Below are 57,086 nucleotides of genomic sequence, written 5' to 3'. Positions count from 1 at the left end.
AAGCCGAGGCACAGGGAGACGATCGATGGAGCCGATTCTTGAGCTCAACAGCGCACGCTTGTTGATGCGTCAATGGCGAGATGATGATTTGCCGGCTTTCGCGCAGATGTGCGCCGATCCACAAGTGATGCGCTACTTTCCGCAGCCCTTGAGCCGTATGGAAAGCGCCAAGCTGATCGGCCGTGTGCGCGGGCATTTTGCCGAGTACGGTTTTGGGTTCTGGGCCCTTGAACGCAAGGACACCGGCGAATTTATCGGTTTCACCGGCTTGAGCGTGGTGGGCTTTGAAGCGGCATTCACGCCTGCGGTGGAAATCGGTTGGCGCCTGGCTCGCGAGCATTGGGGCCTGGGCTACGCCAGCGAAGCCGCCTGGACGGTTCTCGGCTGCGGTTTCGAGCACCTGGATCTAGATGAAATCGTGGCGTTTGCCGCGGTCAACAATCTGCCCTCGCAGAAGGTCATGCAGGCCATCGGCATGCGTAACTATCCGGCTGACAATTTCGATCATCCTAAATTGCCCGACGGCCATCCACTCAGGCCCCACGTGTTGTATCGAATCAACCGACAAGGCTGGCTGGCGACCCTGTGATTCGTTGCGGGAATCGGGCTACAAACCTCTGTATCATTTCGTCCCACTTCCATCTGCGCCGACCTTCGGCGCCCATGGCCTGATTGATGTGATGACGGTCGGCGAGACGACCGTGTGAGGAACCCCGAATGAGTCACGTGCTGGATGATCTGGTGTCGCTGTTGAGCCTGGAGCCGATCGAAGAAAACCTCTTTCGCGGACGCAGCCAGGACCTTGGTTTTCGCCAGCTGTTTGGCGGTCAGGTGCTGGGTCAGTCGCTGTCGGCGGCGAGCAAGACGGTTGAAGACGCGCGCCATGTGCATTCACTGCATGGCTATTTTTTGCGCCCAGGTGACGCGCACCTGCCGGTGGTGTATCAGGTCGACCGGGTCCGTGATGGTGGCAGTTTCAGCACGCGCCGGGTGACGGCCATTCAGAAGGGGCAGCCGATCTTCACCTGCAGCGCCTCGTTTCAGTACGACGAAGAGGGCTTTGAGCATCAGACTCAAATGCCACAAGTAGTCGGTCCGGAAAGCCTGCCGTCGGAGCTTGAACTGATGCGCCAGCGCGAGCACCTGATTCCGGAACACATGAAGGACAAACTGCTGTGTCCCAAGCCCATCGAATTCCGGCCGGTCACGGAGTCTGATCCCTACAACCCGAAGCCTGCGGACCCGGTGAAATACGTGTGGTTTCGCGCCGACGGCACGCTGCCCGACATCCCCGCGTTGCACCGCTACATGCTCGCCTACGCGTCGGATTTCAACCTGTTGACCACGTCGTTGCTGCCCCACGGCAAGACGGTCTGGCAGAAAGACATGCAGATCGCCAGCCTCGATCACTCGCTGTGGTTCCATGGCGAACTGCGCGCTGACGACTGGCTCCTTTATGCGATGGACAGCCCATGGGCCGGCAATTCACGCGGGTTTTCCCGTGGCAGCGTGTTCAACCGCGCTGGCAAGCTCGTGGCTTCGGTCAGTCAGGAAGGTTTGATTCGCCACCGTAAGGATTGGTCATGAGCCTCACACAGGTACGCCACTGGGTATTTGACATGGACGGCACGCTGACCGTCGCCGCCCATGATTTTCCGGCCATCAAGCGCGCGCTGGATATCCCCCAGGAGGACGACATTCTCGGTCATCTCGCCGCGCTGCCTGCCGATGTGGCGGCGGCGAAACACGCCTGGCTGCTGGAGCACGAGCGCGCATTGGCGATTGAGTCCAAACCCGCGACGGGGGCTGTCGAGTTGGTGAGGGAGCTGGCGGGGCGGGGTTATCGTCTCGGTATTCTGACTCGCAACGCCCGGGAGCTTGCCCACGTGACACTGGACGCCATCGGCATCGCCGACTGCTTTGCGGTGGACGACGTGCTCGGTCGAGACGAAGCCGCGCCCAAACCTGATCCGGGTGGCCTGCTGAAACTTGCGCACGCGTGGAATGTGCAGCCTTCGGATATGGTGATGGTGGGGGACTATCAGTTCGACCTGGCCTGTGGTCGAGCGGCCGGCACTCAGACCGTGTTGGTCAATCTGCCGGAAAACCCGTGGCCAGAACTGACCGACTGGCATGCGGCGGATTGCGTGGCGTTGCGGGAGATGATTGGCGCGAGTCGCTGATGCGGCGGCGTTTAATCGGTAAGGTCCGGCGTGCGGCAAATCCTTTCTAGGAGCGCGCTTGCCCGCGAAGGCGTCTTGTCAGGAACATCGATGGCGACTGACACACCGCGATCGCGGGCAAGCGCGCTCCTACAGGTTTCGCGGCGCCTCTAAACTTCGGTTTAGACGCTGATCCAATTGTAGGAGCGCGCTTGCCCGCGAAGGCGATCTTGCTGCGACACCTTTGTCGCCTGACTAGACTCGTTCGCCAGCAAGCCGGCTCCTACAGGGAATTGATGCAAGGCGCGAAGGCGTTATCGCCCAGCGCCTCCCTCAAAACACTAAGTCAATTAGCCTTAAAAAGCGCCGTCTGCCCTTCAGGTGACGTGAAGATCGCGTCGCCGTTGTGCCCGACGTTTTTCACTTCCACCAGGCGTTGATTCAAGCCTTCCGGATGACGCTTGGTCAGGTAATCGAAGTAGTTGTGACCACGGGCCAGACGCTGCGGCCCCTGGGCTTCGGCACCGCAATCCTTGTCCAGCGCAGGATGGTCCGGATCGGTGTCCAGTTCGCCCAACAGATATGTGATGTCCCGCTTTACGTACGCAGCCTCCAGCTCGGCCGGTGTTTCCTTGCCAGCATAGGCTGGCAGCTTGTTCAGCCCGTACTTCCAGGTGTCGAAGGTCGGGCAGCTCGCCGCATCGACCGGCACCGGCCGGGTCGCGTCGAAATAAGCGTAAGAGGATGGATTGGCGATCACGTAGCGCAGCTTGATGCCTTCCTTCTTCAGCAATGCATCTTCTTTGCCACCGATCATCGCGTAGCGCTGCACCACTTGAGCACCGCCGGAATGGCCAGCGATGACGATCTCCTTCAGGTTGGGAAACAGCTTGCTGTCGCTCAGACGCTTGAGGATGTGATCGATGACCACAAAGGAACTGACCGGTTTGGGTCCCATGGACTTTTCGCCAGCCATCCAGTCATTGGCGTGCCAGCGCAGCACTGAGTCGGGGAGGCGGTGTGCAGCGATGTCTTTTTCATCGAGAAATTGCGGCGCGATCAGCAGCGTTTTCGAGCGCTGCCGTGACTGGTTGGCCGCGCGCTCGACACTGCGCAGGTAGGTTTGCGCGTTACGCAGCCGACCGTGAAAAACAATGACAACCTGCTGGACCTGCGGGCTGGGACGAACCCAGCTCTGGCTCAGGCCGAGGGTGGCCTGGGTCGTCCCGTTGATCTGCAGCCGGTCGGGGCTTATGGATTTAACCGCCTGATCCGCCGCATGAGCATTGAGGCTCATCAGGGTGCCCAACAACAGGATCGAAAGCGGTTTCATCATGTGATCAGAGGCTCTTGGCGGCGAACGTATCGCATTGGTTGATTTGTCCCTGGGCAAAACCTGTCTTGAACCAGCGGACCCGCTGGGCAGAGGTGCCGTGGGTAAACGAGTCTGGCACGACCCGGCCCTGACCCTGTTGCTGCAAGCGGTCGTCGCCAATGGCGTTGGCGGCGTTCAGCGCTTCTTCAATATCACCCGGCTCCAGCCAGTTCAAACGCTTTTGTGCGTTGTTGGCCCAAACACCTGCCAGGCAGTCAGCTTGCAGCTCCTGACGCACCAGTAAACCGTTGTCACCTTCCATTTTCATGCCGCGTTGGCGGGCGGCGTCAACTTTAGCCGAAACCCCCAGCAAGGTCTGCACATGATGGCCAACTTCGTGAGCAATCACGTACGCCTGAGCGAAATCTCCCGCCGCTTTGAATCGCTGACTCATTTCACGGAAAAACTCCATGTCCAGGTACACGCGCTGGTCAGCCGGGCAATAGAACGGACCGCTCGCCGAAGATGCCGAGCCACAAGCCGACTGCACCCGACCGCTGAACAGAATCAGCGTCGGCGCCTTGTACTGGCTCCCCATTTGCTGGAACACCTGCTGCCACGTGTCCTCGGTGTCGCCCAGGATGGCGCGCACGAAATCGGCCTGCTCGTCATTGGCCGGTGGCGCCTGGCGCGTTTGCGGATTGACCGCGGCGGTCTGCTCCGAACCCATCTGGCCGGTGATCTCGCCCAGAATCCGCATCGGGTCCTGCCCGGTCAGCAGGCCGATTGCGACGATGATCACGATCCCGCCAAGCCCCAACCCCTTGCCGCCAATGCGCATCCCGCCGCCACCGCCACCCCCGGTATCGCCACGTGCGTCCACGACGTTGTCACTGCGACGTCCTTTTTTCCATAGCATGGGGGAATCCTCTTTTGGTCGTGTGGGAAGTGTAGACGGCGGGCGTACGACGTCTGGTCTGCTGGACTAAGAGAGGAGGGGAGGAGGAATAGTTCGCGAATCGGTTCTTCAGAGGTATCGCTGACCTGCAAAGCTTGTTGATGGAGGTTGGCAGCTCAGTACCTTAATTTTCGTTTTTCAATCTGCGGAGAAGTAGACCCATGCCAAGGCAGCGCCCTTTGAGTGCGCTAATGAGGGGCGCGAAAATAATAGAGCAGTCCGCTACTCACACTGATGAGAATCATCGAGCCATAAATTATCCGCACTCCCCAAAGCAGTCGGCGAGGTAATTTGAGAAGCTTTTGCCTGGGAATGCGCTCCTGCCTCCAGAAAATTTCAGGTGCGACTGCGACCAGCATTACGAAGGTTTCCCTCATTCTTCGTCCGAACAGGCTGTCTCCGTAGAAATCTCTATTCAATGAAAACATTTCAATATCGCATAGGTGGTTTTCGATTTTTTCCAAGTTGATGTAGAAGAAGATGTAGTAGCCGGCGAGATGCAAGGCCGTGATCACTGTCAAAATGAGTGCCAGTAGTCCGGTAGGGATATCTACCATTACTGCGCCCATTCATAGAGATATTCGTCGGTCATTTCTGTCACTTCTCTCACTGTGCTTTGATAAAGGCATAAAGTCCGATCATGCACACAAATACTGTGTTTAGATTGATGTAGAGCCAGAGTATCCAGGCCCTTAAATGTGGTGGCACTCTTAAGTTTGCGTCTTTTGAAATATCTCCACGGAGGTACATCAAATGCGGAAAAGTAAGGAGGACAGTCCCCATGTTCATGCGCATCTGTCTTCCGATAATGCCGTCGCCCCACATCCTTCGAGCATCAGATATGCATCTGCAGTCATTTAGATAACTTTCAATTACCTCTATTTTTCTGTAGCAAAAAATTGTCATCGCTAAGGCGGTCGCGATCATCCAAAAGGACATTGCCATTGACAGTAGGTCAATTAATAGATGCATTGTTCAAGGTACCCAGTCATAAACCAATTCGCCCGTAACCTCGCCAAAAGCCTCACCGATTTTGCCGCCGCCGAACCCTCCAACCAGTCCACCAATTATTCCGCAGCCAAGAACGCTCAGCCCACTCAAGGGGGCTACAAACACGGCGATGCTAAAGTTGGTAAACGCATAGGCCCCTGCGGCTGGGCTGGTTGATGAACTCCGGCCGGGCAATCGGTATTCCGCGTGCTACCGACAGTAGGTACAGCCAATCAATGTCTTCCAGTGTTTTCTGTCATTTTCGCTGCAGCAACTATCTTGCTCGTCAGTTCAAACCCTTCAGGTTGTAGGCTCTCAACGGTTTTTTATTACCCACACTAATACGGCCAGGCAGAAACAATTAACGAAAAGCCAACCGTAAATTACCCAAATCCACCATTTCAGATGGCGAGGAACACAGAGGTGCGCATTTCTTGGGGCATGGCCCCGCCGGTACATCTCCCTGGGCAGCGTAATCACTGTCACAACCATATTTAATCGCATGTGCCTGCCAATTAATCCCCCTTGCCAAAGAGCCCTTGTGTCACTGATGCACTTGCAGTCAGACAGCAGGCTTTCAAGGTGGTTAATGTATTTGTGAGTGAACCAAATCATTACGAAGATATTGATCCACATCGATGTTATTAAAATTAGCCCCAGGGGACCCGTTGGGTGTGGGCTCATTTCGGCATCCACTCGTAGATCATCTCGCCGAAGTCTTCGCCCACGATCTCGCCGCCAACCCCACCGCCGTAGCCCCCTATCATTCCACCAACAATGCCGCATCCCAATGCGCCTATTCCTCCAGTAGGGGCTCCCAATATCGCCATGCAAATGGGCCCAATAACTACAGCCCCAGCAGAGCCCCCTGCCATCCCTCCCACAACGCCGGATACCAGCTTGATCCCTCCAACGTACTTCGCTTTGGTGCAATCATCCGCCCGCCCCAGGGAGCAAGCTTCTCTAAGCTCAAGGTAAGCCGAAAAACTGCTAAGTCCGATCCCAATCGCCGTCCCATGCTTCAACAACTTAGCCGCCTTGGCTATCTTCGCAACTCGCTCTGCATATCCTTGAATCTCGCCCGTATGCAGATAACTCTTGGTCGACAACCCCAGCATCTTCTTTAGAGAGCCTCTTTTGCGTAAGCCCGTCCCCCAGCGGGCAATGCCTTCCAATTGCTTATCAAGCGTGGCAAACAGAGCTCGCCGCTGGTTGATGAATTCCTGCCGGGCAATGGGTGTTCCGCGCGCCAGCGACAATTTGTAAAGCCGCTCGATCTCTTCCAGGGTTTTCTTCACACCCTCCAAGTGCTTTCCCCAACTCCCGGTAGCCGCGCCAATACCCAGTGATCCGTAACTGAGCATGTTCTGCAGCAGGTCGTAGTTCTCGATGAGCTGGCTGCCCGCGCCTTTCACTTGACGATGGACGTTACGCGCCAGGTTCATCAGCTCGTTTTCTTCGGCTGTGAGAGTGCCGTTTGAACCGTCGCTGACAATCACCAGCTGGCCCGGCATCACCACAACGTTTCGGATATGTGCGTTAAGCACATCGAACTTCGCACCTCCGCCCACCCGGTTCTTGAGTGTGAAGTAGGTCTGTATGCGGTCATTGATAAACACATAGGGCTTGGACACGGGCTGTCCTCAGCTAAAGCGCTTGTTGGCGATGCGATCCCAGCCGCCGGTGACGTTGCCGGCTGCCGCGCCATCGCTGCGTTTCTGCTGGGTGTACAGGATGCGGACGCGGCCGAAGTTGATTTGCACGTGTTCCAGGGGCTCGCCGCTTTCACCGCTTTGGCTGAAGTCAGAAATGATGACTTCTTCGAGGCGCACTTCGTAGTACTTGAGTTTGTCGCCTCCCGCGCGGTACAGGCACAAGGTCAGGTCCTTGATGTGCGTGCCCGCGCAACTGGCCTCAAACAACGAAGCACTGGATTTGTCCAGGCGCTTGCTGAAGCTGAAGTCGCTGAGGCTGGCCCGTCCCGAACCTGCGCCGCCGTTTGAGCTGGCGGTGGCCGAAGTGCTTTGGCTGACGCCGAAGTCGTAGGCGACGATTTCCATCCAGCCTTTGTGTCGCTCGTCCAGCGACTCGCCTTCGATCCCGTCCAGTTTGATGAATCCGTCAAATGCCATGTGTTTCGTCCTTGCTGAGTTCAGGTCCAGCAAGGATAGGGAGCGTATTCGTGGCTTTGAAGCGTCAAGAGGGGGGGCAAAAGTACGATTCGGACTGGTCCTACGCTGGAGCCATAGCACGTCTTACGGAAGATTCCGTCACGGGTGATGTTCGCGGCAGTGATCGGTCGAAAAGGTGGGAAATAGCCGTATTCGCTGCTGGCGCAGAGGGTGCGCGCCAACAGCTAAAACCACATGGGTCAGACCCTCGCCGTCTGCTTCTCGGTGGTCTCGACCGGCGAGGCATCGGCGAAGTGGTTCACCTGGCGCAGGGCCTTGAAGCCAACCATCCAGGCGCCAACGACACCCAGTGTGCACAGGCCGCCGATGATCGCGGCGGGCACGGCACCCCACAGCGCTGCGCTGCTCCCGGCGCGGAATTCGCCCAGCTCGTTGGACGAACCGATAAACAGCATATTCACCGCATTGACCCGTCCGCGCATGTCGTCCGGCGTCGAGAACTGCACCAGCGTGGAGCGGATGTAGACGCTGACCATGTCCGCCGCACCGGCAATCATCAAAGCGAGCAGCGACAGCCAGAACAAGGTCGACAGGGCGAACACCAGATTGGCGACACCGAACACGGCGACGGCGATGAACATGACCAGACCGACGTGTCGATCAAAAGGCCGGAAGCTCAGGTACAGACCGGTGCTGACCTCCCCCAGACTCATTGCACTGCGCAGCGCGCCCAGCCCTTGCGGCCCCAGGTGCAGCACTTCATGGGCATAAATCGGTAACAGCGCCACCACGCCGCCGAGCAGCACGGCGAACAGGTCCAGGGAAATGGTGCCGAGGATGATCGGCCGCGAGCGGATGAAGGCGATGCCCGCGGTAAAGCGCTTCCAGGCCGTGGACTCGAGAATCTGCTTCTTGCCGGCATAGAGCACCGGCACGCGGATCAGCAACAGTACGCCAGCGATGAAGCTGGCCATGCACACTGAGTAGGTCAAACCGCCGCCGCCCGCTGCATATAAGCCGCCGCCGACCAGAGGCCCGGCGATGGTGGCAATGCGCATGATCATGCTGTTGGTGGCGATGGCCGAGGCGAGTTTTTCACGCGGGACGACTTGTGGCAGCAGGCTCTGCAACGCCGGCCCGGTGAACGCTCGCGCGCAGCCGAACAGGGCGAGGGTGGCGTAAATCAGCCGCGTGTCCTGATGGTGCGTGACCGAGAACAGCATCAGCATCAGGCTGCACACCGCTTGGACCGACCAACTGATGGTCAGGATCAGCTTGCGATCGTAGCGGTCGATGAGGTCGCCGGCCGGCATCAACAGCAGCAGCATGGGAATGAACTGCGCCAGGCCGACATAGGCCAGGGAGATCGGGCTGCGGGTCATGTCGTAGACCTGCCAGGCGACCACGACCGCCTGAATCTGCATGGCGAAGACGGCAGCGAGACGTGCGGTCAGGAAGGCGAAAAAGCCGGGCAGCCGCAGGGCGCTTTTAGCGGAAGACTCAGAGGACGGGGCGGGCGATTCGGAGCTCAAGGCAAGGCATCCATCGAAGCGAAAGACGGCCGAGAGTTATACACCGGTCTGGCGCAGTGCGCCGCTAGCTGTCAGGAATTTAATGATGGATGGTGCGGGATATGCTGCGTGCGCATGGATGTGATGCGGGCGCTGGCGGTTACCTCAATTCCCTGCTGAAGCCGGTCCCATTCAAACACCATTTCCTGCTGAAGCCGGTTCTGCTGACACCTCGCTCTGTAGGAGCCGGCTTGCTGGCGAACGCGGAGTGTCAGACACATTGATGTCGACTGACGCCCTGCGTTCGCCAGCAAGCCGGCTCCTACAAAGGCAGGTAATGCCAACAGTTGGCCCAAATCATGCTGAGCGGCGAACCAGCAAAACCCCTGACTCCATATGATGCGTATACGGAAACTGATCAAACAGCGCGCAGCGCTCGACCCGGTGGGTGTCGTGCAGCTGTGCGATGTTGGCGGCCAGGGTTTCCGGGTTGCATGAGATGTACAGGATACGTTCGAAACGTCGCGTCAGCTCGCAGGTGTCCGGGTCCATGCCGGCGCGGGGCGGGTCGACGAACACGCTGCCGAAGTCGTAGCTTTTCAGGTCGACACCGGCCAGACGACGGAACGGGCGCACCTCATTCAGGGCTTCGGTCAGCTCTTCAGCCGACAGGCGCACCAGCGACACGTTATCCACACCGTTGTCCGCCAGGTTGCTCAGTGCTGCGTTGACCGAGGTCTTGCTGATCTCGGTCGCCAGCACCTTACGCACGCGGGTCGCCAACGGCAGCGTGAAGTTGCCGTTGCCGCAATACAGCTCCAGCAAATCATCGTCGCGGTCGCCCAGCGCGTCATACGCCCAGCTCAGCATTTTCTGGTTCACCGTGCCGTTGGGCTGGGTGAACGCGCCCTCCGGCTGGCGATAGCTGAATGTGCGGCCGGCGACTTCCAGCTGCTCGGTCACGTAATCGCGGCCAATCACCAGACGTTGCCCCTTTGAACGGCCAATCACGCTGACCTTCAGATCAGCCGCCAATTGCTCGGCCTCGACTTGCCAGGCGTCATCCAGCGGGCGGTGATAGCACAGGGTGATCATGCCGTCGCCGGCCAGCGTGGTCAGAAAATCCACCTGGAACAGTTTGTGATTGAGCGTTTTGCTCGCTTCCCAGCGATCCCGCAGCACCGGCATCAGTGCGTTGATCTGCTGGCTGGCGATGGGGAACTCGTTGATCAGGATCGGCGTGTGCTTGTCCCCCGGCGCGAACATGGCGTAGTGACGCTTGCCGTCGTCGCGCCACAGGCGGAACTCGGCGCGCAGGCGGTAATGCTCGCGCGGCGAATCGAAGACCTGAGGCTCGGGCGCCTCGAAAGGCGCCAGCAGCTCGCGCAGGCGCGCGGCCTTCTCATCGAGCTGAGCGGTGTAGCTTGCAGGGTCGAACGTAGAACTCATGGATAAAAGCCCAGCTTGATCACGAACAGAATCGACAGCACGACCAGCGCCGAATTCAGCTCGCGGCCCCGGCCCGACAACAGCTTGATCACGGTCCAGGAAATGAAGCCAAAGGCGATGCCGTTGGCAATCGAGTAGGTGAATGGCATGGCCAGTGCGGTGATCACCACCGGTGCCGCTTCAGTAATGTCGTCCCAGTTGATTTCGGCCAGGCCCGAGGTCATCAACACGGCCACGAACAGCAGAGCAGGGGCGGTGGCGAATGCCGGAACGCTGCCGGCCAGCGGAGCGAAAAACAGCGCGAGCAGAAACAGCACGGCAACCACAATGGCCGTCAGGCCGGTCCGCCCACCGGCGCTCACGCCCGCAGCCGATTCGATGTAACTGGTGGTGGTCGAAGTGCCCAGCAGTGAGCCGGCCATTGCCGCGGTGCTGTCGGCGATCAGCGCACGGCCCATCTTCGGCATGTGGCCGTCCTTGCCCATCAGGCCAGCGCGCTTGGCGACGCCGATCAGGGTGCCGGAGTTGTCGAACAGGTCGACAAACAGGAAAGAGAAAATCACGCTGACCAGACCGATGTTCAGCGCGCCGGGAATGTCCAGCTGCAGGAAGGTCGGTGCCAGCGAAGGCGGCATCGACACCACGCCGCCAAACGGCGAGAAGCCCATCACAATAGAGATGATGGTGACGGCCAGAATGCCGATCAGCACGGCGCCGCGTACTTTCAGGGCTTCCAGGGCCACGATCAGCGCGAACCCCAGGGCCGCAAGAATGGGCGCCGGTTTGGCCAGATCGCCCAGGCCGACCATAGTCGCCGGGTTAGTGACCACGATGCCGGCGTTGTGCAGCGCAATCAGCGCCAGGAACAGGCCGATACCGGCGGCAATGGCCGAGCGCAGCGGCAGCGGGATGCTGTTGATGATCCATTCGCGGATGCGGAAGATCGACAGCAGGAAAAACATCACTGCCGAAATGAACACCGCGCCCAGCGCCACCTGCCAGGTGTGGCCCATGTGTAGCACGACGGTGTAGGTGAAGAAGGCGTTCAGGCCCATGCCCGGCGCGAGCGCGATCGGGTAGTTGGCGATCAGGCCCATGACCGTGGAGCCGATGGCGGCGGCCAGACAGGTCGCGACGAAGATCGCGCCCTTGTCCATGCCGGTTTCGCCAAGGATGCTCGGGTTCACGAACAGGATGTAGGCCATGGCCAGAAAGGTCGTGACCCCGGCCAGAATTTCGGTGCGCACATTGGTGTTATGTGCCCTGAGTTGAAACAACCGCTCCAGCATTTAAGGCTCCCCGGTGACGCTCCGCGTCATTTATGTAGTCGACTGAAACAGCAAAGCACAGCTCACCGAAACGGCTTGCACAAATTCTGCCAGTTGCAAAAAGCCGCGCATCATACCAGCAGCTCCGGGCGATGGGGCCTGGTGCATGTCGTCGGATTGCAAATGTCCGGATCGACCTTGCCCCAAGCCGGCTCTGCGCTGCGTCAAAACGCCCGTCACAAACCCTGAACGTTTCCGAAACCGCACAAGTCGTACCCCTTAAGACGCAGATCACTGCGCTGATCGAGTACCTACCGTGAGGCTTCCCCATGAGTGCAACCAATGAACAGGCGTTCGCAGGGCATTCCATCGCCCTGACGTTGAACGGCCAGACCCGACAAATGGACGTACAGCCCTGGACCACGCTGCTGGATCTGCTGCGCGAGCAGCTCGATCTTGTGGGCACCAAAAAGGGCTGCGACCACGGCCAATGCGGTGCATGCACCGTGCTGCGCGACGGCAAACGCATCAATGCGTGCCTGACCCTGGCGATCATGTGTGACGGCGCCGAGCTGACCACGATCGAAGGGCTTGCCGACGGCGACACGCTGCACCCGATGCAGCAAGCGTTCATCAAGCATGACGCCTTCCAGTGTGGCTATTGCACGCCCGGGCAGATCTGCTCAGCGGTAGGCCTGGCCAACGAAGGCCGCGCCAGCACCGACGACGAAGTAAAAGAGCTGATGAGCGGCAACCTGTGCCGTTGCGGCGCCTACAGCAACATCCGCGCTGCGGTGGTGGAAGTCTTGCCATCGATGAATGCCGCGCCGGATCAGGGAGGGCGCGGCCAATGAATCCGTTCAGCTACAGCAAGCCGTCCGACATCACCCAAGCGGTCAACCTCGCAGGTCCTGCCAGCCGTTTCATTGCCGGCGGTACGAACCTGCTGGATTTGATGAAAGAAAACATCGCGCGCCCCGAGCACCTGATCGACATCACTGGCCTGCCGCTCAAAGACGTCCGCGCAACCGACAGCGGCGGCGTGATGATCGGCGCGCTGGTGAGTAACGCTGACCTCGCTTGGCACCCGCTGATCGAGCGTGACTATCCGCTGCTTTCCCAAGCCATTCTGGCAGGCGCTTCGCCGCAGCTGCGCAACATGGCGAGCACCGGTGGCAACCTGTTGCAGCGCACTCGCTGCTACTACTTCTACGATTCGACCGTGCCGTGCAACAAGCGCGAGCCCGGCACGGGCTGCCCGGCGAAAGACGGCCTGAACCGCATTCACGCGATTCTCGGTGCCAGCGATGCCTGCGTCGCGACTCACCCGTCGGACATGTGCGTTGCGCTGGCTGCGCTCGAAGCCCGCGTTCACGTCCAGGGTCGAGCCGGTGCCCGGGTCATCGAGTTTGCTGACTTTCACCGCTTGCCCGGCGATGTGCCTCAGCGCGACAACCAGCTCGCTGACGATGAGCTGATCACCGCCGTCGAATTGCCTGCGCCGCGTTTCCAGCAGCACAGCCACTATTTGAAAATCCGTGACCGCGCGTCTTACGCCTTTGCCCTGATCTCGGTGGCCGCTGCCGTCGAGCTCGATGGCGACGTCATTCGTGATGTGCGCATCGCCCTGGGTGGCGTGGCCCACAAGCCTTGGCGTGACACGGCCGTCGAGCAGTCGCTCAAGGGTCAGCCGGTCTCGCGGGAAAACTTTGTTGCCGCCGCCGACGCGATGCTGCGCGACGCTCAGCCGCTGGCGCATAACGCTTTCAAGATCAAGCTGGCCCGCCGCGCGATCGTTCGCGCCCTGAGCGACGCCACCTTGGGAGGAACTGTTTAATGAACGCCAACACACCAATCCCGGGAAGCTCCGCGCTGGGCCAACCGATGGACCGCGTCGACGGACGCCTGAAAGTGACCGGCCAGGCCCGCTATGCCGGTGAGTACCCAGAGGACGGCTTGCTGCATGGCAGCGTGGTCTCCAGCACCATCGCTTCGGGCCGCGTCGTGCGCATCGATGCCTCGCAGGCGCTGGCAGTCCCTGGCGTAATCGCGGTCATTGATCACACCAACCGCCCGCACATCGCCAGCTATGACGAGGACTATCAGGACGCCGACTCGGCGGAAGGCTCGCCGTTTCGTCCGTTCTACAACGACCGCGTGCTCTACAGCGGCCAGCCCCTTGCGCTGGTCGTGGCAGACACCCTTGAGCTCGCGCGGCATGCCGGCTCCCTCGTGCGCATTGAGTACGAAACCGAGTCCCATCAGACCGACCTGAGCGTCGGCCAGAGTGATGCCCACACCGCGCCGGCCGAAACGCCGAAGCCGCGTGGGGATTTTCCGGGCGCATTCGCCCAGGCGGCGGTGACGGTCGACAGCCACTACAGCACGCCCAACGAGCACCACAACCCGATGGAGCCGCACGCGTCGACGGTGTTTTACAAGGCTGATGGCAGCCTGGAGATTCACGATAAAACCCAGGGCACGCAGAACTGCCAGGACTACCTGCACAGCGTGTTTGGTCTGGAGAAAGAGAAGATCCGTATTCTCGCCGCCTTCGTCGGTGGCGCGTTCGGCTCCGGCCTGCGCCCGCAATACCAACTGCCGCTGGCCGTCATGGCGGCGCTGAAACTCCAGCGTTCGGTGCGACTGACGCTGACCCGCCAGCAGATGTTCACCTTCGGCTACCGTCCACAAACCCTGCAGCACATGCGCCTGGGTGCTTCCAAAGACGGCAAGCTGACGGCGATTGCCCACGACGCCATCGGCCAGACCTCGCGTTTCGAAGACTTTGCCGAGCACGTCGTTGAATGGAGCGGCATGCTCTATGAATGCGACAACGTGCAGTTGAGCTACAAGCTGGCGCCGCTGGACGTGTACACACCGCTGGACATGCGCGCACCGGGCGCCGCTTCCGGCATGGTCGCGCTGGAATGCGCGATGGACGAGCTGGCGATTGCGGCCGGCATCGATCCCGTGCAACTGCGGATCGCCAACTTTGCCGGAAGCAACGGCAACGAAGGCAAGCCGTATTCCAGCAAGGAATTGCTGGCCTGTTATGAGCAAGGCGCCGAGCGCTTTGGCTGGAGCAAGCGCAACCCCGAGCCGCGCAGCATGCGTCAGGGCCGGCAATTGGTGGGTTGGGGCATGGCCGGCGGTGTGTGGGAAGCCATGCAAATGCCGGCCAGCGCCAAGGCCAGCATCGACAGCAGCGGCAAGATCACCGTGAGCAGCGCCACCACTGACATCGGCACCGGCACATACACGGTCATGACTCAGATTGCCGCCGAAGCCGCCGGTGTGAATCCGGAAGACGTCACCTTCGTGCTGGGTGATTCGTCGCTGCCGACGTCGCCGTTACAGGGTGGCTCGTTCACCGTGTCTTCCGTGGGTACGGCGGTGCAGCAGGCCTGCCGTGCGTTGCGCGCCAAGTTGCTCGACGCCGTGCGCATGGCGCATCCGCAATATGCGGTGGTCGACATGGCCGATGTGGGTTACGGCGACGGTTATCTGCTCATCGACGATCAGCGTTTTGCGTATGCCGACATCGTCCGCGAGTCGTCCCACGAGACGCTGGAAGTGCAGATCGACGCCAAGCCTGATGACAAACGCGAGGGTTATTCGACGGCGACGCACTCCGCGGTGTTCGTCGAAGTGTTGGTGGACGAAGACCTGGGCACCATTCGCGTCAATCGCGTAGTGGATGCTGTTGCGGCGGGCCGCGTGGTCAACCCGAAAACCGCGCGCAGCCAGATTCTCGGCGGCGTGGTCTGGGGCATCGGTCAGGCGTTGCAGGAAGAAAGCCAGACCGACCACACCCTCGGGCGCTTCATGAACCACAGCCTGGCGGAGTACCACATTCCGGTGAACGCGGACATCGGCGAGATCGACGTGTTGTTCGTGGAAGAGCACGACGACATCGTCAACGACTTGGGTTCCAAGGGTGTGGGCGAGATCGGCATCGTCGGCGTGGCGTCTGCCATCGCCAATGCCATCTACCACGCCACGGGCAAGCGCGTTCGCGAGTTCCCGATTACGCTGGATAAGGTGCTGTAACCAACGCCGTACCCTGTACCCTGATCGTTCCCATGCTCTGCGTGGGAACGCCTCCCCCGGACGCTCTGCGTCCCAATGACGCCGAGCGTCATCATCTGCATTACCACGCGGAGCGTGGGAACGATCATAACGATTACGTCACTGACACACCGCGTTCGCGGGCAAGCGCGCTCCTACAGTCTTTCTGCTGTGCCCTCCGATCCTCCCTCATTTAATGTCGCCCCAGTGCAAGCACAGGTCGCGCTGGTGCGCTTGATGCTCAGGTCTGCTGCGTAATTTGCAACAACGCGGCAGCCACCGAATTGCCGTGGGTCTTAAAGCCTTGAAAAACTGCCGAAAAGAGCTGAATAAAATAACGAGCCGACCCGAGGAGCACGCATGAAGTCATTTATTCGTCATATCAGTTGCGCTGTGTTGATGCTGAGCAGCACCGTCCTGCTGGCGGCGGAACCCGCCAAATGCCAGAACGTGCGCATGGGGGTGGTCAACTGGACGGACGTCGTCGCCACCAGCGCTGTTGCCGAAGTGCTGCTGCAGAACATGGGGTACGAGGTCAAACAAACCAGCGCCGCCCAGCAAATCGTCTTTGGCGGTCTGCGTGACGATCGGCTCGACGTGTTCATGGGTTACTGGAAACCCGCGATGGACAAGAACATCGCGCCCTTCGTGGCGGCCAATCAGGTCAAGGTGCTCGACGTGCCCAGCATGAGCGATGCCCAGGCAACCCTGGCAGTCCCGGACTATGTGGCGTCGGGCGGGCTTAAAACCTTCGGCGACATCGCCAAATTCAAGGATAAGCTCGGCGGCAAGATCTACGGCATCGAGCCCGGCACCGGTGCCAACGCCAACATCAAGGGCATGATCGAGAAAAACCAGTTCGGCCTCGGTGGCTTCCAGTTGGTCGAGTCCGGCGAAGCGGGCATGCTCGCGGCGGTGCAGCGTGCGATCAAGCGTAACGAATGGGTGGTATTCGTTGGCTGGACCCCGCACCCCATGAACATCAACATGAAGATTGCCTACCTGACCGGGAGTGAAGACGTATTCGGCCCGGATGAAGGCGCGGCGACCGTTTCCGTTGTCACGGCGCCGGATTACGCGTCGCGCTGCCCGAACGTCAGCAAGCTGATGAGCAACCTGAAGTTCACGGCCGCTCAGGAAAGCCAGATGATGGTGCCGATCATGGACCGCAAGGCGCCGAACGACGTTGCTCGCCAGTGGCTCAAGGACCATCCTGAAGACATGAAGCGCTGGCTGGACGGCGTGACGACCTTCGATGGCAAAGACGCAGCGGCCGCCGTGCAAGTAGCGGTAAACAAATAAACAAGCACGCCTGGCCAAGGGCTCGGGCTGGAGCAGCCAATGCCCACGTCTTACCCGCTGTCCCCCGAGATGTCGGCGTTCGTGAGCAAGACGCTGAGCTTCAGCAGCGCGTCCGAGGACATCGACGAGCAGCGCCGCGCGTATTCGCGGATGAGTGAAGCGTTCACGCCCACCCGTCCGGTCCACCTCGATGTAAGGGATTTCGCCCTCGGCGGCGTGGCGGTGCGCAGTTACAGGCCTCAGCGGCTATCTCTCGAACATCCGGCGCCGTGTGTGATGTATATCCATGGCGGCGGTTGGGTCGTGGGCGATCTCGATTCCCACGACTTTCTGACCGCAGCTCTGGCGGCCGACCTCAACGCCGTGGTCGTCGCCGTGGATTACCGGCTGGCGCCTGAACACCCATTCCCCGCGGGGTTCGGCGACTGTCTGGCGGTCTGGCACGCCTTGCAGGTAAGCGCGCAGCGGCTAGACATCGACCCGCGCCGCATCGCCATTGCCGGGGACAGCGCCGGTGGCAATCTCGCCGCTGCAGTGTGTCTGGCGCTGCGCGATTCCGGTGAGCGTCAGCCGGTCGGGCAGGCGTTGATTTACCCGGAGCTGGGGGGCGCCAACGATCTGCCCTCGCGCCGAGAATGCGCTGACGCACCGCTTCTCTCCACCGATGAGCTGGGCTTCTACCGGCAGCTGTACATGACGGCGGACGAACAGTCGGCCTATGCCCGGCCGCTCAACGCCGATGATTTCCATGACCTGGCGCCTGCGTTTATCGCCGTCGCGCAGTTCGACCCCTTGCGTGATGACGGCATCGCCTACGAGCGCGCGTTGCGTGAAGGGGGGGTGAGCACCGAGTTCGATCCCGGGCCCGGGCTGCTCCACGGCAGTCTCAGGGCCAAAGGCCATGTGCCGGAAGTGGACGCGCTTTATCAGCGACTGGTTTGTGCGCTGCTGGGCTTTATTCGCGATCCGTTGTAGGGCGTCCCACGCAGGCTTTGTCAGTGCTGCGCTGCAAATCCGCCACTCTGTTCTGCTTCCCGCCAACTGCACCGCGCTGAAAGGTGAGTCAACTCGCCACGCGACAAAAGACCACGCAGAGCAAGTGCCGAAATGGGACTACTCTTTCATTGTCAGCTGACCTGGATCAATGCCTTGGCTTGTATTGATCGAACTGGCCGCCTGACGCATCTCCCCGGTCGCCGACCTGAGCACGAAACCACGAGAACAAACGCCACACCTCGTACTCAATACACCGTGGGGGCAGTCGCTACAGGCCCCGAGTCTGAAGCCAGTTCCACCTGATAGAGGAAAACCTATGTTCGGCTTAGAGGCGCTCGATCTCGCCCGAATCCAGTTTGCGTTCACTGTTTCATTTCACATTCTTTTCCCTGCCATCACCATTGGTCTGGCGAGCTTCCTCGCGGTGCTCGAAGGCTTGTGGCTGAAAACCCACGACAACACTTATCGCGATCTCTATCACTTCTGGTCGAAGATCTTTGCCGTCAACTTCGGCATGGGTGTGGTTTCCGGGTTGGTCATGGCCTACGAGTTCGGCACCAACTGGAGTCGATTTTCCGACTTCGCCGGCGCGGTCACCGGGCCGTTGCTGACCTATGAAGTGCTCACCGCATTCTTCCTCGAAGCGGGTTTCCTCGGCGTCATGCTGTTCGGCTGGAACCGTGTCGGCCGTGGCCTGCACTTCTTCGCCACGTCCATGGTGGCGGTCGGCACACTGATTTCGACCTTCTGGATTCTGGCGTCCAACAGCTGGATGCAGACGCCCCAAGGCTTCGAGATCGTCGATGGCCGCATCATTCCAGTGGACTGGTTCGCGGTGATCTTCAACCCGTCGTTCCCGTACCGTCTGACGCACATGGCGATTGCCGCTTTCGTCTCCACGGCGTTTTTCGTCGGCGCCTCGGCGGCCTGGCACCTGCTGCGTGGCCGCGACAACCCGGCCATCCGCAGAATGTTGTCCATGGCCATGTGGATGGCGCTGATCGTTGCGCCGATTCAGGCAATGGTGGGCGACGCTCACGGCCTGAACACCCTTGAGCACCAACCGGCCAAGATCGCTGCCATCGAAGGTCACTGGGAAAACGTCGGTGACGAGCCGACCCCGCTGATTCTGTTCGGCATCCCGGACATGAAAGAAGAGCGCACCAAGTACGCGGTTGAAATTCCTTATCTGGGCAGCCTGATCCTGACCCACAGTCTGGACAAGCAGATCCCGGCGCTGAAGTCCTTCCCGCCGGAAGACCGTCCGAATTCGCTGATCGTGTTCTGGTCGTTCCGCGTCATGGTGGCGCTGGGCATGCTGATGATCGCGGTCGGTCTGTGGAGCGCCTGGCTGCGCTGGCGCGGCGGGCTGTACACCAATCGCTGGTTCCTGCGTCTGGTCATGTGCATGGGGCCGGCCGGTCTGATCGCCATGCTCGCGGGCTGGTTCACCACCGAAATCGGGCGTCAGCCGTGGGTGGTCTACGGGATCATGCGCACGGCGAATGCGGTGTCCCGACACAGCGTTGAGCAGTTGAGCATCACCCTGGTGTTGTTCGTTGTGGTGTATTTCCTGCTCTTCGGCACCGGCTTCGGCTACATGATGCGTCTGGTGCGCAAAGGGCCTAAAACCCACGAAGGCGACACTCCGGCACACGGCGGACCAGGGCAGAAACGCACCCCGGCGCGTCCTCTCTCTGCTGCTGATGAAAGCAGCACGGACCACCGCAAAGACAGTCTGACTGAGGGGAACTGAGCCATGGGTATCGATCTTCCACTGATCTGGGCCGTGATCATCATCTTCGGCGTCATGATGTACGTCATCATGGACGGCTTCGATCTGGGCATCGGGATACTGTTCCCGTTCATGAAGGACAAGACCGACCGCGACGTGATGATGAACACCGTCGCGCCGGTCTGGGACGGCAACGAAACCTGGCTGGTGCTCGGCGGTGCCGGCTTGTTCGGCGCCTTCCCGCTGGCCTACTCGGTCGTGCTCGAAGCGCTTTACCTGCCGCTGATTTTCATGCTGTTCGGGCTGATCTTCCGCGGCGTGGCGTTCGAGTTCCGCTTCAAGGCCACGGACGTCAAGCGGCACCTGTGGGACAAGGCGTTTATCGGCGGTTCGCTGGTGGCGACGTTCTTCCAGGGCGTGGCACTGGGCGCCTACATCGACGGTATTCCCGTGGTCGACCGTGCCTATGCCGGCGGTGGGCTGGACTGGCTGACGCCGTTCTCGATCTTCTGCGGTCTGGCGCTGATCGTGGCGTACGCCTTGCTCGGCTGCACCTGGCTGATCATGAAGACCGAGGGACCGTTGCAGAAAGCCATGCATGACCTGGCGCGCCCCTTGGCTCTCGCCACGCTGGTGGTTATGGCGATAGTGAGTCTGTGGACGCCGCTGGCCCATCAGGCCATCGCCGATCGCTGGTTCAGCCTGCCAAACCTGCTGTGGTTCATGCCGGTGCCGGCACTGGTCCTGGTAACGATGTACGGCCTGTTCAAAGCGGTCGCACGCAACGCCAACTACGCGCCTTTCCTGCTGACGCTGGTGCTGATCTTCCTCGGCTACAGCGGCCTGGGCATCAGCCTGTGGCCGAACATCATCCCGCCGACTGTGTCGATCTGGGCCGCCGCATCGCCGCCACAGAGTCAGGGTTTCATGCTGGTCGGTACGCTGTTCATCATTCCGCTGATCCTGGGTTACACGTTCTGGAGCTACTACGTATTCCGCGGCAAAGTCACCCATGAACACGGCTATCACTAGCAGAATCATGCCCCGGTTTATCGCCGGGGCCTGACTGCAGGAGAAGAGGGTTTAGCGATGTCGGTTAAAGAATCTGTTCAGCACGAGGCTCATCCCAACGCTTGCCCCGCTCATGAGCGCGAGGTTGATCCGGCGAAGGGCAAGCCACTGTGGCAGCGCATCGGCTGGCTGTTGATCATCTGGACCGGTAGTGTGCTGGCGCTGTTCGTGGTCGCCATGCTGCTGCGCATGTTCATGACAGCGGCAGGCATGAAGTCGCACTGAGTGTTTCCGGCTCGATAAAAAAAAACCCGCTTCGGCGGGTTTTTTTTTGGCTGCACATCTGAAGTCACGTAGACAAGCGCGTTGAGCTATTTACGCGCCTTGAGAATCACGAACTTCGGCGTCGCTGCCACTTGTTCCACGCCCCGGAACAGCCGCGCCAGTTTGCTGTGATAGCCCAGATGCCGGTTGCCGACGATATACAGCGCGCCACCGGTGACCAGCGCCGAGCGGGCCTGTTGGAACATTCGCCAGGCGAGGAAATCGCCGACCACTTGTTGCTGGTGAAACGGCGGATTGCACAGGATGACGTCCAGTGAATCGGGTTCCTGCGCCGCCAGCCCGTCGCCTGCGTGAATCACTGCAGGACGCTCGCCGAAAGCCAGTCTCCAGTTCTCCTGTGCCGACTGCACTGCCATAAACGACTCGTCCACCAGCGTGTAATGCGCGTCGGGGTTGTCCAGCGCGCTGGCGATGGCAAGCACGCCGTTGCCGCAACCCAGGTCCGCGACCCGCGCCGAGCCAAGGCCCTTTGGCAAGTACGGCAGGAAGGCCCGTGTGCCGATGTCCAGACCGTCACGGCAGAACACGTTGGCGTGGTTGATCAATTCGATCTTCGGCTCGTCCAGCGTGTAACGGGTGGGGTAGGGCGATGGCTGAACGGGTTTGGCATCAGGGGTGCAGAACAGCAGCCGCGCTTTTTTCACTGCAAGCGATGCCTGCACGGGGCCGATGTATTCTTCCATCAGCTCGCCAGCGGAGCGGGGCAGGTGCTTGATCATCCCGGCCGCGACGACCTTGGCGTTTGGCGCCAGTTGGCCCTGCAAACGAATCAGCTGTTCTTCCAGCAAGGCGAGGGTCTTTGGCACGCGAATCAGCACCCAGTCGAAGGGGCCGTTCAACGGCGCACTCGCCGGGATCACCGGCACCGCGTCGTAGGTGAGGCCGTTGCGCACCAGGTTCTTTTCCAGCGCCTGAGCGCCGAGATACGAATCCGTGCTGCTGAACACTGTGGCATGGGGCGCGAGGGTGGTGGCGAGGGCGCCGAAACTGTCGTTGAGCACCAGCACCCGCGTTTGCAGCGTCACGCCCTGTTCGGCGACGTGGTTGAGCAGGTACTCGTCGGCGGCATCGAAGGCCTGCAAGGGCTCATCGGACTGTTCCGGCTGGCGGATCAGGTCGAGCTGGGCAAACGGGGTGGTCAGCAGGGGCATGGGCGGAGCAGTTCCAGTCGTTGATGGCACGACCGGCGTGTTGGCAGGAGTTGCACCTGCGCCGGCGTGTCCAGGTTCGCGAAGCCGGCGATTTTACGTGTTTTTGCCCGCACGCACCGGGCTTTTCGCCCCTGCTTCGTCTTGTGTCTAGATCACACCGTCTTTCGTTGCCTGGACCACTGCCGACATCTTGTTGCAGGCGCCGATCTTCTGGATAGCCTTGCCGACGTGGAAATTAACGGTGCGCGGGGTCACATCAAGGATCAACGCAACTTCTGCCGCTGTCTTGCCCGTAGCGCACCACTTCAACACCTCCACCTCTCTGATGGTCAGGCCCTTGTAGGTCAGCATCTCTACGCTCGCCGTGCAGTCTTCCCCCAGCTTTCGAGTTTCCATCGTGTGCCTCCGTGCTCAGTCTTGATCGTCCTGATCCAAGTTTAGGAAACAATCCCGGCCTCGAATGGCGCGTGCTGGGTGTTCGCGCCGGAGCGGATTCCAGACAGCCACCAGACTGATCTTTAAAAACCAATTAAATCAGCAGGTTAAGCAGGTGTAATGTGCAGTCTCGAACTTCTCGCGATAACGCCGATAGCCAAATACTCTAAAAATCCCCCAGGCCGTTGCGGATATCACTACAAACCGGCGGTGTTTATCGTGGCGGGTTTGCGGGACACTGATCACCCTTTTCGTGAGACAGGAGCCAGGAGCGCCCCATGACTGCCAGTGCAGAAAAATTCACCCGGCAAACGCTGTTGGACGTTACGCCGCTGACTCCCAGTCTCTTTACCTTTCGCACCACCCGCGATCCGGGCTTCCGCTTCACAGCGGGACAATTCGCCCGTCTGGGTGTGACCAAACCCGATGGCACGACGGTGTGGCGGGCGTACTCGGTGGTGTCCTCGCCCTTCGACGAATTCCTCGAATTTTTCTCCATCGTGGTGCCCGGCGGCGAATTTACCAGCGAGCTGAGCCGGCTTCGCCAAGGTGACACGCTGATGGTGGAAAAACAGGCGGTAGGTTACCTGACCCTTGATCGCTTCACTGATGGCCGCGACCTCTGGATGTTGTCCACAGGCACCGGCGTAGCGCCGTTCCTGTCGATCCTGCAGGACTTCGAGGTCTGGGAGAAATTCGAGCGCATCATTCTGGTGTACAGCGTTCGCGAGTCCATAGAGCTGGCCTATCAGCAGCTGATTGCCGAGCTGACCCAGCGCGAATACCTGGCCGAGTACGCGCACAAGTTCAGGTTCATCGCCACGGTGACGCGGGAGCCGCATCCCGGTGCGCTCAGTGGACGGATTACCACGTTGATCGAGAATGGTGAATTGGAGAAGGCGGCCGGCGTCGAGCTGACACCTGAACATTCACGGGTGATGATCTGCGGCAATCCGCAGATGATCGAAGACACCCGCGCGGTATTGAAAACCCGCGACATGCGCCTGGCATTGACGCGCAAGCCGGGTCAGATTGCGGTAGAGAATTATTGGTAGGTTGATACTGCCCAGGACGCCGCCAAACTGTGGGACCGCGCTTGCCCGCGAATGCGATCTCTTGGTGATATCTGCCTCGTCTGAGACACCCCGTTCGCGGGCAAGCGCGTGCCTACAAATGTTCTGGCCGCAACAGGTTATGCCGCTGCTACGGTCAGTGTCCTTAAACGAACCGGTCAGGCGTCACTGGCAGCGGCGCAGCCGGTTTGTTGTTCTGCTCTTTCAGCAGATCGCGGATCTCGCCCAGCAGCAGCTCTTCCTTTGAAGGGGTTGGCGGCAGGGTGGGTGCCTTGGCTTCTTCGCGTTTCAGGCGGTTGATCGCCTTGACGCCCATGAAGATGGCGAAGGCCACGATGATGAAGTCGATCACGGTCTGAATGAACTTGCCGTAGGCCAGCATCACCGCAGGGGCTGTCCCTTCCGCAGGCCGCAGCATGATGGCCAGATCACTGAAGTCCACGCCGCCGATCAGCAACCCGAGGGGCGGCATGATTACATCGCCGACGAACGACGAAACGATCTTGCCAAATGCCGCGCCGATGATGATACCGACGGCCATGTCGACGACGTTTCCTTTTACGGCAAAGGCTTTGAACTCGCTTAGTACGCTCATGGGTGTATTCCTTTGTTACAGATGAGAGTGGTAAATGCAGTGTAAGTCAGCTAGCTGCATCTCGCTTAATCCATGCAATCGACCGGGTACGTCCTGGTAAGTTTTATTTAATCCTCCAAAAGCATGCTTGCTCGTTAGCGCTACGCCCGCGGTTTGACGCATCGGGTATGATTGCCCCCTTTTTACATCGGGGGTGTCATGGCCAAGGCCAAACGCATGTACGGCTGCACCGAGTGCGGCTCGACGTTTCCCAAATGGGCCGGCCAGTGCAGCGAATGCGGCGCCTGGAACACCCTCGTTGAAACTGTCATCGACAACAGCACGGCGGCTGCACCCAGCGGTCGTTCCGGCTGGACCGGCCAGCAGGCGCAGATCAAAACCCTGGCGGAAGTCAGTGTCGAAGAAATCCCGCGTTTTTCCACCAACTCCACCGAGCTGGACCGTGTTCTCGGCGGCGGTTTGGTGGATGGCTCGGTGGTGTTGATCGGCGGCGACCCCGGCATCGGCAAGTCGACCATTCTGTTGCAGACCCTCTGCGCCATTGCCGAGCGCATGCCGGCGCTGTATGTCACCGGCGAAGAGTCGCAGCAGCAGGTCGCCATGCGTGCCCGTCGGCTTGGCTTACCTCAGGACAAACTGCGGGTCATGACAGAGACCTGCATCGAAACCATCATTGCCACCGCGCGCATCGAGCAGCCGAAGGTCATGGTGATCGATTCGATCCAGACCATCTTCACCGAACAACTGCAGTCAGCGCCCGGCGGCGTATCCCAGGTTCGCGAGAGCGCCGCCTTGCTGGTGCGGTACGCCAAGCAGAGCGGAACTGCAATCTTTCTGGTCGGCCACGTCACCAAGGAAGGCGCGCTGGCCGGGCCTCGCGTCCTGGAGCACATGGTCGACACGGTGTTGTATTTCGAGGGCGAGTCCGATGGCCGCCTGCGGTTGCTGCGCGCAGTTAAAAACCGCTTTGGTGCCGTCAACGAGCTGGGCGTCTTCGGCATGACCGACAAGGGGCTAAAGGAAGTCTCTAACCCCTCGGCGATCTTTCTCACGCGAGCGCAGGAAGAAGTCGCAGGCAGCGTGGTCATGGCCACGTGGGAAGGCACCCGGCCGATGCTGGTCGAAGTGCAGGCACTGGTGGATGACAGCCACCTTTCGAACCCGCGTCGCGTGACGCTGGGGCTGGACCAAAACCGGCTGGCCATGTTGCTGGCCGTACTGCACCGCCACGGCGGCATCCCCACCCATGATCAGGACGTGTTCCTCAACGTCGTGGGCGGGGTGAAAGTGCTGGAAACCGCTTCCGACCTGGCTTTGATGGCCGCCGTCATGTCCAGCCTGCGTAACCGTGCGCTGCCGGGCGACTTGCTGGTGTTCGGTGAAGTGGGATTGTCCGGCGAAGTGCGCCCCGTGCCCAGCGGTCAGGAGCGACTCAAGGAAGCGGCCAAGCACGGCTTCAAACGGGCCATCGTGCCCAAGGGCAACGCCCCGAAAGAGTCGCCACCGGGCCTGACAGTGATTGGCGTGACTCGCCTCGATCAAGCGTTGGACGCCTTGTTCGAATAGGGCGGCGCGGCCTATATGTGTATCAGTGCCCCGAGCTCGCGCTCCAGTTCATCGTGATCGGCAAGGTTGAGTTCGATCAGTCGACGCAGGTGCGTCACTGAATCGAGCTCGATGTGCTTGCAGACAAATCCCAGGTGATTGTGATCATCATGGGTCAGCTGCACCTCCATCACGACGTCGATGCCGTCCTGCAACTCAATGTCGACCATGAAGCGCTCGTCGGGGTCACCCTCCCACGGTGACGGCTTTTCAATTAGCAGCCCCTTGAGCGACAGGTCGATCAGCTGCACTGTCCAGGTCTTGTCGCCCTGGTTGAGCTTTGTTTTCGCGTCGAATGCAACGCGTTTGAAGCGACGACGTTCTGTGTGGTTATCAGTCATTACGCAACTACTCCTTCAGCGCCTGAAGCGCCCGCTGCGTTGACTATAGGACAAATATCGCGCTAGACCATCGTGGGGGTAGCCTTTCGCTCCGGCGGCGCTAAACTCCGCTTGCTGAACAAAAATAAGTCCACTCAGTTGGAAACAAAAAAAATGAAAAACAATAATGGTCTGCTGCGCCACGTGCCCTGGCTGATGGTTGCGATCCTTGGGGCCTGGGCGCTGGGAGTGGTTGCATTGCGTCGCGGGGAGGCGATCAATGCACTCTGGATTGTGGTCGCCGCGGTGGCCATTTATCTGGTCGCTTATCGCTACTACAGCCTGTTCATCGCCACCAAGGTCATGCAACTCGACCCGACCCGGGCCACCCCCGCGGTGCTCAAGAACGACGGGCTCGACTACGTTCCCACCAATAAACACATTCTCTTCGGTCACCACTTCGCTGCCATTGCCGGCGCCGGTCCGCTGGTCGGTCCTGTGCTCGCCGCGCAGATGGGCTATCTGCCCGGTACGCTGTGGCTGATCGCCGGTGTCGTGCTCGCGGGTGCGGTTCAGGACTTCATGATCCTGTTCCTTTCGACGCGCCGTAACGGTCGCTCCCTGGGCGACATGGTCCGCGAAGAAATGGGCCGCATTCCCGGCACCATCGCGTTGTTCGGCTGCTTCCTGATCATGATCATCATCCTCGCGGTGCTGGCGCTGATTGTCGTCAAGGCACTGGCCGAGAGCCCATGGGGCATGTTCACGGTCATGGCGACGATTCCGATCGCGATGTTCATGGGCATCTACATGCGCTTCATCCGCCCGGGCCGTATCGGCGAGATCTCGGTGGTGGGCGTCGTGCTGTTGCTGCTGTCGATCTGGGTCGGTGGCCTTGTGGCAGCGAGTCCTGAGTGGGCGCCGATGTTCACCTTCACCGGCGTGCAGATTACCTGGATGCTGGTCGGCTACGGTTTTGTTGCAGCGATGCTGCCGGTCTGGCTGGTACTGGCGCCTCGCGACTACCTGTCCACTTTCCTGAAAATCGGCACCATTATCGCGCTGGCGATCGGCATCCTTATTCTCGCGCCTGAACTGAAAATGCCTGCGCTGACGCAGTTCACCGACGGCACCGGTCCGGTCTGGAAAGGCACCCTGTTCCCATTCCTGTTCATTACCATCGCCTGTGGCGCCGTCTCCGGTTTCCACGCGCTGATTTCCTCGGGCACCACGCCGAAACTGCTGGATAACGAAGTCAACGCCCGTTACATCGGTTACGGCGGCATGCTGATGGAATCGTTCGTGGCGATCATGGCCATGGTGGCGGCTTCGGTCATCGAGCCAGGCGTGTACTTCGCGATGAACAGCCCTGCGGCCATCGTCGGCTCGGACGTCGCTTCAGTCGCGCAGATGGTCAGCAGCTGGGGCTTCCTCATCACGCCGGATCAATTGACCGCTGTGGCGAAGGACATCGGCGAAAATACCGTGCTGGCCCGTGCCGGCGGCGCACCGACGCTGGCAGTGGGTATCGCGCAGATCCTGCACCAGGCGTTCCCGGGTCAGAACACCATGGCGTTCTGGTACCACTTCGCGATTCTGTTTGAAGCGCTGTTCATCCTGACGGCAGTCGATGCCGGTACCCGTGCCGGCCGCTTCATGCTGCAGGACCTGCTGGGCAGTTTCGTGCCTGCGCTGAAACGCACCGAGTCCTGGACCGCCAACGCCATCGGCACCGGTGGCTGCGTCGCGCTGTGGGGGTATCTGCTGTATCAGGGCGTGATCGATCCGCTGGGCGGGATCAACACGTTGTGGCCGCTGTTCGGTATCTCCAACCAAATGCTGGCGGGCATCGCGCTGATGCTGGCGACCGTTGTGCTGATCAAGATGAAGCGTCAGCAGTACGTCTGGGTCACCATCCTGCCGGCTTCATGGCTGCTGATCTGCACCGTGACGGCAGGTTTCATCAAGCTGTTCGACCCGAGCCCTGCGGTAGGCTTCCTGGCACTCGCGAAGAAGTACAGCACGGCGGCAGATGCCGGCCAGGTGCTGGCCCCGGCCAAGACCATGGACCAGATGCAGCACGTGATCTTCAACGCCTACACCAACGCCACCCTGACCACGCTGTTCCTGTTCGTGGTCCTGAGCATTCTGTTCTATGCGCTGAAGGTCGGTCGTGCGGCGTGGGTCAAGAAAGAGCGTACCGACAAGGAATCGCCATTCCAGGCCTTCCCGGAAACCCATTGAGTGCGCTGTAACGCGAGGAGCTGTGTATGTTCAACGATCTGAGTCGCCTGGGTAAGTATCTCGGTCAGGCCGCTCGCCTCATGGTGGGCATGCCGGATTACGACAACTACGTTGAGCATATGCAGAAGACCCACCCGGACAAGCCGGTGATGTCCTACGAAGCGTTCTTCCGGGAACGCCAGGACGCACGTTACGGCGGGAAGGGCGGGCCCAAGTGCTGTTAACGGATTGATTCCTGCAACGCCGTTTCAACAACGCGCCACGCCAGTCGTGGCGCGTTCGCGTCTGCCAGTTCCACCGGCAGCCGTTCCACCTTGTAGGAGCGCGCTTGCCCGCGAAGGCATTTCAACTGTTTCCGAAGAGGGTGCAGACAGATCGCATTCGCGGGCAAGCGCGCTCCCACAGTCTGAGCAGTGACATGTCAGGAGAACCCATGACCGCTTCGCACCCAATCCCCGTCACAATCCTCAGCGGCTTTCTCGGCGCCGGCAAAACCACCTTGCTGCGCCATCTGCTCAAGGAAGAGCACGGCCTGAAAATCGCCGTGATCGAGAACGAATTCAGTGACGCCGGCGTAGACACCCAGCTGCTGGGCGATGAGCCCGTGCAGGTCATGACCCTGTCCAACGGCTGCGTCTGCTGCACCATTCACACCGACCTCACCAAAGCGTTGTATCTGCTGCTGGAGCGCCTCGACAGTGGCGAGATCGCGTTCGATCGCCTGGTCATCGAGTGCACCGGGCTGGCAGACCCGGCACCGGTGGCGCAGACCTTCTTCATCGATGAGGAGCTGCGCGAGCGATACATCCTCGACGGCATCATCACGCTGGTTGACGCGGCCCACGCCGACACGCACCTGGAACAGACCATCGCTCAGGCGCAGATCGGCTTCGCAGATCGTCTGCTGGTGAGCAAGACCGATCTGGTGGATGAAGCTACCTTCAAAGCGTTAAGCGAACGGCTAACTCGCATCAACCGCCGCGCGCCGATACGCGTGGTCGAGCACGGCAAGATCGACCTCGCCGAACTGCTGGATGTGCGCGGCTTCAACCTCAACGCCGACATCGGCGGGATGACCCTGCGCCCGGCGGCCCCGGCAGGCCGCTCCATCGACCGCATCAGCAGCCTTGTCCTGCGCAGTGACCAGCCGCTGGATATCGACAAGCTCAGCACCTTCATGAACGATCTGCTGGAGGAGCACGGCAAACAACTGCTGCGCTACAAAGGCGTGCTGAACATCGCAGGCGAGGACCGCAAACTGGTGTTTCAAGGCGTGTTGAAGCTGTATGGATTTGACTTTGACGTGGAGTGGGGCGAAGGCGAGAAGCGCGAAAGCGTGATTGTGTTCATTGCCGACGAACTGCCGGAGGAGAAGATCCGGGCCGGCTTCGCAGGCGTCGCTGCAGATTAAGTATCGCGTGCGGGAATGGTCCGTAAGACGAGCTATGCCGCCTGCGTAGGACCGTTCCGAATCGTACTTTCAACCCCCTCCTTGCGCTTCTAAACCCCACATCCCGTCCCTATCCTTGCTGGATCTGAAGTCAAGCAAGGACGGGCAGCCTCATGTCCAAGCCCTACGTGTTCATCAATGACCGCATACAAACCTATTTCACGCCAAGGCTCGGGTCGGCGGCAGCGCAAAATTTGATGTGCTGAATGCGCACATTCGCAATGTGGTGGTTATGCCGGGCCAGCTGGTAATTGTCAGCGACGGTTCGATGGGCAGCCTCACGGCTGAGGAAACCGAGCTAATGACTTTGGCGCGAAACGTCCATCGTCAGGTGCAGGGCTCGGGCAGCGAACTGATCAAGAACTACGACCTGATGCAGAACATGCTCAGTTACGGGTCGCTGGGTATCGGCGCCGCCACAGGCAGCTGGAGCAAGCACCTCAATGGCGTGCAGAAAACCCTTGAAGAAATAGAGCGGTTGTACAAGCTGTCGCTGGCACGCGGCACGCCCATCGCCCGGCAGGAGTTCATCAACCAGCGGCGCGTGCTGTTTGCCAGGCTGGATGTTCAGCTGGAAGGTATCGCCCGCTGGGGGACTGGGTTGACTAAAAAAGGCCCACTGAAAAAGATGATGGGGTTATCGACCAAAAGTTACCTGCGTACTGGGGAGATACAGGGCCACGCCGCACGAATTGCGAAAGTCGCCAAGGTGGCGAAGTTGTTGAAGCATGGGACGGCGGTTGGGATTGGTTTGAACGTGGCATCAACTGCGCTGGAGATTAAGGAAGCTTGCGCGACCGGGCGAGAGGAAGTATGTCGACGGGCTCATTATGTTGAAGGATCAAAGTTAGCGGGTGGCGTAGCGTTCGGCTTTATCGGCGGGGAGGCAGGGGCAGTAGCCGGATCGGCGGTGTGCGTGGCAGTGTTTGCTGCGCCTACTTTGGGGCTGGCTGCATTAGGTTGCGGGATTATTGCTGGCGGGGCTTTCGCTTATGCGGGCGGTGCCTTGGGCGAAATACTCGGTGAGTCGCTTGGCGAGACGGTCTACGAATGGACACCTTGATGCCTTACGACGTAGCTGTCTGGTTGGGGTTTATGGATTTCGTTTTAGCCTTCATTCATATAGTGTCGTCTCATATCTTTTTCCTGAAATACATGGAGCGCATTGAAGATTATCTTTCTGATATCGAAATGATCGGCCTGCATGCAGATTATTACGGTGACACATGGCTGGGACGAAGAATGCGCGAGTCGTTTATAACCATGATCTTTATTATGCCGGGAGTATTTAAAAAGCAGGAAGTCATTCCCCCGTACAAGCTTCAGAAGCTTCCACGGCACTTTCGGTTTTGGATCAAGTTTTTCTTCTATTCAGCGTTAGTTCTTCTCGGTGCACTCGGCCTGATCTGCTTGCGTCTGAAAATGGGGCGGCTATAGACAGCGAAATGTCCATCGTCAGGTGCAGGGCTCGGGCAGCGAACTGATCAAGAACTACGACCTGATGCAGAACATGCTCAGTTACGGGTCGCTGGGTATCGGCGCCGCCACAGGCAGCTGGAGTAAGCACCTCAATGGCGTGCAGAAAACCCTTGAAGAAATAGAGCGGTTGTACAAGCTGTCGCTGGCACGCGGCACGCCCATCGCCCGGCAGGAGTTCATCAACCAGCGGCGGGTGCTGTTTGCAAAGCTCGACGTACAGCTGGAGGGCGTAGCTCGCTGGGGCACTGGGTTGACTAAAAAAGGCCCACTGAAAAAGATGCTGGGGTTATCGACTAAAAGTTACCTGCACACCGGCGAGATACAGGGGTACGCCGCGCGAATTGCGAAGATCGCCAAGGTGGCGAAGTTGTTGAAGCATGGGACGCCAGTGGGCATTGGGCTGAACGCAATTTCAGCGGGCCTTGAGGTCAAGGAAGCTTGCTCTGTGGGCAGGACGGAAACGTGCACAAGAGCCAAATATACAGAAAGCGGAAAATTTATTTATGGCGTTGCCGGAGGGATTGTAGGTGGCTCCTTAGGAGCCTCAACACTCACTCCAATCTGCATCGTCGTGATGGGAGCTTTGACAGGAGGGGTCGGTGCGCTTGGGTGCGGCATCGCAACCAGCGCACTAGGGGGATACGCTGGGGGGCTGATAGGTGAAAGCATCGGGAAATATCAGGGAGAGCTAATCTACGAGTGGATTCCGTAATGCATTCCATAGCCTTGGGCATATCGAGTCTTATCCTATGTTTTTCGATGTGGATCAACATCGTACTAATGGCGTGGTTTACCTACAGAAACATAGAGTATCTCGAACACCAATTATCTGACTGCAGGTGCATCAGGGACTTCCGAAATATCTGGCAAGGCGGGTTTATAGGCAGGCACATGAGATTCAATATGGTAATGATGGTTATTACCTTCCCAAACGCCATGTACCGGCGAGGCGATACGGCTAAAGACGCTCACAAGCGTATTTCCCTTCGCCTGAAGCGCTGCATATGGGGGATCTATGTTTTTCTTTACATCAATGGTTTCTGCCTCGCCCTGTTGGGCTACTTGATAAAGGTGTCACAAGAGTCCGTAATCTGACGGTCATACATCCGAATCTATATCGCACTGGGATATACGGCTGCATTAGGTTGCGGGATTATTGCCGGCGGTACTTTCGCTTATGCAGGCGGTGCCCTGTGCGAAATAGCCGGTGAGTCATTTGGGGAGACGGTCTACGAATGGATACCCTGATCTCTTACGACGTAGCTGTCTGGTTGACGCTGATAGAGTTTGTTTTGATCTTCATCCACTTGGTCTCGTCTCATATTTTTTTCTTGAAATACATGGAACGCATTGAAGATCATCTTTCCGACATCGAAATGATCGGCTTACATGCAGACTATTACGGTAATACTTGGCTGGGCCGAAGAATGCGCGAGTCGTTCATTACGATGATCTTGATCATGCCGGGAGCATTTAAAAAGCAGGAAGTCATTCCCCTGTACAAGCTTCAGAAGCTTCCTGGCCACTTTCGGTTTTGGATCAAATTTTTCTTCTATTCGGCGATAGTTCTTCTTTCTGCAATGACCGTGCTCTACCTGCGTCTAAAGCAGGGACGCGCATAGCCAGTTCTTGATTGAAAAATCATCGAAACTTTTATCCTGATTTCCGATGATCTTTATCCTATCCGCTTCAGTCAGGAGTACATGGGAGGAGCCTTTCCCAACAAAAAGCCCGGCTAACAAGCCGGGCTTTTTCATGCAGCGCTACTGCGTCAGATCAAGCGCCGTAAACCGGCAGCTTGGCGCAGATGGCCTGGACCTTCTCGCGAACGGCGTTGATCACCGCTTCGTTGTTCAGGTCGGCCAGGATGTCGCAGATCCAGCCAGCCAGTTCCTTGCACTCTGCTTCCTTGAAGCCGCGCGTGGTCACGGCCGGTGTGCCGAAGCGCAGGCCGGAGGTGACGAACGGGGAGCGTGGATCGTTGGGCACCGAGTTCTTGTTCACGGTGATGAACGCTTTGCCCAGTGCGGCGTCGGCGTCTTTACCGGAGATGTCCTGCTTGATCAGCGACAGCAGGAACAGGTGGTTTTCAGTACCGCCGGACACCACGTCGAAACCGCGCTCGATGAACACGCCGGCCATGGCCTTGGCGTTTTTCACCACTTGTTCCTGGTAGGTCTTGAACTCAGGCTGCAGCGCTTCCTTGAAGCAGATCGCCTTGGCCGCGATGACGTGCTCCAGAGGACCGCCCTGACCACCCGGGAAGACAGCGGAGTTCAGCTTCTTCTCGATCTCGGCGTTGGCGCGCGCCAGGATCAGGCCGCCGCGTGGGCCGCGCAGGGTCTTGTGGGTGGTGGTGGTGACGACGTCAGCGAACGGCACCGGGTTCGGGTACACGCCTGCAGCGACCAGACCGGCCACGTGGGCCATGTCGACGAACAGGTAAGCGCCGACCTTGTCAGCGATGGCGCGGAAGCGCGGGAAGTCGAGAATTTGCGAGTAGGCGGAGAAACCGGCAATGATCATCTTCGGTTTGTGCTCGACCGCCAGACGCTCGACTTCGTCGTAGTCGATCAGGCCATTGCCGTCGATGCCGTACTGAACGGCGTTATAGAGCTTGCCCGAGGAAGAAACGCTGGCGCCGTGGGTCAGGTGACCGCCGTGGGCCAGGCTCATGCCCAGAATGGTGTCGCCAGCATTGAGCAGCGCCAGGTACACCGCGCTGTTGGCCTGGGAGCCGGCGTGTGGCTGGACGTTGGCGTAATCGGCGCCGAACAGTTGCTTGGCGCGATCGATGGCCAGTTGCTCGACGATGTCGACGTACTCACAGCCACCGTAGTAACGCTTGCCTGGGTAGCCTTCAGCGTATTTGTTGGTGAGGACCGAGCCCTGGGCCTCCATGACGGCCGGGCTGGTGTAGTTCTCCGAGGCGATCAGCTCGATGTGATCTTCCTGACGCTTGGCTTCCTGTTCCATGGCGGCGTACAGGTCGGAGTCGTACTTGGCGATGGTCAAATTGCGGCTGAACATGGCGGTCCTCGGGGATCGGGCAGTAGAAAAGGGGGGCATTCTAACCCATCGGGTTTTATCTGGCATATGAAAGCGGGTCATGTCCGGTACGAGCGGTTTTCATCCAGACTGACGCAGCATCTGTAGGAGCGTGGCTTGTCCCGCGATGTGCCGGGAACCGGCACCAGATCCGGTACCCCGTTGAATCTGAAACACCTCATTTACCGGGTTTGCGACGGGTTCCCCGCCGATCGCGGGACAAGCCACACTCCTACAGAGGGAGCGGTGCTCTTTCAATCCAGCATAAACAGCGCGTCGTTGCTGAACTGCGCCTCGAACCGTGTCGCCGGCATGGGGCGGCCGAAGAGGTAGCCCTGGACTTCGTCGCAGCCGTGTTCGCGCAGAAACTCCAGCTGCTCGTGGGTCTCGACGCCCTCGGCAATCACCGACAGATTGAGGCTGTGGGCCATGGCGATGATCGCCCGGGCGATCTGCGCGTCCTGTTCGCCGGACGGCAGGCCATCAACGAACGTACGGTCAATCTTCAGCACGTCGATGGGGAATTGCTTCAGGTAATTCAGCGACGAGTAGCCGGTGCCGAAGTCATCGACCGCAATGCTCAGGCCCAGCCGCTTGAGCCCCGCCAGAATCTGCATGGCTTCGCTCACCTCACGCATCAGGATGCTTTCAGTCAGTTCAAGTTCGAGGCACGCGGGCGGCAGGCCGATTTCCTGGAGGATACCGGCGATGCGCGTACCCAACTGCCCGTCCGAAAACTGCCGTGCAGAAATGTTCACCGACACCTTCGGTACGCGAACCCGCGCCAGATGCCACTCGCGCAACTGGCGGCAAGCTTCCCGGAGTACCCATTCGCCGACTTCGACCACCAGACCGAGCTCTTCGAGCACCGGGATGAACTCCACGGGAGGCACCAGGCCACGACGCGGATGACGCCAGCGCAGCAAAGCTTCGGCGCCGGTCAGACGTTTGCCGTCGCCACTGAATTGCGGCTGGTAATACAGGGTGAACTCGCCCTGCTCCAAGGCATGGCGCAGGTCGCTTTCCAGCTCCAGGCGCTCAAGGGCGCTGGCGTTCATGTCGGCTTGATAAAACTGAAAGTTGTTCTTGCCGCGTTCCTTGGCGTGGTACATCGCCGTGTCGGCGTTCTTCATCAACTGGCTCAGTTCGTTGCCGTCCTGCGGGCTGAGCGCGATGCCGATACTCGCCGTGACGAAAAACTCGCGGCCTTCCAGCACGAAGGGTTTCACCAGACTGGCAAGGATCTGTTCGGCCACATGAATTGCCTGGTTCAGCGCCGCCTGCTGGGTGGGGCGGGGTTGCAGCAGCAGCGTGAATTCGTCGCCGCCCATGCGCGCAACGGTGTCGTCCTCGTCGACGCACCCGAGCAGGCGCAAGGCCATTTCCTTGAGCATGCGATCGCCGGCGGCATGGCCCAACGAGTCGTTGATCGGCTTGAAGCGGTCGAGGTCGAGGAACATCAACACCACCCACGTGTGTTGACGCTCGGCGTGTTGCAACGCGCTGTGCAGACGGTCCTGGAATAACGTGCGGTTGGGCAGATGGGTCAGTGCGTCGTAATAAGCCAAACGATGAATGCGCTGTTCGCTGGCCTTGCGCTCGCTGATGTCGCTGAAGAAGCACACGTAGCTGGCCAGATCGCCTTCGTCGTCGAGCACGGCGGTAATTCCGACCCAGGCCGGGTAGTGCTCACCGTCGCGACGCTTGAGCCACAACTCTCCCTCCCAGCTACCGCGCTGGCTCAGCTGTTTGAGGATGTAGCCCAGATGCGCTGCCTGCTGATTCTCGACGGTCAGCATCATCGGCAACTGGTCCAGCACTTGCGACACGGCGTAGCCACTGACCCGGGTAAAGGCGTCGTTGGCCTGCACGATATAGCCCGCAGGGTCGGTGATCAGAATGGCCGAGGTCGAGTGCTCGAATACCGTGGCCGCCATGCGCAGGTCTTTTTCGGCGCGTCGCTGCTGACCGACATCCCGTCCCACGCCGAGTATGCCCTCGAACGCCCCGGACTCATCCCACACCAGAACCAGACGCAGCTCCACGGGAATCTTGCGACCATCCGCGCGCAGGCAATCGAACAGGAATAATTGAGTGGTGATCTCGCTGCGCAGGTCCGCCAGCGCTTCGGGCTTGTTCAACGCCTTACTGATCCGCTGCATCAGCGCGTGCAAGCCGCTGAGCTGCTGAGGGTTGGCGATGATCGCTTTCCAGCCGTTCTGCAGAATCCACTCGGCGCTATAGCCCAGCACCGTATTGACCGACGGGCTGAAGTAGTTGGTCTGCAGTTGGCGATCGGTGGAAAAAATGACGTCGCTGATGCTCTCTGCCAGCATCCGGTATCGCTGTTCGCTCTCACGCAGGGACTGGCTGGCTTCCACCTGCTCAGTGATGTCCTTGGCGACGCCCACTATGCGCCTGACCTGGCCGTCGTTGTCGGCCGCCAGCGCCTGTTCGCGGATGTCGAAACGCCGCCAGTCGCCGTGTCGGGCGCGGAACCGCAACTGGCACTGGATCAGGTCGCTTCGGCCATGTTCAGTGCGTACAACGCGCAACTGCTCATACGCACCGACATCGTCCGGGTGCAGCAGCGTTTCCCAGAAATGCTCGCCCATCTCGTCCAGCTCGGCCAGCTCATAGCCCAACGCCACGCCCAGGCTATGGTTGCTGTAAATGATCCGCCGCGTTACCGCATCCAGAACGCATAGGTAGTCCGGAACGGTACGCACCACATCCGACCAGAACTGTTCCCGCTCCTGTAGCGACAGCTCGGCCTGCTTGCGCTTGGTGAAATCGCTGATGCTGAGGATGACGGCATTCAAGTCTTCGAGTTGCTCCGGTAGCCGCATGACCAGCCAGAGATGCTGGTCACTGCCTTGGGCGCCCGGTAGCAGGATTTCAAGTTCCAGCTGACGTTGCCCGTCCAGGACGGCCTGGAGTATCTGCAGGCCGATGCCGTTTCTGGCGCGGGGGCAACCTTCAATCAGTTGCTGCCAGACATGCTGTGCCGATTCGGCGCGCAACAGTTGAGCGGCGACCTGATTGACCTCAGTGATGCGCAACTGCTGAAGCAGGTCGGCGATTTGCTCAGGTTGGCTGATCAGGCGCCCGTTTAGGTCTTCGCTGGTGTTCACTTGCAAGTGCTTTAGATAGGCCGGGAGACCGGAGAGGTCCAGCACGCACAGCGCGACGCCGGTGCCTTCAAAAATGTCTTTGTAGCGGCGACGGCTTTGATGCAGCTGGAGTTGACGACGGCGCAGGCTGCGCAGCGCAAACAATGGAATGATGGAACAGAGCAGGGCGAGCAGGCATTTGCCGATCAGCGGAAAGAGCTGCGTCTGGCGGGCTTTCTGCAGGTCGAACAGGCCGCGCAGTTGCCAGTCGCTATGGGGCAGCGGTTGCAGATGGACGGTCTGTAACTCGCTGTCGGCGGACAGATCGGCGTCTGGCAGGTTTTTGTAAAGGGGGCGGTGACTGCTGATATCTTCCAGCAGCCAGACGGGCTGGTAATCCAGATCGCTCTGGCGGGTCAGGGATTTCAGCGTGTCGGGCCTCAGTCGCAGCGCCCAGTAGCGTTCATCGCCGGTGCCGGGCTGACGGATGAACAGATAGAACGTCGAGGCGCTTGGGTCATTGGCATAAAAGTACGGGTGACCCTGGATGACCGAATGCATCTGTGTCAAAAAGCCAACGTCACGGGTCTCGCCGTCGCTGTCGGCGCTGACATTCCCGTTGCTGTCGAGCCAGATCAGGCTTTTCACGGATGGCATGGACTGACGCAGGCTGGCCAGCACTGTCCCTGATTCGTCTGCGGGTTGCGACGCGTCGTGTGCTGCGTCGAGCACATTCAGTGCCACTTGCGCGTCCAGGGCCATGTTCAGGCTCAACCGGTCGGCGAGCTGAACGCTGTAGTCAATGCTGCGCTTGTGCTGACGTTCCTGAGACTGCTGGAACTGCTCGACCATCTGCCATAACAACAGCATCAGCATCATCAGGACCAGCACCGCGAGCGCACCTCTGAGCACGCCTCTCAAAGGCACAGTCGTTGCGCTATCGGATGGGCGCAGGGGTGAGATGGGGGTCGGTTTGAGCAAACTGTGATCCTGACTACTGGACTGAATCAGCATGTGCGAAACGCACTATAAGCCCGGTGCGCAAAAGGCGGCTAGCATGCCACCGAGCTGTGGCAAAGTGCCAGCGCTATTGGGCCGGACGGTTTGCCCTGTTGCGTGCATTCGGGTAGCTTTGCGCCACGCGCGACGCGCCGGTTTCTGCACGGAGTGCTTGCATGCTTCAAATGACCTGCAAGCATTGCTCCAGCTTTAATACCGGTCCTCGGAAGTTTGTCCCCGCCGCGCCGGTTTGGCTCTGATCAATTCAAGGCCCGGAATCGCGCTACGGCAAGTTGCGGCGCGAAGATAAACGCATTTTTTGCGACGCAGCACTAAGCTCGCGCCTTTATTCACAGTCTCATTCCAGGTTTTCATTCCATGGCTCAATACGTCTTTACCATGCATCGGCTGAGCAAAGTTGTTCCGCCGAAGCGGGAAATCCTGAAAAACATCTCCCTCTCGTTTTTCCCCGGCGCCAAGATCGGCGTCCTCGGCCTGAACGGTTCGGGTAAATCCACGCTGCTGAAAATCATGGCCGGCGTCGACACCGAGTTTGACGGTGAAGCGCGCCCGATGCCTGAGCTGAACATCGGCTACCTGCCGCAAGAGCCGCAGCTCGACCCGACCAAGACGGTGCGTGAAGTGGTCGAGGAAGCGGTCAGCGTGATCAAGGACGCTCAAACCCGTCTGGACGAAGTCTATGCCGCTTACGCGGAGCCGGACGCCGATTTCGACAAGCTGGCGGCCGAACAGGCCAAGCTTGAGTCGATCCTGCAAGCCAGCGATGGCCACAACCTGGAGCGCCAGCTGGAAGTCGCCGCCGATGCGTTGCGTCTGCCGGCCTGGGACGCCAAGGTCGAACACCTGTCCGGTGGTGAGAAGCGCCGCGTGGCCCTGTGCCGCCTGTTGCTGTCCGCCCCCGACATGCTGCTGCTCGATGAACCGACCAACCACCTGGACGCCGATTCCGTCGCCTGGCTCGAGCATTTCCTGCACGATTTCCCGGGCACCGTGGTTGCGATCACCCACGACCGGTACTTCCTCGACAACGTCGCGGGCTGGATTCTGGAACTCGACCGCGGCGCGGGCATCCCGTATGAGGGCAACTACTCGGGCTGGCTTGAAGCCAAGTCCGACCGCCTAGCCGCCGAATCCAAGCAGCAGTCGGCCCATGAAAAGGCCATGAAAGAAGAGCTCGAGTGGGTCCGAAAAGGTGCCAAGGCGCGTCAGTCGAAATCCAAGGCTCGTCTGCAACGCTTCGAAGAGCTTCAGTCCCAGGAATTCCAGAAGCGCAGCGAGACCAACGAGATCTACATCCCGGCCGGTCCGCGTCTGGGCGACAAAGTCATCGAATTCAAGAACGTCACCAAGGGCTACGGCGATCGCGTGCTGATCGACAACCTGTCGTTCTCCATGCCCAAAGGCGCCATCGTGGGTGTAATCGGCGGTAACGGTGCCGGTAAGTCGACACTGTTCCGCATGCTGATGGGCAAGGAACAACCGGACTCCGGCTCCATCGAAGTCGGCGAAACCGTGCAGCTGGCGTGCGTCGATCAGAGCCGCGACGACCTGGACGGCAGCAAGACCGTGTTCGCGCAGATTTCCGATGGCTCCGATCAGATCAAGATCGGCAACTACGAAATCCCGTCGCGCACCTATGTCGGCCGTTTCAACTTCAAGGGCGGCGATCAGCAGAAGTTCGTGAAGGATCTGTCTGGCGGTGAGCGCGGTCGTCTGCACCTGGCGCTGACGTTGAAGGAGGGTGGCAACGTCCTGCTGCTGGACGAACCGTCAAACGACCTCGACGTTGAAACCCTGCGTTCCCTCGAAGAAGCGCTGCTGGACTTCCCGGGCGCCGCCATTGTGATCTCTCACGATCGGTGGTTCCTTGACCGCGTTGCGACTCACATCCTCGCGTACGAAGACGATTCCCAAGCCGTGTTCTTCGAAGGCAACTACACCGAGTACGAAGCCGATCGCAAGAAACGCCTCGGCGACGCAGCCGCTCAGCCGCACCGCGTGCGTCACAAGAAGCTGGCCTGATCCGGGTTGGTGTCACAAAAAAACGGAGCCCTCGGGCTCCGTTTTTTGTGTCTGGCTGATGGTGAGTCGATGACGTCAGTCGCCGGCTTCGATCCGTACCACCTCGATCACGGCATCGCCGACCGGCCGCTTCCAGGTGACTTCGTCCCCGACTTTGGCGCCCAGCAATGCTTTACCCAGCGGTGACGCCCAGTTGATCAACTGGCTGCCCGCATCGGCTTGATCCTCACCGACCAACTGCATTCTCTGTTCAACGTTTTCCTCGTCGGCAAATGTCACCCAGCTGCCAATCTGAACCTTGTCATCCGACGTGCTGCTGACCACTTGAGCGCTCTGCAGGCGCTGGTTGAAATAACGCAGGTCGCGTTCGATTTCGGCCATGCGCTGTTTGTCGCCTTCATCGCCTTGGGCGTTGTGTTCGCTGTATTGGGCTTGCAGCTGCTCAACCTGATCGTGCAATTGATCAAGGCCGCGCTGGGTGACGTAATTGGTCTGGGCGCTGATCTGCCGTTCAACCGGCGGGTCGATTTGCGCGGCGGCGTTGTCTTCGTTGACGAAGGCGCGACTCATGGCGGGGCTCCTGTTCATGGCTTAGTCACATTGGGCCATGGTGGGTCCCCGATAGTTTCATCCGTTATCCGGCAGCGGCAGGCAGTTCAATGGGAGCGGTAGGCCTTGGCGGCGTCCTGGGTTTTCTGGTGGTCCCAGTCGCGGTCGCGGTCATTCCATATGCTGTCGCGGCCCTGATCCTGGACATTGCTGTTGGCCAGTTGGGCCTGGCACTGGCGAAATCCGTCCGACCAGCCTTGTGCATACAGCGTGTCACGCAAATAGCGCGGCACGTCCTTCTTGAATTGTCCTTTGATGACATCGATGGATTGCCGCCCGCTCCCGCAGCCATCCTGAAAACCGTCAGCGAATGCCGGTGGGTAACCTTCGGCCAACAGCTGGTCGTGGGTAGACTGACATCCGGCGATAACGACAACGCACCACAGCACAACCCATCGCGCATTCATTTTGATTTCCTCACTGCTTGGGAAAAGTTTAGAAGCGCTTCTGTGAGTTATTGGTAAAAACGCTGTAGGAAATCCATTAACCGATGCTCGGTCGCGCGCAATAAGTTCCACCTTTTTTGCCCTGGAACGATGTCTTGAAAAAACTTCCGGTAATTTTCCTGTGAGCGGGCCGCGCAGATTCAAGGTTGTTAAACTGTCGCGCTGCGCAAAAACGTTTAGGAAGATTGATGAACCTCAGAACGATTCTGATCCTCGGCGCACTCAGCGCCTTCGGCCCATTGGCCATCGACTTTTACCTGCCAGGTTTCCCGGCCATCGCTTTGGCATTCGGCACGGACGAGAAACACGTTCAGCTGACCCTGGCCTCTTATTTCCTCGGCCTGAGCATCGGCCAACTCGCCTACGGCCCGATCGCCGATCGCTTCGGTCGTCGGATCCCGCTGTTGTTTGGCGTCGGCTTGTTCACGCTTGCATCGCTGGCGTGCGCCCTGGCGCCTTCTCTTGAATGGCTGATTGCTGCCCGTTTTGTACAGGCGTTGGGCGGATGTGCCGGCATGGTGCTGTCGCGGGCGATCGTCAGCGACAAATGCTCACCGGTCGACTCGGCCAAGGTGTTCTCGCAACTGATGCTGGTCATGGGGCTGGCGCCGATCCTTGCCCCGATGCTGGGCGGGTTGCTGGTCAACGTGGTGGGGTGGCAGGCTATCTTCCTGACCTTGACCGGTTTCAGCGCACTCACCGCGGTGGCGGTATTCAGGGGCCTGCCGGAAAGCATGCCGGCCGGCCACCCGCGACTGCCGCTCTCGGGCGCATTAGGGTCGTACTGGAATCTGTTGGGCGACCGGATCTTCCTGGGCCACGCGCTCACCGGGGGCATCGCGATGGCCGGGATGTTCTCCTACATTGCAGGCTCGCCTTTCGTTTTCATCAAGCTCTACGGCGTCCCGGCAGAACACTACGGCTGGTTATTCGGCATCAACGCTGCAGGCTTCATTCTCATCGCCCAGGTGAACGCACGACTGGTTGGCCGCTACGGGCCGGCGTGGTTGCTGTCGCGGACTGTCTGGGTCTATCACGCTGCAGCCCTCGCGCTGTTGACCATCGCCTCCCTGCACACCGAAAAGCTGTGGCCACTGCTGATTCCCCTGTTCATCTATATCGCCAGCCTGGGCTGCATCATCCCCAACGCTTCAGCGTGCGCAATGAGCGGACAGGGCAAACGTGCAGGCAGCGCGTCCGCCTTGCTGGGGTGTTTGCAATTCAGTGTCGCTGCGGGCGCTGCGGCACTGGTTGGCGTACTCCATGACGGAACGGCCGTGCCGATGGCGACCGTCATTACATTGTGCGGTGTACTGGCTGTGACGCTTGCAGTGATCACTCGCCGGGCGCAGCAGAAGCGGGACGCGCAGACTCCTCACGCGGATGTGCGTATCTAACGCTCGTCGGCAACGGGAAGGCGTTGCCGATTTACTCCAGGTTTCACGTATGCCTGTACAAGCATGTTCAGGCTGTTGAAAAAGAGTGGGTTATATACGGTTGTTTACTACTTCAGAACTGGAAAGTTCTTACAGAGAATAAAAAACTGTTAACTGAGTTTCGTGCTTGAACGAGAGAAGTTCACTTCTGACGCACCTGTGTGCAGATTATTTTCTTGAAGGGCTCAGGAGTTTCCGGTGTAGGCAATTGCCCTGGCGCCAAATTCGTGGGCTGCCATTACCCGCTCAAATGCCCGTCCTTCAAGGGGTTTCGGCTATCTGCCGGAATCTGCGCCGCGAAGCGGTTGCCGGATTGTGCTGAACATTTGCCAATACGGCCCACAAACAAAGGCCGAGGCAACGGACAAGTTGATCCCCCGATCGACTCCAGGTCTTATACTAAGCGCCGTCATGGATCCGATTTAATCCTCACTTTTCTAACTGTATCGCTCGGGCGCAGCTATCTGTATCACTCGCAAGTTCCAGCGATCAGAGTTCGTGTGACGTGATTTAAATCAAGATTCGTTTTCACCTTAAACACCGATGATGGTTCATCAGCTACCGCCCGGCGCTTTCGACTGATTACGCCCGTGATACTGCGCCAATGGCACGCTTCGACCTGCGCACCGGCGCCGGTCTGCTTAGATAATGTTCAACAGGGAGTGAAGACATGGAATACGTACCTTGCATCAGCCAGATCGCTGCGTTGCTCGCCGACCCCAAACGCAGCGCGATCGTATGGGCATTGATGGACGGAACGTCGCGGGCTGCTAATGAAGTCGCTTCGCTTGTGGGTATTTCCACTTCATCCGCCGGTGCGCATCTGGCACGTCTTGCTGCCGGCGGACTGCTGCGCCACGAAGTTCGAGCCCGCAAGCGCTACTTCAGGCTCGCGGCGCCGGAAGTCCGGACCGCCGTCCAGGCGCTGGTCAGTGCATCGATGGTCAGCGCGGATCTGATCAGCCGCAGCATGGCGCAGCCGCTGCCGCCCCTGCCGTTATGCCGCGCCAGTGTCTGTGCGGATCATCTTGGCGGCGAAATGGGTGCCGAGCTGTATTTAAGGATGTTGGGCGCAGGCTGGATCGAACAATCCGAACACCGGCTGGAAGTCACCAGTGTCGGTATTTCCCGCTTTGCCGAACGGGGTATCTTTATTCCCGCGCTGGCCCACAGACGACGCGAGGCCGTCTGTGCCTGTGTCGACTGCCATGAAAGCAGGCCGCACCTGGGCGGCGCTTTGGGCGCTGGGCTGTTGCAGTTGTTCATGCAGCTGGGTTGGCTGCGGGCGACGGAAGAGGCCTCCACGTTGCAGGTCTCTTCCAATGGGCAGCGAGAAATCAGCAAGATCGCCTCGGCGGCGTGACGCCCCGAGAGGGCAGCGTGGCGTGTGGCGCAGAATGTCCACACGCTGTTGCTGATCAAGGGGCGTGGCTGATCAGGGCTTGATCAGGCGGGCGTCGAGGCTGTTCTGCGCCAGGCGCCTGGCCTGATCCTGGGTCATGCCGAGGTGGGTATGCAGTGCGTGGAAGTTCTCGGTCACGTAGCCACCGAAGTACGCCGGGTCATCGGAGTTGACGGTTACTTTTACGCCGCGCTCGAGCATGTCGAGAATGTTGTGCTGACCCATGTGATCGAAAACGCAGAGCTTGGTGTTGGACAGCGGGCAGACCGTCAGGGGGATTTGCTCATCAATGATGCGCTGCATCAGGCGCTCGTCCTCGATGGCGCGCACGCCATGATCGATACGCTGGATTTTCAGCAAATCCAGTGCTTCCCAGATGTACTCCGGCGGACCTTCCTCACCTGCGTGGGCAACGGTCAGGAAGCCTTCACCGCGAGCGCGATCGAAGACGCGCTTGAACTTGCTCGGCGGGTGGCCCATTTCCGAGCTGTCCAGGCCGACGGCCACGAAGGTGTCGCGATAGGGCAGGGCCATGTCGAGGGTCTTCTGCGCTTCGTCTTCGCTCAAGTGGCGCAGGAAGCTGAGGATCAGGCCGCTGCCGATGCCGAGCTTTTCCTTGCCGTCTTTCAACGCGCCGGCGATGCCGTTGAGTACGACTTCAAAAGGGATACCGCGGTCGGTGTGGGTCTGAGGGTCGAAGAACGGTTCGGTGTGAATGACGTTCTGCGCCTTGCAGCGCTCCAGGTAAGCCCACGTCAGGTCGTAGAAATCCTGCTCGGTGCGCAGCACGTCGGCGCCGCGGTAATACAGGTCGAGAAACTCCTGCAGATTGTTGAAGGCGTAGGCCTTGCGCAGGGTTTCGACGTCCGCCCAGGGCAGGGCGATCTTGTTGCGCTCAGCCAGAGCGAATAACAGTTCCGGCTCCAGCGAGCCCTCCAGATGCAGGTGCAGTTCTGCCTTGGGCAGGGCGTTCAACCAGTCGTACATGGGCTTTGTCTCGTAAGGTGCAATGGCGGGCATTCTACAGAGTCAGGCGCGCGGGCTGAATAAAACCTGACCGGACGGTTCACACAGTACGTTGGCTCCCATTGCCACAGGCGCGTGCACCGATAGGCCGCTTTTGCAGGTGTTTCTCGGTACGTGGATGTCTTGAACATAGCCAGTGTGAAGGCAATTTGAGGCGGCGGCGCGACGATGTGTCGCGACCCGCTGCTAACCTGTCTTGAAACCTTTGTTTACATCCACACTCTCAAGCGCTTCAGTAAACTTCACTTCATGGATGTGCGGCCAGGGTCGCAAGGGGCTAAAAGGCAGCGATGGGCACGATTCTCAAGCAGGAAAAGTTTCTTCTACTGGCGGTCATTGCGACTTTTTTCGCGTACTTCTACGAACACTCATTGCTCAGCAACGGAAATACCGTCGCGCTGATCGCGGGCATCGCCCTGGTGGGCTTCATCATCTGCGCCTCGCTGCGCGTGGCTCACCACGCCGAGTTGCTGGCGGAAAAGGTCGGTGATCCCTACGGCACGATGATCCTGACGTTGTCGGCGGTGCTGGTTGAGGTCGTGATTCTGGCGATCATGATGAATAACGAACCGTCACCCACGCTGGTGCGCGACACCATCTACTCGGCCGTGATGCTCGACATCAACGGGATTCTGGGTCTTGCCGCGTTGATGGGCGGGCTCAAACACGGTGAACAGTCCTACAACGATGACTCCGCGCGGTCTTACAGCGTGATGATTCTGACGGCCATGGCGGTGTCGATGGTCGTGCCGGAATTCATCCCGGAAGGGAAGTGGAAGCTGTATTCGGCCTTCACCATCGGCGCGATGATTTTGCTTTATGCGCTGTTCCTGCGTATGCAGGTCGGGCCCCACAGTTACTTTTTCAGCTACAGCTACCCGGACAAGAAGCGCCGCAAGGGTGAGGCAGAGGAAGCGCACGAGCCCGTCAACCTGACGCTCTCGATCGCTACGCTGGTCTTCGGCGTGGTGGTGATTGGCGCGTTGGCCGAGGTCATGTCGAAAACCGTCGATCTGGGCCTGGAAGGCAGCGGCGCGCCGCCGGTGATGACAGCGATTCTGGTGGCGGCGATTTCGGCAGCGCCGGAGATCCTGACCGCACTGCGAGCCGCGCTGGCCAACCGCATGCAGTCAGTGGTCAACATTGCCCTGGGTGCTTCGCTTTCGACGGTGATCCTCACCGTGCCGGTCATGGAAGGCATGGCGCTTTACAGCGGCCAGGCGTTCCAGATGGCGATGACGCCAGTGCAGACCGTGATGATCTTCGTCACCCTGTTGGTCTGTGCCATCAACCTCAACGACGGCGAGACCAACGCCATCGAAGGCATGACGCATTTCGTGCTGTTTGCCACCTTCATCGCGCTGTCTTTGATGGGGTTGTAACCCCGGTTCGGCTTGAATCCAGCGGTGGGGGAGTCAGCAGTTTCACTTCCCCACTGCTGTCACAGCGCATCACGCCCTGATCAATTCCGCAGCAGCCTGCCGGTGGTCTGCAATCAATCCCCTCAGATCCAGCCCTTCTACCTGACCTTCAATCACCCGCCATTTGCCGCTGATCATCACCCGGTCTGCGCGATCAGCGCCGCACAGCAACAGCGCCGAGAGCGGATCGTGACTGCCGGAGAAGCGCAACTCGTCCAGCTTGAACAGCGCCAGATCAGCCTGCTTGCCCACAGCCAACTCGCCGATATCATGCCGGCCCAGCAATTGCGCCGAGCCCCTGATCGCCCAGCCTAACGCCAGCTCCGGCGTTATTTTTTCCGCCCCGTAGCGCAAGCGCTGCATGTAAAGCGCCTGCTTGGCTTCAAGCATCATGTTCGAGGCATCATTTGACGCAGAACCGTCGACACCCAGACCGATCGGCGCGCCTGCGGCAAGCAGGTCCAGCGTGGGGCAGATGCCTGACGCAAGGCGCATGTTCGAACTCGGGCAGTGACAGACCCCGGTGCCGGCCTGACCGAGTCGGGTGATCTCTTCGCTGTTGAAATGAATGCCGTGGGCCAGCCAGGTACGAGGCCCAAGCCAACCGACGCTGTCCAGGTAATCCACTGTGCGCAGGCCGAAGCGCTGCAGGCAGAAGTCCTCTTCGTCCAGGGTTTCGGCCAGATGCGTGTGCAGGCGCACGTCGTGCTTCTCCGCCAAGGCCGCGCTTTCGGCCATGATCTCGGTTGTGACGGAAAACGGCGAGCACGGCGCCAACGCAATCTGGATCTGCGCGCCATCATCCCGCTCGTGGTAGGTCTCGATCAACCGCACGCTGTCATCGAGGATCACCTGGCCCTGCTGGACGGTTTGCTGGGGTGGCAGGCCTCCGTCGGCCTCGCCCAGGGTCATAGAGCCTCGTGTCAGCATCGCGCGCATACCCAGTTCGCGGACGCTTTCCACCTGGATATCGATGGCGTCTTCCAGACCCTGGGGAAACAGATAATGATGGTCGGCGGCGGTGGTACAGCCTGACAGCAGCAACTCTGTCAGGGCGACCTTGCTGGCCAATGCGAGTTTTTTCGGCGTTAGCCGCGCCCACACCGGGTACAGGGTTTTCAGCCAGGGGAATAGCGGCTGATTGACTACCGGGCCCCAGGCGCGGGTCAGAGTCTGATAGAAGTGGTGGTGCGTGTTGATCAGGCCAGGCAGCAAGACGTGCTCGCGCGCATCGAACACGTGATCGCAAGGCTGTGCAGGCTGTTGCCCCAGCGGGAGCATCTCAACGATAACCCCGCCTTCGATCACCAGGCCGCCGCGAGCATCGAACTCATTGGCCGTGAAAACGGCGAGGGGATTTTGTAACCAGGTACGGATCGCGGGCATTGGCCGGCTCCTCTGAAAGTGGGTTCAGGTCGCCAGCTCAGTGTTGCCCTGTCTGCTGATCCAGGGTCGCCGCAGCAACGAATGTGCTGCGAGGCGAGGGCGGATTCTAGAGTGTTGTGGCGGGCGCGGGCAAGTCGCGACAGCTCACGCTGCCGCGACTTACGTCGCAATCACCAGGGAATCGTCTCACCCTTGTAGTTCACGAAGTGATGACCACCTTTCCCCGCAAACCGCTCAAGCTGCTCAACGATCCCATGCACGCTGGTCTCGACGTCGATATCCGCGCCTTCCCCGCCCATCGCCGTACGGACCCAACCCGGGTGCATCGAGAGCACGGTGGGTTTGTTCTCGCCCAATTGCGTCACGAAGGTGTTGGTCATTGAGTTCAGCGCGGCTTTGCTGGCTTTGTACAACGCCATCTCTGGCGCGTCCGGCATGGTGACGCTGCCGAGCACCGAGCTCATGAACGCGATTAACCCGGTCTCGGGACGGATCTGGTCAACGAAGCGCTTGGCCAAGCGGATTGGCGCGACGGCATTGGTGAGAAATAGCTGGCCCAGTTCGCCGGCGGTGGCGTCGGTGGGATTGGGGTGCATCGGGCCCATTACGCCGGCGTTGACGAACAACAGGTCATAAGTCTGACCCTTGAGGTTGTGGGTGAGCACTTCGAGGGACGATTGCTCGTCGATGTCCAGTGTCTGCAATTGCACGTTCGGCAGTGCTTTAAGCTCGTCGGCCTTCTGGGCGTCCCGGACGGTGGCGGTGACTTCCCAGCCCAGTTCCGTCAGACGTTTCACCAATCCGAGGCCAAGGCCGCGTGAAGCGCCGATGATCAGGGCTGTTTTAGGGGTGGACATTGGAATGACTCCTGTACAGGCAAACGAAAAATTTCACTCAGTCGATGGACATCGCGATGCGGCGGGAATTTTGTTTCTTGAAGCACTGTGCGGCCGCAAGGCGCATAAGTTAGCGGCAGAGGATGACAGAGGCTTACGACATATGTGAGTGAACGTTTCCGATATGAATGTCAGGCGATCAGGATGGCGCACGATCGACCACCGCCTGATGGTGTGTCTGTATAAAAAACATCCAGCTATGCCCAATGCGTGTCGTACAAGGCACTCTGCGGAGGCTTGCACGGGTTATCCACAGATTGCTCCACAGGTAATGTGGGTAGTTGCGGATTGGGGGTATGACGCGCCTGAAACGAGCGCCGCATCGGGATAAAGGGCGCTAACGTCCTGTTTTTCCGCTCCTTTTATTCACAGCGAACGCTTTTGGATAAAAAATGATCAAGCAGCGCAAAGCCTTATGCATCAAGGCCTGCGGCGATGTGCGCTCAGCTTGTCCACAGGCAGGTGCACAGTAGATGTGAGCAAATGCCACTGCGATTACATCCATTGCGTTTCCGTGCAGCGCCAGTTTTAACCGGGAAGGCGTCGATGTGGCCGTGGATCGACTACTGCGCCTGCTGCAACACGATCCGCCCGCGACTGATGTCGGACAATTGGCGCTGAAGGGTCTCAACCTGATCAGGCCCTAGCGCGATTGAGAGCGTGACGCCGTTTGCGTTGAAGCGCTCATCCTCCACAAGCCCGTTGAGTTCAGCCACTCGCAGCTTTATCAGCACCAGTTCGCTGAAGCTGCAATCGAATTGCAACGGCACTCGGTTGACCAACGGCATCCGATCCGCCTGCTGCAGGCATTTGTTCGCCCCCCCACCATAGGCCCTCGCGAGCCCGCCGGTGCCCAGTTGAATCCCGCCGTACCAGCGAATGACCAGCACAACGATTCGATCAAAATCCTGAGCATCAATGGCCGCGAGTATCGGCCGCCCAGCCGTGCCGCCCGGTTCGCCGTCGTCGTTGCTGCGGTACTGCGCGCCTAGTTTCCAGGCCCAGCAATTGTGCGTCGCGTCGAGATCACCGTGTTGCTCGATAAACACTTGAGCATCGGCAGCAGTGTCGATCGGCGCGGCGAGGGTAATGAAGCGGCTCTTGCGAATCTCTTCGCGAAACTCGCAGGGGCCGGTGAGCGTAAAAGGCATCGGAATTCCAGACTGCACTTGAGGTTTCAGAAGTTATAAAGCAGGCGTGAGTCCGCAGCCTTTGAGAATGATGCGAATCAAGTTATCCCCAGCGGCCTCCATGTCTTGCTTGGTCAGCTTCGAACGGCCGGTGACCTGGCAAATCTGGGTGGCGAAGTCAGCGTAATGCTGGGTGCTGCCCCACAGCAGGAAAATCAAATGCACCGGATCGACCGGGTCCATTTTCCCGGCGTCGATCCAGGCCTGGAAAACGGCGGCACGCCCCTGAAACCATTCGCGGTAGTCCTGGCTGAAATACTGATTCAGGCACTCGCCGCCACTGATGATCTCCATCGCGAAAATGCGCGAGGCCTGTGGCTGGCGTCGTGAGAACTCCATCTTGGCGCGGATGTAGTGCGTCAGCGCCTGTGCCGGATCGTCGTCTGCGCTCAGGTTGTTAAACGTGCTGTCCCATAACTCGATGATGTTGCTCAGTACCGCGATATAGAGACCCAGCTTATTGGTGAAGTAGTAATGCAGGTTGGCTTTGGGCAGGCCGGCGTTCTGCGCGATCGTGTTCATGCTGGTGCCCTTGAAACCATGACGAGCGAATTCGTCCTCAGCCGCCTTCAAGATCGCTTCTTCGTTTTTCTGGCGAATGCGGCTGGCCGGTTTGGTGGCGCTGGGGCTGTGAGCGGGGACTTCAAGGGTCATGTGCGGTTCCAGACGGATCATTGGGTGCGACGCGGTGAACACATAGCGCACCCGCGAGGATCCGACAAGCGTTGCCCTCGTAAATCAGTGCTCAAAGGATTCCGTTGTGTGTTTTTTGGCTTCGCCCGTTTCATTTGTTTCTTTGGCTTCCGGAAGCATCAGGCTCATCACGATGGCCGTGAGCCCGCCGCTGGTGATCGCCGAGTCGAAAAGGCTTTGCACCCATTGCGGCAGATGATGCAGCAGCGTCGGTTGCGCCGCGATACCCAGTCCTACTCCGAACGAGGTGGCGATGATCAACATGCTGCGGCGATCCAGCGGCGCTTGCGCGAGGATCCGCACGCCTGCCGCTGCAACGCTGCCGAACATCACCAATGTCGCGCCGCCAAGCACCGGCTTAGGAATCTGCTGAAGCATCGCACCGATCACCGGGAACAGCCCGAGTAGAAACAGGATTGCTCCGATGTACAGACCCACATACCGACTGGCCACGCCGGTGAGCTGGATCACGCCGTTGTTCTGGGCGAAGGTCGTGTTGGGAAAGGCGCTGAATGTCGCCGCGATCATGCAGCTGACGCCGTCGCCCAGCACACCGCCCTTCAGCCGGGCAATATAGCTGGGGCCTTTGATGGGTTCGCGGGAGAGCATGCAGTTGGCGGTAAGGTCGCCGACGGTTTCGATGCTGCTGATCAGATAAATCAGCGCCACCGGTAGGAATGCTGCCCAGTCGAAGCTGAATCCGAACCGAAAGGGCACAGGAACGGTGACCAGCGCAACGTCGGCAATGGAGTGAGGTACGAGCTTGCCGCTGAACCAGGCCGCAATGCTGCCGACCGCGAGCCCGATGATGATTGCCGACAGCCGTAACCAGGGCGCGCTCGAACGGTTGAGCACGATGATCACTGCCAACACGAAGACGCCAAGGGCCAGATTGACTGGCTCGCCGAAGTCCGGGGCGTTGAAGCCGCCTCCCAGATCCGTCACGCCAACCTTGATCAAGCTGACGCCGATCAGCGTGATGACGATGCCGGTTACCAGCGGCGTGATCACCCGACGCAGTTGGCCGATGAAACGGCTCAGCACAATCTGTACGACGGCGCCGAAGAAACACACCCCGAACACCATGGCCATGATGTCCTCCGGGCTGCCACCGCGCTGCTTGACCATGAAGCCAGCAGAAAGCACCGCGCCGAGAAACGCGAAACTGGTGCCCTGCAGGCAAATCATGCCGGCGCCGATACCGAACGGCCGGCGCGCTTGAATGAACGTCCCTACGCCCGAGACCATCAGCGCCATGCTGATCAGATAAGGCATGTAAGCACCGAGCCCGAGCGCCGACCCGATAATCAGTGGCGGCGTGATAATGCCCACGAATGCAGCGAGCACATGCTGGATTGCCGCCAGGATGGCGGGCCCGGGGCGCAGCCGGTCGTTGAGGCCATAGATGAGGTCGTTAGTGTCTGGCGCTTCAGGCTGCATGCTGGCTCTCGATTTTGTGTAGGGCTTCGACATCCAGCCTTACTGCAAAAACCTGTCCAACTGATCAGATACCTATCTGCTGACTGCCCTGATAAGCAATGCCAACAAGGAGATAGCCGCATGTCCGACCCGATTGCCTGCGCGTTATTGAGGTACCGACTGACTGAGGCGGCATCATCGTGTGGCAGCCAGACTCTCCAGAAAACTTTCCAGCACCAAATGAGGGCGGCGGCCTTTGCGCGTGACGGTCACAAGGCTCACATCGTAAAACCGCGCTGTGGGCTTCAGCGCACGTAGCCGCCCCTGCTGCACCCAAAGGCTGGCGTAATGATCGGGCAGATAGCCGATGTAGCGCCCCGTCAGAATCAGAAACGCCATGCCTTCCCGGTCCGAGGCGCTCGCGGTGCATTTCAGCGCCTGGTAGTGAGCCTGGATTTCACCCGGCAGACGAAACGTGGGCGCAATGGTCTCCTGCGCGGACAGTCGGTCGTCATCCAGTTGCGCATCGTCGGCGTAAAACAGCGGGTGGCCAACCGCGCAGTACAGCAGCGAACGTTCGCTATACAGCGGCTGATATTCCAGTCCCGACAAGGCGCTGGCCTGGGGTACGACGCCAACGTGCAAGCTGCCGTCGAGCACACCCTGCTCGACTTCGTTGGGCGCGATCATGCGGATATTGATATGCACGTCCGGGCCACGTTCTTTCAATTGGGAAAGCGCGTGGGTGATCCGCATATGGGGGAGGGTCACCAGATTGTCCGTAAGCCCAATGTTCAGCTCGCCGCGAAGGTGTCGGTGAAGACCATTCACCTCCGTACGAAAACTCTCGAGGGCGCTTAGTAACTGCAGCGATGACTGATAGACCTCGCGGCCTTCCTCTGTAAGCGAAAACCCCGCACGACCCCGTTGGCAAAGACGCAATCCCAGGCGCTGCTCAAGGTCACTCATCTGCTGACTGATGGCGGAGCGACCAATACCCAGCGCGCTTTCCGCTGCCGAAAAGCCGCCTGACTCCACTACGCTACGAAAGATGCGCAGCAGACGGATATCAAAATCGCTGACCTGCGCCAGAGGGTCGTTACGGCGGGTGCTCATAGTTTAGTAACCAGTCAACTGAAGATCGTAAAAGCAGGGTTTTTCGAACTTTATGCCCGTGGCACTTTAGCTGCAACCGGCCTTGCTCCTGCTCTCACATCAGTTAGGAAATCAGGCCACCCATGCCCAGTGAGGTTAATTCCGATGAATATGCCCGAATCGTCTGACATGTCTCTGGCGAGCCAGCTCAAACTTGACGCCCACTGGATGCCCTACACGGCGAACCGAAATTTCCATCGTGATCCACGGCTGATCGTCGCCGCCGAAGGCAGCTATCTCACGGATGACAAGGGCCGCAAAATTTATGACGGTCTGTCGGGACTGTGGACGTGTGGGGCAGGGCATACACGCAAGGAGATTCAGGAAGCGGTTTCCCGCCAGCTGGGTACGCTGGACTACTCGCCAGGATTCCAGTTCGGACACCCGCTGTCCTTCCAGCTGGCTGAAAAGATCACCGATCTGACACCCGGCAAGCTGAATCACGTCTTCTATACCGACTCCGGATCGGAATGCGCTGACACTGCCGTCAAGATGGTGCGGGCTTACTGGCGTTTGAAAGGTCAGGCGACCAAAACCAAGATGATCGGTCGCGCCCGTGGCTATCACGGCGTGAACATCGCGGGCACCAGCCTGGGTGGCGTCAACGGCAACCGCAAGATGTTCGGGCAATTGATGGATGTCGATCATCTGCCTCATACGCTGCTCGCGAGCAACGCCTATTCACGGGGCATGCCAGAGCAGGGCGGCATTGCGCTTGCCGATGAAATGCTCAAGCTGATCGAACTGCACGACGCTTCTAACATTGCAGCGGTGATTGTCGAGCCCATGGCGGGTTCTGCGGGCGTGATTGTTCCGCCGCAGGGCTATCTCAAGCGCCTGCGTGAAATCTGTGATCAACACAACATTCTGCTGATATTCGATGAGGTGATCACGGGCTTTGGCCGTACCGGCTCGATGTTCGGCGCCGACAGCTTCGGCGTGACGCCGGACCTGATGTGCATTGCCAAGCAGATCACCAACGGTGCGATCCCGATGGGGGCAGTGATTGCCAGCACCGAGATTTACCAGACGTTCATGAATCAGCCGACGCCCGAGTACGCCGTGGAATTTCCCCATGGCTACACCTATTCAGCGCATCCCGTTGCCTGCGCCGCCGGTCTCGCCGCGCTGGAAATCATTCAGCGCGAGAACCTGGTGCAGCAAGTGGCTGAAACCGCGCCGCACTTCGAAGGCTATTTGCATGCGTTGAAGGGCAGCAAGAATGTGGTCGATATTCGCAATTACGGTCTCGCTGGCGCCATTCAGATTGCGCCGCGCGACGGCGACGCCATTGTGCGTCCATTCGAGACGGCCATGAAACTGTGGAAGGCAGGTTTCTATGTGCGCTTCGGCGGTGACACTCTGCAATTCGGACCGACCTTCAATAGCAAGGCCGAGGACCTTGATCGCATGTTTGATGCGGTCGGCCAGGCGCTGAATCAAATCGACTGATCACCTTTTATTTGCTCACAGGCGCAGTTTGGGTGCGCCTGCGGGCTCACGTTTTCCGGAGTTATGCATGAGCACCATTCAGCACCTGATTCATGGCGAGTTGGTCAACGGAAATGGCCGAGCCGCCGATGTGTTCAATCCGTCGACCGGCCAAGTGGTTCGCACAGTACTTCTCGCCAGTCGCGAAACCGTCCAACAGGCGATCGACTCTGCCAAGGCCGCCTTTCCCGCGTGGCGTAACACACCGCCAGCCAAACGCGCGCAGGTCATGTTCCGCTTCAAGCAATTGCTGGAACAGAACGAGGCGCGTATTGCCCGGCTCATTAGCGAAGAACACGGCAAGACCCTCGAAGATGCAGCGGGAGAACTCAAGCGGGGTATCGAAAACGTCGAATACGCCTGTGCGGCGCCTGAAATTCTCAAGGGCGAGTACAGCCGCAACGTCGGACCGAACATTGATGCGTGGTCTGACTTTCAGCCCCTTGGCGTAGTGGCTGGCATCACCCCGTTCAACTTCCCGGCCATGGTTCCGCTGTGGATGTATCCGTTGGCGATCGCCTGCGGCAACTGTTTCATCCTCAAACCTTCCGAGCGTGATCCAAGCTCAACATTGCTGATCGCTGAGTTGCTGCATGAAGCTGGATTGCCAAAGGGCGTACTCAATGTCGTGCACGGCGACAAAGTAGCGGTTGATGCGCTGATCGAAGCCCCTGACGTCAAAGCGTTGAGTTTCGTCGGCTCAACCCCGATCGCTGAGTACATCTATAAGGAAGCCACCGCACGCGGTAAGCGGGTACAGGCATTGGGCGGCGCGAAGAACCACGCAGTGTTGATGCCCGACGCGGACCTGGATAACGCCGTGAGCGCATTGATGGGGGCGGCTTATGGTTCGTGCGGCGAGCGCTGCATGGCGATTTCGGTTGCAGTGTGCGTGGGTGACCAGGTTGCCGATGCGCTGGTGGCCAAGCTGGTGCCGCAAATCAACGGATTGAAGATCGGTGCCGGGACTTCCAGCGGTCTCGATATGGGACCTCTCGTCACCGGGCAGCATCGTGACAAAGTCAGCACCTATATAGAAGACGGGGTAGGTGCAGGTGCGAAGCTGGTGGTGGACGGTCGTGGGCTCTCAGTCCCCGGACACGAAGAGGGGTTCTTCCTGGGTGGATGCCTGTTCGACCAGGTCACGGCCGAGATGCGCATCTATAAAGAAGAGATATTCGGTCCGGTGCTCTGCATTGTGCGTGTGGACAGCCTCGAACAAGCGATGCAGTTAATCAACGACCACGAATATGGCAATGGCACGTGCATCTTCACTCGCGATGGTGAGGCGGCCCGTCTGTTCTGCGACGAGATCGAAGTAGGTATGGTTGGGGTGAACGTTCCGCTGCCTGTACCTGTGGCTTATCACAGCTTTGGCGGATGGAAGCGGTCACTGTTTGGTGACCTGCATGCTTACGGTCCGGATGGCGTTCGCTTCTATACCCGTCGCAAAGCCATCACTCAGCGTTGGCCGCAACGTGCCAGTCACGAAGCTTCGCAGTTCGCGTTCCCAAGTCTTTAAAGCTCTGGGTGGGCACGTCCCCAAACTTGGCCACCCCGTCAGCTATTTTTGATCGATATGACAGTTTCATTAAATTAGGGGTTGACGCCTCTCTGGATCTGTCTATAATTCGCCCCACTTCCGGCGCAGACGAAACGGAAAACTCCTTGATAATCAAAGAGTTGGACGAAGTAAGCAGCGAGGAATGCTTCGGT

General features: G+C 59.5%; 49 protein-coding genes. 26 read left to right on the top strand and 23 right to left on the bottom strand.

Annotated elements, in window-relative coordinates; translation table 11 throughout:
* Window positions 1-25 precede the first annotated feature (25 nt).
* The 3 genes from ACQKEN_RS17595 to ACQKEN_RS17585 all read left to right on the top strand — a co-directional run bounded on the left by ACQKEN_RS17595 (window position 26) and on the right by ACQKEN_RS17585 (window position 2,183).
* A complete protein-coding gene (locus ACQKEN_RS17595; protein WP_427687411.1) occupies window positions 26-589 on the top strand; it encodes a GNAT family N-acetyltransferase in 564 nt (187 codons plus the stop codon).
* 128 nt (window positions 590-717) lie between these two features.
* Complete coding sequence (gene tesB / locus ACQKEN_RS17590; protein ID WP_427687409.1) at window positions 718-1,587, top strand: acyl-CoA thioesterase II; 870 nt, start codon at window positions 718-720, stop codon at window positions 1,585-1,587.
* The gene (locus ACQKEN_RS17585; RefSeq protein ID WP_427687407.1) at window positions 1,584-2,183 is read left to right on the top strand and encodes an HAD family hydrolase; all 600 of its coding nucleotides are present in this window, start codon (window positions 1,584-1,586) and stop codon (window positions 2,181-2,183) included. The genes tesB and ACQKEN_RS17585 overlap by 4 nt, the downstream gene beginning before the upstream one ends.
* 325 nt (window positions 2,184-2,508) lie before the next feature.
* On the opposite strand, the gene ACQKEN_RS17580 is transcribed toward ACQKEN_RS17585, so the two are convergent.
* The 8 genes from ACQKEN_RS17580 to ACQKEN_RS17545 form a co-directional block, all read right to left on the bottom strand.
* Window positions 2,509-3,498: an alpha/beta hydrolase gene (locus ACQKEN_RS17580; protein WP_427687406.1), complete on the bottom strand. Its 990-nt coding sequence runs from the start codon at window positions 3,496-3,498 to the stop codon at window positions 2,509-2,511.
* A gap of 4 nt (window positions 3,499-3,502) precedes the next feature.
* Entirely contained in the window at window positions 3,503-4,396 is an 894-nt protein-coding gene (gene ypfJ, locus ACQKEN_RS17575; RefSeq protein WP_108118882.1) for a KPN_02809 family neutral zinc metallopeptidase, read from the bottom strand.
* A 227-nt stretch (window positions 4,397-4,623) separates the two neighbouring features.
* Window positions 4,624-5,004: a hypothetical protein gene (locus tag ACQKEN_RS17570; RefSeq protein ID WP_146175883.1), complete on the bottom strand. Its 381-nt coding sequence runs from the start codon at window positions 5,002-5,004 to the stop codon at window positions 4,624-4,626.
* 1,101 nt (window positions 5,005-6,105) lie between these two features.
* Window positions 6,106-7,059 carry a hypothetical protein gene (locus ACQKEN_RS17565; RefSeq protein ID WP_427687403.1) on the bottom strand — a complete coding sequence of 318 codons (954 nt, stop codon included), beginning with the start codon at window positions 7,057-7,059 and terminating at the stop codon, window positions 6,106-6,108.
* Between the two features lie 9 nt (window positions 7,060-7,068).
* On the bottom strand, window positions 7,069-7,557 hold the full coding sequence (locus ACQKEN_RS17560) for an Hcp family type VI secretion system effector (RefSeq protein WP_427687401.1): 489 nt from the start codon (window positions 7,555-7,557) through the stop codon (window positions 7,069-7,071).
* A 239-nt stretch (window positions 7,558-7,796) separates the two neighbouring features.
* On the bottom strand, window positions 7,797-9,089 hold the full coding sequence (locus ACQKEN_RS17555; protein WP_427687400.1) for an MFS transporter: 1,293 nt from the start codon (window positions 9,087-9,089) through the stop codon (window positions 7,797-7,799).
* A gap of 336 nt (window positions 9,090-9,425) precedes the next feature.
* Window positions 9,426-10,517: a tRNA (uridine(54)-C5)-methyltransferase TrmA gene (trmA, locus tag ACQKEN_RS17550; RefSeq protein ID WP_427687399.1), complete on the bottom strand. Its 1,092-nt coding sequence runs from the start codon at window positions 10,515-10,517 to the stop codon at window positions 9,426-9,428.
* Window positions 10,514-11,806 (bottom strand): NCS2 family permease, encoded by a 1,293-nt coding sequence (locus ACQKEN_RS17545; RefSeq protein WP_133776863.1) that lies wholly within the window; start codon window positions 11,804-11,806, stop codon window positions 10,514-10,516. Before ACQKEN_RS17545 ends, trmA begins: the two co-directional genes overlap by 4 nt.
* Before the next feature lie 308 nt (window positions 11,807-12,114).
* Here ACQKEN_RS17545 and ACQKEN_RS17540 point away from each other — a divergent pair, with 308 nt between their 5' ends.
* The 8 genes from ACQKEN_RS17540 to ACQKEN_RS17505 all read left to right on the top strand — a co-directional run bounded on the left by ACQKEN_RS17540 (window position 12,115) and on the right by ACQKEN_RS17505 (window position 21,185).
* Window positions 12,115-12,639, top strand: coding sequence for a (2Fe-2S)-binding protein (locus tag ACQKEN_RS17540; RefSeq protein ID WP_133776864.1), 525 nt, complete (start codon window positions 12,115-12,117; stop codon window positions 12,637-12,639).
* The gene (locus tag ACQKEN_RS17535; protein ID WP_427687396.1) at window positions 12,636-13,622 is read left to right on the top strand and encodes an FAD binding domain-containing protein; all 987 of its coding nucleotides are present in this window, start codon (window positions 12,636-12,638) and stop codon (window positions 13,620-13,622) included. The genes ACQKEN_RS17540 and ACQKEN_RS17535 overlap by 4 nt, the downstream gene beginning before the upstream one ends.
* Complete coding sequence (locus tag ACQKEN_RS17530; protein WP_427687394.1) at window positions 13,622-15,838, top strand: xanthine dehydrogenase family protein molybdopterin-binding subunit; 2,217 nt, start codon at window positions 13,622-13,624, stop codon at window positions 15,836-15,838. The genes ACQKEN_RS17535 and ACQKEN_RS17530 overlap by 1 nt, the downstream gene beginning before the upstream one ends.
* A 378-nt stretch (window positions 15,839-16,216) precedes the next feature.
* Window positions 16,217-17,158, top strand: coding sequence for a choline ABC transporter substrate-binding protein (gene choX, locus ACQKEN_RS17525; protein WP_427687392.1), 942 nt, complete (start codon window positions 16,217-16,219; stop codon window positions 17,156-17,158).
* Window positions 17,159-17,197: 39 nt separating this feature from the next.
* A complete protein-coding gene (locus ACQKEN_RS17520) occupies window positions 17,198-18,133 on the top strand; it encodes an alpha/beta hydrolase (RefSeq protein WP_427687390.1) in 936 nt (311 codons plus the stop codon).
* A 337-nt stretch (window positions 18,134-18,470) separates the two neighbouring features.
* Complete coding sequence (locus ACQKEN_RS17515; protein WP_427687388.1) at window positions 18,471-19,910, top strand: cytochrome ubiquinol oxidase subunit I; 1,440 nt, start codon at window positions 18,471-18,473, stop codon at window positions 19,908-19,910.
* A 3-nt stretch (window positions 19,911-19,913) separates the two neighbouring features.
* On the top strand, window positions 19,914-20,921 hold the full coding sequence (gene cydB / locus ACQKEN_RS17510) for a cytochrome d ubiquinol oxidase subunit II (protein ID WP_427687387.1): 1,008 nt from the start codon (window positions 19,914-19,916) through the stop codon (window positions 20,919-20,921).
* A 57-nt stretch (window positions 20,922-20,978) separates the two neighbouring features.
* Window positions 20,979-21,185, top strand: a complete 207-nt coding sequence (locus tag ACQKEN_RS17505) for a DUF2474 domain-containing protein (RefSeq protein WP_427687385.1) — start codon at window positions 20,979-20,981, stop codon at window positions 21,183-21,185.
* An 86-nt stretch (window positions 21,186-21,271) separates the two neighbouring features.
* On the opposite strand, the gene ACQKEN_RS17500 is transcribed toward ACQKEN_RS17505, so the two are convergent.
* Together ACQKEN_RS17500 and ACQKEN_RS17495 are read right to left on the bottom strand one after the other, a co-directional pair.
* Window positions 21,272-22,396, bottom strand: coding sequence for a methyltransferase (locus ACQKEN_RS17500; protein WP_427687383.1), 1,125 nt, complete (start codon window positions 22,394-22,396; stop codon window positions 21,272-21,274).
* Window positions 22,397-22,543: 147 nt separating this feature from the next.
* Window positions 22,544-22,792 carry a helix-turn-helix transcriptional regulator gene (locus tag ACQKEN_RS17495; protein WP_427687381.1) on the bottom strand — a complete coding sequence of 83 codons (249 nt, stop codon included), beginning with the start codon at window positions 22,790-22,792 and terminating at the stop codon, window positions 22,544-22,546.
* A 317-nt stretch (window positions 22,793-23,109) separates the two neighbouring features.
* On the opposite strand from ACQKEN_RS17495, the gene ACQKEN_RS17490 reads away from it, so the two are divergent.
* Window positions 23,110-23,886 carry a ferredoxin--NADP reductase gene (locus ACQKEN_RS17490; RefSeq protein ID WP_427687379.1) on the top strand — a complete coding sequence of 259 codons (777 nt, stop codon included), beginning with the start codon at window positions 23,110-23,112 and terminating at the stop codon, window positions 23,884-23,886.
* 163 nt (window positions 23,887-24,049) lie between these two features.
* On the opposite strand, the gene mscL is transcribed toward ACQKEN_RS17490, so the two are convergent.
* Complete coding sequence (gene mscL / locus ACQKEN_RS17485; RefSeq protein ID WP_427687377.1) at window positions 24,050-24,499, bottom strand: large-conductance mechanosensitive channel protein MscL; 450 nt, start codon at window positions 24,497-24,499, stop codon at window positions 24,050-24,052.
* Between the two features lie 198 nt (window positions 24,500-24,697).
* Here mscL and radA point away from each other — a divergent pair, with 198 nt between their 5' ends.
* On the top strand, window positions 24,698-26,065 hold the full coding sequence (gene radA, locus ACQKEN_RS17480; protein ID WP_074888638.1) for a DNA repair protein RadA: 1,368 nt from the start codon (window positions 24,698-24,700) through the stop codon (window positions 26,063-26,065).
* 11 nt (window positions 26,066-26,076) lie between these two features.
* Here radA and ACQKEN_RS17475 read toward each other — a convergent pair whose 3' ends face one another.
* Window positions 26,077-26,445 (bottom strand): PilZ domain-containing protein, encoded by a 369-nt coding sequence (locus tag ACQKEN_RS17475; RefSeq protein WP_427687375.1) that lies wholly within the window; start codon window positions 26,443-26,445, stop codon window positions 26,077-26,079.
* Between the two features lie 153 nt (window positions 26,446-26,598).
* Between ACQKEN_RS17475 and ACQKEN_RS17470 the strand changes: the two genes are divergently transcribed.
* The 7 genes from ACQKEN_RS17470 (at window position 26,599) to ACQKEN_RS17440 (ending at window position 33,219) form a co-directional block, all read left to right on the top strand.
* On the top strand, window positions 26,599-28,668 hold the full coding sequence (locus ACQKEN_RS17470; protein ID WP_427687373.1) for a carbon starvation CstA family protein: 2,070 nt from the start codon (window positions 26,599-26,601) through the stop codon (window positions 28,666-28,668).
* A gap of 26 nt (window positions 28,669-28,694) precedes the next feature.
* Window positions 28,695-28,892, top strand: coding sequence for a YbdD/YjiX family protein (locus ACQKEN_RS17465; RefSeq protein ID WP_065987541.1), 198 nt, complete (start codon window positions 28,695-28,697; stop codon window positions 28,890-28,892).
* Between the two features lie 209 nt (window positions 28,893-29,101).
* Complete coding sequence (yjiA, locus tag ACQKEN_RS17460) at window positions 29,102-30,079, top strand: GTPase (RefSeq protein ID WP_427687371.1); 978 nt, start codon at window positions 29,102-29,104, stop codon at window positions 30,077-30,079.
* Window positions 30,080-30,317: 238 nt separating this feature from the next.
* On the top strand, window positions 30,318-31,181 hold the full coding sequence (locus ACQKEN_RS17455) for a hypothetical protein (RefSeq protein WP_427687369.1): 864 nt from the start codon (window positions 30,318-30,320) through the stop codon (window positions 31,179-31,181).
* Window positions 31,181-31,555 carry a hypothetical protein gene (locus ACQKEN_RS17450; RefSeq protein ID WP_427687367.1) on the top strand — a complete coding sequence of 125 codons (375 nt, stop codon included), beginning with the start codon at window positions 31,181-31,183 and terminating at the stop codon, window positions 31,553-31,555. Before ACQKEN_RS17455 ends, ACQKEN_RS17450 begins: the two co-directional genes overlap by 1 nt.
* A 64-nt stretch (window positions 31,556-31,619) precedes the next feature.
* Entirely contained in the window at window positions 31,620-32,309 is a 690-nt protein-coding gene (locus ACQKEN_RS17445; protein WP_427687365.1) for a hypothetical protein, read from the top strand.
* 523 nt (window positions 32,310-32,832) lie between these two features.
* Window positions 32,833-33,219 (top strand): hypothetical protein, encoded by a 387-nt coding sequence (locus tag ACQKEN_RS17440; RefSeq protein WP_427687364.1) that lies wholly within the window; start codon window positions 32,833-32,835, stop codon window positions 33,217-33,219.
* A gap of 154 nt (window positions 33,220-33,373) precedes the next feature.
* On the opposite strand, the gene glyA is transcribed toward ACQKEN_RS17440, so the two are convergent.
* Both glyA and ACQKEN_RS17430 read right to left on the bottom strand, forming a co-directional pair.
* Entirely contained in the window at window positions 33,374-34,627 is a 1,254-nt protein-coding gene (gene glyA, locus ACQKEN_RS17435) for a serine hydroxymethyltransferase (protein ID WP_237252981.1), read from the bottom strand.
* A 272-nt stretch (window positions 34,628-34,899) separates the two neighbouring features.
* On the bottom strand, window positions 34,900-38,721 hold the full coding sequence (locus ACQKEN_RS17430; RefSeq protein ID WP_427687469.1) for a sensor domain-containing protein: 3,822 nt from the start codon (window positions 38,719-38,721) through the stop codon (window positions 34,900-34,902).
* Between the two features lie 414 nt (window positions 38,722-39,135).
* On the opposite strand from ACQKEN_RS17430, the gene ettA reads away from it, so the two are divergent.
* Window positions 39,136-40,800, top strand: coding sequence for an energy-dependent translational throttle protein EttA (gene ettA / locus ACQKEN_RS17425; RefSeq protein WP_192173249.1), 1,665 nt, complete (start codon window positions 39,136-39,138; stop codon window positions 40,798-40,800).
* 75 nt (window positions 40,801-40,875) lie between these two features.
* Here ettA and ACQKEN_RS17420 read toward each other — a convergent pair whose 3' ends face one another.
* Together ACQKEN_RS17420 and ACQKEN_RS17415 are read right to left on the bottom strand one after the other, a co-directional pair.
* Window positions 40,876-41,370: a GreA/GreB family elongation factor gene (locus tag ACQKEN_RS17420; protein ID WP_427687361.1), complete on the bottom strand. Its 495-nt coding sequence runs from the start codon at window positions 41,368-41,370 to the stop codon at window positions 40,876-40,878.
* 86 nt (window positions 41,371-41,456) lie between these two features.
* On the bottom strand, window positions 41,457-41,816 hold the full coding sequence (locus ACQKEN_RS17415) for a hypothetical protein (RefSeq protein ID WP_427687359.1): 360 nt from the start codon (window positions 41,814-41,816) through the stop codon (window positions 41,457-41,459).
* A 227-nt stretch (window positions 41,817-42,043) separates the two neighbouring features.
* On the opposite strand from ACQKEN_RS17415, the gene ACQKEN_RS17410 reads away from it, so the two are divergent.
* Window positions 42,044-43,252 (top strand): multidrug effflux MFS transporter, encoded by a 1,209-nt coding sequence (locus tag ACQKEN_RS17410; protein ID WP_427687357.1) that lies wholly within the window; start codon window positions 42,044-42,046, stop codon window positions 43,250-43,252.
* Between the two features lie 709 nt (window positions 43,253-43,961).
* Entirely contained in the window at window positions 43,962-44,654 is a 693-nt protein-coding gene (locus tag ACQKEN_RS17405; protein ID WP_427687355.1) for an ArsR/SmtB family transcription factor, read from the top strand.
* Between the two features lie 72 nt (window positions 44,655-44,726).
* Here ACQKEN_RS17405 and ACQKEN_RS17400 read toward each other — a convergent pair whose 3' ends face one another.
* Complete coding sequence (locus tag ACQKEN_RS17400; RefSeq protein ID WP_074888674.1) at window positions 44,727-45,680, bottom strand: adenosine deaminase; 954 nt, start codon at window positions 45,678-45,680, stop codon at window positions 44,727-44,729.
* A gap of 329 nt (window positions 45,681-46,009) precedes the next feature.
* Here ACQKEN_RS17400 and ACQKEN_RS17395 point away from each other — a divergent pair, with 329 nt between their 5' ends.
* Complete coding sequence (locus ACQKEN_RS17395; RefSeq protein WP_427687353.1) at window positions 46,010-47,101, top strand: calcium:proton antiporter; 1,092 nt, start codon at window positions 46,010-46,012, stop codon at window positions 47,099-47,101.
* A 69-nt stretch (window positions 47,102-47,170) separates the two neighbouring features.
* Here ACQKEN_RS17395 and ACQKEN_RS17390 read toward each other — a convergent pair whose 3' ends face one another.
* The 6 genes from ACQKEN_RS17390 to ACQKEN_RS17365 all read right to left on the bottom strand — a co-directional run bounded on the left by ACQKEN_RS17390 (window position 47,171) and on the right by ACQKEN_RS17365 (window position 53,840).
* Window positions 47,171-48,526 carry an 8-oxoguanine deaminase gene (locus ACQKEN_RS17390; protein WP_427687351.1) on the bottom strand — a complete coding sequence of 452 codons (1,356 nt, stop codon included), beginning with the start codon at window positions 48,524-48,526 and terminating at the stop codon, window positions 47,171-47,173.
* Between the two features lie 170 nt (window positions 48,527-48,696).
* Window positions 48,697-49,383: an SDR family oxidoreductase gene (locus tag ACQKEN_RS17385; protein ID WP_427687349.1), complete on the bottom strand. Its 687-nt coding sequence runs from the start codon at window positions 49,381-49,383 to the stop codon at window positions 48,697-48,699.
* Window positions 49,384-49,985: 602 nt separating this feature from the next.
* Window positions 49,986-50,573, bottom strand: coding sequence for an IMPACT family protein (locus tag ACQKEN_RS17380; protein WP_427687347.1), 588 nt, complete (start codon window positions 50,571-50,573; stop codon window positions 49,986-49,988).
* Window positions 50,574-50,606: 33 nt separating this feature from the next.
* Entirely contained in the window at window positions 50,607-51,266 is a 660-nt protein-coding gene (locus tag ACQKEN_RS17375) for a TetR/AcrR family transcriptional regulator (RefSeq protein WP_427687345.1), read from the bottom strand.
* 84 nt (window positions 51,267-51,350) lie between these two features.
* A complete protein-coding gene (locus tag ACQKEN_RS17370; protein ID WP_427687343.1) occupies window positions 51,351-52,745 on the bottom strand; it encodes a uracil-xanthine permease family protein in 1,395 nt (464 codons plus the stop codon).
* Window positions 52,746-52,919: 174 nt separating this feature from the next.
* On the bottom strand, window positions 52,920-53,840 hold the full coding sequence (locus tag ACQKEN_RS17365) for a LysR family transcriptional regulator (protein ID WP_427687341.1): 921 nt from the start codon (window positions 53,838-53,840) through the stop codon (window positions 52,920-52,922).
* A gap of 144 nt (window positions 53,841-53,984) precedes the next feature.
* Here ACQKEN_RS17365 and ACQKEN_RS17360 point away from each other — a divergent pair, with 144 nt between their 5' ends.
* On the top strand, window positions 53,985-55,331 hold the full coding sequence (locus ACQKEN_RS17360) for an aspartate aminotransferase family protein (protein WP_282369652.1): 1,347 nt from the start codon (window positions 53,985-53,987) through the stop codon (window positions 55,329-55,331).
* A 67-nt stretch (window positions 55,332-55,398) separates the two neighbouring features.
* A complete protein-coding gene (locus ACQKEN_RS17355) occupies window positions 55,399-56,892 on the top strand; it encodes a CoA-acylating methylmalonate-semialdehyde dehydrogenase (protein ID WP_427687339.1) in 1,494 nt (497 codons plus the stop codon).
* The last annotated feature ends 194 nt before the right edge of the window (window positions 56,893-57,086 follow it).

It is taken from the genome of Pseudomonas sp. NPDC078416 (assembly GCF_050268485.1).
Lineage (GTDB): Bacteria > Pseudomonadota > Gammaproteobacteria > Pseudomonadales > Pseudomonadaceae > Aquipseudomonas.
This window is presented reverse-complemented; position numbering and strand designations above follow the sequence as displayed.

Excerpts from the sequence above, each read along its gene's own strand:
- ACQKEN_RS17595 (WP_427687411.1), top strand. The coding sequence starts at position 26 with ATGGAGCCGATTCTTGAGCTCAACAGCGCACGCTTGTTGATGCGTCAA.
- tesB (WP_427687409.1), top strand. The coding sequence starts at position 718 with ATGAGTCACGTGCTGGATGATCTGGTGTCGCTGTTGAGCCTGGAGCCG.
- ACQKEN_RS17585 (WP_427687407.1), top strand. The coding sequence starts at position 1,584 with ATGAGCCTCACACAGGTACGCCACTGGGTATTTGACATGGACGGCACG.
- ACQKEN_RS17580 (WP_427687406.1), bottom strand. The coding sequence starts at position 3,498 with ATGATGAAACCGCTTTCGATCCTGTTGTTGGGCACCCTGATGAGCCTC.
- ypfJ (WP_108118882.1), bottom strand. The coding sequence starts at position 4,396 with ATGCTATGGAAAAAAGGACGTCGCAGTGACAACGTCGTGGACGCACGT.
- ACQKEN_RS17570 (WP_146175883.1), bottom strand. The coding sequence starts at position 5,004 with ATGGGCGCAGTAATGGTAGATATCCCTACCGGACTACTGGCACTCATT.
- ACQKEN_RS17560 (WP_427687401.1), bottom strand. The coding sequence starts at position 7,557 with ATGGCATTTGACGGATTCATCAAACTGGACGGGATCGAAGGCGAGTCG.
- trmA (WP_427687399.1), bottom strand. The coding sequence starts at position 10,517 with ATGAGTTCTACGTTCGACCCTGCAAGCTACACCGCTCAGCTCGATGAG.
- ACQKEN_RS17545 (WP_133776863.1), bottom strand. The coding sequence starts at position 11,806 with ATGCTGGAGCGGTTGTTTCAACTCAGGGCACATAACACCAATGTGCGC.
- ACQKEN_RS17540 (WP_133776864.1), top strand. The coding sequence starts at position 12,115 with ATGAGTGCAACCAATGAACAGGCGTTCGCAGGGCATTCCATCGCCCTG.
- ACQKEN_RS17535 (WP_427687396.1), top strand. The coding sequence starts at position 12,636 with ATGAATCCGTTCAGCTACAGCAAGCCGTCCGACATCACCCAAGCGGTC.
- ACQKEN_RS17530 (WP_427687394.1), top strand. The coding sequence starts at position 13,622 with ATGAACGCCAACACACCAATCCCGGGAAGCTCCGCGCTGGGCCAACCG.
- choX (WP_427687392.1), top strand. The coding sequence starts at position 16,217 with ATGAAGTCATTTATTCGTCATATCAGTTGCGCTGTGTTGATGCTGAGC.
- ACQKEN_RS17520 (WP_427687390.1), top strand. The coding sequence starts at position 17,198 with ATGCCCACGTCTTACCCGCTGTCCCCCGAGATGTCGGCGTTCGTGAGC.
- ACQKEN_RS17515 (WP_427687388.1), top strand. The coding sequence starts at position 18,471 with ATGTTCGGCTTAGAGGCGCTCGATCTCGCCCGAATCCAGTTTGCGTTC.
- cydB (WP_427687387.1), top strand. The coding sequence starts at position 19,914 with ATGGGTATCGATCTTCCACTGATCTGGGCCGTGATCATCATCTTCGGC.
- ACQKEN_RS17505 (WP_427687385.1), top strand. The coding sequence starts at position 20,979 with ATGTCGGTTAAAGAATCTGTTCAGCACGAGGCTCATCCCAACGCTTGC.
- ACQKEN_RS17500 (WP_427687383.1), bottom strand. The coding sequence starts at position 22,396 with ATGCCCCTGCTGACCACCCCGTTTGCCCAGCTCGACCTGATCCGCCAG.
- ACQKEN_RS17495 (WP_427687381.1), bottom strand. The coding sequence starts at position 22,792 with ATGGAAACTCGAAAGCTGGGGGAAGACTGCACGGCGAGCGTAGAGATG.
- ACQKEN_RS17490 (WP_427687379.1), top strand. The coding sequence starts at position 23,110 with ATGACTGCCAGTGCAGAAAAATTCACCCGGCAAACGCTGTTGGACGTT.
- mscL (WP_427687377.1), bottom strand. The coding sequence starts at position 24,499 with ATGAGCGTACTAAGCGAGTTCAAAGCCTTTGCCGTAAAAGGAAACGTC.
- radA (WP_074888638.1), top strand. The coding sequence starts at position 24,698 with ATGGCCAAGGCCAAACGCATGTACGGCTGCACCGAGTGCGGCTCGACG.
- ACQKEN_RS17475 (WP_427687375.1), bottom strand. The coding sequence starts at position 26,445 with ATGACTGATAACCACACAGAACGTCGTCGCTTCAAACGCGTTGCATTC.
- ACQKEN_RS17470 (WP_427687373.1), top strand. The coding sequence starts at position 26,599 with ATGAAAAACAATAATGGTCTGCTGCGCCACGTGCCCTGGCTGATGGTT.
- ACQKEN_RS17465 (WP_065987541.1), top strand. The coding sequence starts at position 28,695 with ATGTTCAACGATCTGAGTCGCCTGGGTAAGTATCTCGGTCAGGCCGCT.
- yjiA (WP_427687371.1), top strand. The coding sequence starts at position 29,102 with ATGACCGCTTCGCACCCAATCCCCGTCACAATCCTCAGCGGCTTTCTC.
- ACQKEN_RS17450 (WP_427687367.1), top strand. The coding sequence starts at position 31,181 with ATGCCTTACGACGTAGCTGTCTGGTTGGGGTTTATGGATTTCGTTTTA.
- ACQKEN_RS17445 (WP_427687365.1), top strand. The coding sequence starts at position 31,620 with ATGCAGAACATGCTCAGTTACGGGTCGCTGGGTATCGGCGCCGCCACA.
- ACQKEN_RS17440 (WP_427687364.1), top strand. The coding sequence starts at position 32,833 with ATGGATACCCTGATCTCTTACGACGTAGCTGTCTGGTTGACGCTGATA.
- glyA (WP_237252981.1), bottom strand. The coding sequence starts at position 34,627 with ATGTTCAGCCGCAATTTGACCATCGCCAAGTACGACTCCGACCTGTAC.
- ettA (WP_192173249.1), top strand. The coding sequence starts at position 39,136 with ATGGCTCAATACGTCTTTACCATGCATCGGCTGAGCAAAGTTGTTCCG.
- ACQKEN_RS17420 (WP_427687361.1), bottom strand. The coding sequence starts at position 41,370 with ATGAGTCGCGCCTTCGTCAACGAAGACAACGCCGCCGCGCAAATCGAC.
- ACQKEN_RS17415 (WP_427687359.1), bottom strand. The coding sequence starts at position 41,816 with ATGAATGCGCGATGGGTTGTGCTGTGGTGCGTTGTCGTTATCGCCGGA.
- ACQKEN_RS17410 (WP_427687357.1), top strand. The coding sequence starts at position 42,044 with ATGAACCTCAGAACGATTCTGATCCTCGGCGCACTCAGCGCCTTCGGC.
- ACQKEN_RS17405 (WP_427687355.1), top strand. The coding sequence starts at position 43,962 with ATGGAATACGTACCTTGCATCAGCCAGATCGCTGCGTTGCTCGCCGAC.
- ACQKEN_RS17400 (WP_074888674.1), bottom strand. The coding sequence starts at position 45,680 with ATGTACGACTGGTTGAACGCCCTGCCCAAGGCAGAACTGCACCTGCAT.
- ACQKEN_RS17395 (WP_427687353.1), top strand. The coding sequence starts at position 46,010 with ATGGGCACGATTCTCAAGCAGGAAAAGTTTCTTCTACTGGCGGTCATT.
- ACQKEN_RS17390 (WP_427687351.1), bottom strand. The coding sequence starts at position 48,526 with ATGCCCGCGATCCGTACCTGGTTACAAAATCCCCTCGCCGTTTTCACG.
- ACQKEN_RS17385 (WP_427687349.1), bottom strand. The coding sequence starts at position 49,383 with ATGTCCACCCCTAAAACAGCCCTGATCATCGGCGCTTCACGCGGCCTT.
- ACQKEN_RS17380 (WP_427687347.1), bottom strand. The coding sequence starts at position 50,573 with ATGCCTTTTACGCTCACCGGCCCCTGCGAGTTTCGCGAAGAGATTCGC.
- ACQKEN_RS17375 (WP_427687345.1), bottom strand. The coding sequence starts at position 51,266 with ATGACCCTTGAAGTCCCCGCTCACAGCCCCAGCGCCACCAAACCGGCC.
- ACQKEN_RS17370 (WP_427687343.1), bottom strand. The coding sequence starts at position 52,745 with ATGCAGCCTGAAGCGCCAGACACTAACGACCTCATCTATGGCCTCAAC.
- ACQKEN_RS17365 (WP_427687341.1), bottom strand. The coding sequence starts at position 53,840 with ATGAGCACCCGCCGTAACGACCCTCTGGCGCAGGTCAGCGATTTTGAT.
- ACQKEN_RS17360 (WP_282369652.1), top strand. The coding sequence starts at position 53,985 with ATGAATATGCCCGAATCGTCTGACATGTCTCTGGCGAGCCAGCTCAAA.
- ACQKEN_RS17355 (WP_427687339.1), top strand. The coding sequence starts at position 55,399 with ATGAGCACCATTCAGCACCTGATTCATGGCGAGTTGGTCAACGGAAAT.